The organism is Streptomyces glaucus, assembly GCF_039533365.1.
Taxonomy (GTDB): domain Bacteria; phylum Actinomycetota; class Actinomycetes; order Streptomycetales; family Streptomycetaceae; genus Streptomyces; species Streptomyces glaucus.
Window position 1 is genome coordinate 1 of sequence record NZ_BAAATK010000042.1, and the last position, 56,588, is coordinate 56,588.

Here is a 56,588-nt window from a genome sequence, read left to right on the forward strand (position 1 = left end):
TACACCGCGAAGGCGCCGCTCTCGCGCCGCTTCGTCCGGTACGCGCTGCGCGCGGTCCGCAGGAATCGCAGGACCTCGGCGGTGCTGTCGGGCCGTGTGACGGGCAAGTGCACGTCAGAGGGTGTTCTCGCGCGCACGCCCGTCTCCCGCCGGTTCGGCCGGCTGCCCGTCCGCCAGCCTCATCACACGGTCCGCGACCGCCTCGACGAGATGGTCGTCGTGGGTGGCCATGAGGATGGCCACGCCCTGGGCCCGGTGCCGGGCCAGCCGGTCCGCGAGTTCCCGCCGCGCGGCGGCGTCCAGCCGCTGTTCGGGCTCGTCGACGATGAGCAGGTCGTGCGGACGGACGAGGGCCGCGGCCAGCAGCATCTGCTGCCTCAGCCCGGAGGACAGCGCGGACGGCAACAGATCGGCGTGATCCGTCAGGTGGTGACCGGTCAGAGCCTCGGCCACGGCGTCGTGCGCCGCCGCACCCATGCCGTGCGCGAGCGCCACGAGCACGAGGTGTTCACGGACCGTCAGATCGGGGTAGAAGGCGTCGACATCCATCACGGTGGCGACCGCCGCCCGCACGGCCGGCGCGTCGCCGTCCATCGGAGCGCCGTCGAAGAGGACGGTGCCGGAGGTGGGCCGCTCGCGCCCCGCCGCCAGACGCAGGAGGGTCGACTTCCCCGATCCGTTGCTGCCGGTGAGAGCGACGCACTGCCCCGGCGCCACCGTCAGGCTCACCTCCCGCACCACCGGGGACCCGCCGTAGGAACGCGTCACCTCCCGCAGTTCCAGCAGGGCTCTCATTTCCTCGTGTTCAACTGCCGATTGATCCTTGGTCCTTAACATCGTCGACAGCATAGACAGAGATGTGACGGTCACTCTTCTCGCCATAGGGCTCTTCACGCCATCCTGCGGTTCGTCCCACCAGGCGCAGTCCAGCGATACGCGCCATGAGATCGATCTCGGAGGGCCAGGCGTAGCGGAGGATCTCCTGTGTGGGCCGGGGCACCGTGCCGTCCAGAACGGTGTGGATGACCAACACCAGCTGCTGGGTCCGCACGACGTGGCTGCTGTCCAGCATGACCGAGGTGGGGGACAGGTACCGGGTGCTGGTTTGTTCCCCCTGCTGCTGGTGGTACGGCATCGGGTCGAACGCTTCGATGACCACTCGGCCGCCGGGTGCCAGGTGCTCCCGCATCCGGGTCACGCACTCGACTTGCTGCGCCGCCGTATGCAGTGCGAACAACGTGTTGAGGGCGATGAAGACGACATCGTAGGTCTCACCGGTGCTCACCTTGGTGAAGTCAGCCGCGAAGGCGCGCACGCGTGCGTCCGTGTCCCGCTCGGCGAGTTTGTCGAGCATCCGCTGGGACCCGTCGACACCGTGCACCTCGAAGCCCCGCTGAGCGAGGGGCACCGCGAGCCGTCCGCTGCCTACCCCGAACTCCAGAATCTTTCCCCCCTCTGGGCACGTCCGGGCAAAGAAGTCGACAGCGTCCTTGATGTCCGGTGAGGACGCCGGGTACATCAGATCGTAGACATCGGCCAGGCTGTCATAGGTTTGCGTCGAGTCCATAGGGTTCACTCCCACAGGGCAAGCAGCGATCATTTTCATCCGTCTCCCGTCTGAGCCACCCGCGTGCAATGCCTCAGGGGAGCCTCAGTTGACCACGAAGTCACCCAGGGGCCCGACACCCAACTTATGCGTAAGTGCAGACGAGCAGACCACTCACCTGCTCTTACTGATCCTTGATCAAAGTTTACGGGGAAGACTCAGCACCCGCCCGCGCAAGCGGTTCGCCCCCGCTTTCCACTACCGCTTCGTATTGACTGATCAGTGTCAGCGGCAGCTGAAATCCGACCCAGTTCGCCATATAGCTGCCGGAGCGAGCGGCCGCTACCAGGTTGCCCTGGCCCCGGCGAGGCATCGTGGAGACGGCTGTGCCCCTGGCGGTTATCGCCAGGGGCACAGCATCATTCACCGTTGGTGCTCTACAGACGTACGTGACTCCCTGCGTGCGCGCAGGAAATCGCCGAGCACGCGTACCGGTGACGTGGGACTCGTCGCCAGGCGGGTGTCGAGCGCCGTCTCCCACTGCTCGGTCGATCCGAGCTTGAGGCGCTCGCGCATGCCGGGGGTGACGTGGGCGTAGCGCGCCGACACCGAGCCGTCGATGTGGCACGTGCGGCTCTTTCCGGTGCCGTTCCGGCTCCTCGCCGAGGAGGCTCGGTTCTCCAAGCATTCGATCATCGAGGTCGATGTCGAGCCGCACGGCAAGCGGGACTCACGGCCCGAGAGTCTTCGGCCGGACCTCGACACCCTCAAGATTGTGGGCGAAGTGCCGGCCGGCGGCGACTGGAGGCAGCGCTACAAGTACGTAGAGCCGCTCGTCGCACCCTCCCTGTGCGCGATCAAAAGAGACCAGGAAGCGAACGGAACCTCGCTCGGGGTCTTCCGGCCACGGAGGTCACCTTCCGTCTGACGGCGGCCGATCCCTGGCCCGAATCGAAAGCAGCGCTGGCCGACCAACTCGACCTCTTCGAGCAGGACATGGCCCCCCTTGAGTGGGTGCCCTTGGACTTCCGCTACCGCTTCCGCTGTGCGGACGACGACTGCCCCACACACGACATGGCGCTGAAGGACTGGGAGGCCGGAGCGTCGTACCGAAAATTCCTGCGCAAATACGGCGAACGCGCCGTGCACGACAAGCTGCGGGAACGCTGGTACGACTCGATGTTCACCCCTGACCGTGCCGTCCACTTCTTCGTCGGCAACATCGCGGCCCACCCCAAGACGTTCATGCTGCTGGGGATCTTCTATCCCAAAGTCAACATCGTCCAGTACGCCCAAGACGGTCTGTTCACGCTCTGAGCAAGTAAGTGGGTGTCCATCCCCCCGATGCGTGGAGACGATCCATGCGGCCAGTCTCTCGGCGAGGGTGGCTCGGTAGTCACGTTCGTAGTCGATCGGGCTGTTGAACCCGCACACGCTGTGTAGCCGCCTGGCGTTGCAGAAGTCGGTGGTCCAGGTGGCGATCTCGATGCGGGCCTCGGTGCGGGTGCGGGAGGTGTGGCGGTGTACGTACTCGACTTTGAGGACGCCGTTGAACGCCTCGCTCACGGCGTTGTCGAAGCAGGATCCGACTCTGCCCATGGGCTGGACCACGCCGAGCTTTCGGCAGGCCCGCCTGAACCGCCGCGAGCAGTACTCGCTGTCCCTGTCCGTGTGCATGATCACGCCGCGCACGTCGCCGCCTCGGGTGGCCGCGGCCATGTTCAGGGACGCGACGACCAGGTCGGCGTCGTGCCGCTCGGCCATCGCGTAGCCGAGCAGGCGGCGGGAGAACAGGGGGAAGCTGATCGCCTCGGCGTTCACGTCCTGCTACGAGTCCGACAACGGACTGGTGACGGTGTACGACAAGGACGGGGAGATCCTCGCCAACGCGAACTACTGACCCGCGGCGGTGGAGCCGGGCGTCGGCCGCCCGGCTTCCCCTCCCGTACGGCGGGGCACCGGCCGTCGTTCGGTGACCGCTGGAACCACCCGTCCCGTTGGGGCAGTCTTTCCCCTCGTGGGGAGCGTTCCTAATCAGGGTCCGGGTCCGGGGCAGAGGCCGGGGGGTGATCCGTCGGCGCACATGGTGGTGTGCGGCGACGACGGGCTCGCGCACCGGCTCGCCGCCGAACTGCGGAGCGTGTACGGCGAACAGGTCACGCTCGTCGTCCCGCCCTCCCGGCGCGGCGTACGGCAGCCGGTGGTCGGGCGGGCCCGGGCCGTGGCGTTGCTGGGCCGGATGGTGAACGTGACCGCCAACCGGGGCGCGGGCGGCGACGGCCGGGTGGTGGAGGCCGCCGAGCTGACCGAGGCGGTGCTCGCCGACGTGGGCGTGGACCGGGCCGCCGCGCTGGCGCTCGTGTACGACGACGACGAGACCAACATCCGCGCCGCCCTCACCGCCCGCCGCCTCAACCCCCGGCTGCGGCTGGTCCTCCGGCTCTACAACCGGCGGCTGGGGCAGCACATAGAGGAACTGCTGGATCAGGCGGCGGCGTTGGCGTCCGAGGGTTCCCCGGGGCCGGACATCGACGCCTCCACGACCGTGCTGTCCGACGCCGACACCGCCGCGCCCGCGCTGGCCGCCACCGCGCTCGCCGGGACCAGCAAGGTCGTCCAGACGGACGGGCTGCTGCTGCGCGCGGTGGAGCGGCCGCCGCCCCGGCCGGGCGCGGTGGCCGATCCGGGGCTGTGCACGCTGGCGCTGCTGTCCGCGACGAGCAACGACCCGGCGGGCGCGGACGGTTCGGAGAGCAGCGGCGAGCAGGGGCCGCAGTTGCTGCCCGACGCGGCGGCGGTGGCGGCGGCGACCGGGCGCGGGACGGTGGTGCTGGAGCAGGTGTCGTACGCCGGGGCCTCGGCGGCCTCGGGGCGCGGCGCCGGGGTGCCGCCGCTGGCCTCGCTGTTCTCACGGCGGCTGCGGTGGTCGCTGACAGGGCTGGTGGGGTGCGTGGTCGCGCTCGCCGTGGCGCTGTCGGTGGTGACCGGGAAGGACCTGCTGTACGCCACGTACGTCACGCTGCTCGACCTGTTCGCGATCAACGAGCCGGCGGAGCACCAGTCGGTGCCGCGTCAGCTGCTGCAACTGCTGTCCGCGTTGGTCGGGTTGCTGCTGCTGCCGGTGCTGCTGGCGGCGGTGCTCGAAGCGCTGGGGACGTTCCGCAGCGCGTCCGCGTTGCGGAAGCCGCCGCGCGGGCTCGGGGGGCACGTGGTGCTGCTCGGACTCGGGAAGATCGGCACGCGGGTGCTGACCCGGCTGCGCGAGCTGCACATCCCCGTGGTGTGCGTCGAGGCCGACCCGGAGGCGCGGGGACTGGCGACGGCGCGGCGGCTGCGGGTGCCGGTGGTGCTCGGGGACGTCACGCAGGAGGGCGTCCTGGAAGCCGCCAAGATCCACCGGGCACATGCGCTGCTGGCGCTGACCAGCGCGGACACCACGAACCTGGAGGCCGTGCTGTACGCCCGGTCCGTGCGGCCCGATCTGCGGGTGGTGCTGCGGCTGTACGACGACGACTTCGCGACCGCCGTGTACCGCACCCTGCGGGCGGCGCACCCCGGTGCGCTCACCCGGAGCCGGAGCGTGTCGCATCTGGCCGCGCCCGCGTTCGCCGGGGCGATGATGGGGCGCCAGATCCTGGGGGCGATCCCGGTGGAGCGGCGGGTGCTGCTGTTCGCGGCCGTGGAGGTGGCCGGGCATCCGCAGCTGGAGGGGAAGACGGTCGGGGAGGCGTTCCGGGCGGGGGCGTGGCGGGTGCTGGCGCTGGACACGGCGGGGGCCACCGAGGAGCGGCGCGTGAGGCCGGGGGCCGACGGCGCCAGCGAGGGGGCGCGGGCGTCGGGGCTGGTGTGGGACCTGCCCGACACGTATGTGCTGCGCGGCGAGGACCGGGTGGTGCTGGCGGCGACCAGGCGAGGGCTGGCGGAGCTGCTGGGGCGGCGGACACGGGAGCGGGCCGGGGCGTAGGGGACGAGCCGGGGCGTAGGGGGTGGGGCCGCGGGGCCGGGGGTCGCAGGGGCGGGTCCCCTCCCCCCTCCGCGATCCGCCGAAGGCTCCGCCAAGCCCCCGGCACCGGGCCCGGGCCTCGAGGCCCGGGCCTCGTCCGCTCACGGCCCGGTCCGCGCGGGCACGGCGCGGACCGGGCGGGCACGGCGCGGACCGGGCGGTCCCTCGGCTAACCCGGCAAGTGCCTCGCCGCGAAGTCCAGCTCCAGGCGGACCTGCTTGATGCGTTCGTCGACCACCAGGGAGCCGTGGCCCGCGTCGTAGCGGTAGACCTCGTGGACCGCGCCCCTCGCCTCCAGGCGTTTGACGTAGTTGTCGATCTGGCGGATGGGGCAGCGGGGGTCGTTGACGCCGGCCGAGATGTAGACCGGGACCTTGACCTGGTCGACGTAGGTCAGCGGGGACGATGCCTCGAAGCGCTCCGGGACCTCCTCGGGCGTGCCGCCGAACAGGGTGCGGTCCATGGCCTTCAGGGCTTCCATCTCGTCGTGGTACGCCGTGACGTAGTCGGCGACCGGGACCGCGGCGATGCCCAGCGCCCACGCGTCCGGCTGGGTGCCCAGGCCGAGGAGGGTGAGGTAGCCGCCCCAGGAGCCGCCGGTGAGGATCAGCCGGCCGGGGTCCGCGAGGCCGGAGGAGATCACCCACTCGCGGACCGCGGCGATGTCCTCCAGCTCGATGAGGCCGACGCGGTGCTTCAGGGCGTCGGTCCAGGCCCGGCCGTAGCCCGTCGAGCCGCGGTAGTTGACGCGGACCACCGCGTATCCGTGGTCGACCCAGGCCGCGGGACCGGCCGCGAAGGAGTCGCTGTCGTGCCAGGTCGGGCCGCCGTGGATGTCGAAGACCGTGGGGAGGGGGCCCGTCGCGCCCGCCGGCTTCTGGACCAGGGCGTGGATGCGGCCCCCCGGGCCCTCCACCCACACGTCCTCCACGGGAACGGAGCCCGGGGACTTCATGCCGGGCGGGTCCAGGACGACCCTGCCCGTGGTCGAGCGGACCGCCGGGGGCTGTGCGGCCGACGACCAGAGGTACTCCACGCTGCCGTCCGGACGGGCCGTCGCGCCCGACACCGTGCCGGGCGGGGTCGGGACCCTCGCCAGCTCGCGGCTCGCCAGGTCGTAGCGGAACAGCTCGCTGCGGGCCTCGAAACCGTGCACGATCAGCAGGCCCGTGCCGTCCGGGTACCACTCGGCGCTGACGTCGCCCGGCAGCTCCAGCGCCAGGTCCGTCTCCTCGCCCGTCGCCACGTCCCAGACCAGGGGCTCCCAGCGGCCGCGGCGCTGGTGGCCGACAAGCAGCCGGGTGTCGCCGTCGACGGGGGCGAAGCCCAGCACCTCCAGGCCCAGCTCCTTCGTGCCGCCCCTGGTGTCGTCGAGCTCCGCGACCGTCGTGCCGTCGGGGCGCAGGACGCGCAGCGCCGAGTGCATGGCGTCGCCGTGCTCCGTGTGCTCGACGGCGATCAGCGAGCCGTCGTACGACAGGTCGCCGACGCCGGCCGACTCTCGGTGGCGGTAGATCTCCACCGGGGCCTCGCCGGTGCGGACGAGGTGGATCGTCGTGCCGTCCTCGTCCGTGGAGCGGCCCACGACCGCCGTGCGTCCGTCCCGGCCGAGGGCGAGGCCCGCCGGGTAGGACGGGTCGAGGCCCGGCGCCGCGAGCTCGTCCTCGCCGCCCGCGAAGGGCTGACGGCGCCAGACGCCGAACTCGTCGCCGTCCTTGTCGTCGAACCACCAGATCCACTCGCCGTCCGGTGAGAGCACCCCGTCCGTCGTGCCGTTGGGCCGGTTCGTGACCTGGCGCTGCTCACCGGTCGACCGGTCCCAGGCGTACAGCTCGTACGTCCCCGTCGCGTTCGAGACGAACAAGGAGCGGTCCGGCGCGTCCTCCGCCCAGTCGGGCAGTGACACCCGGGGCGCCCGGAAGCGCTTCTCCCAGTCCGGCATCTCCTCGCTCTGTCCTCGTCGCCCCCGCTGATCCCATTCGTCCCGCGAGACGGACTTGTTGCTCTCAGTCATGGCCCCATACTGCCTGCCTCCGCCGACACATGGCCGGTCAGCTCCTCAGCCTGTGGACAACTCCGACCTGTGGACGACCCCGCGACCGTGCGATGAGCGGTCGCGCGCCGAGCGGCCGTGTACCGACGGTCGTGCGCCGAGCGGTCGCACACCGACGGCCGCGCGCCGCACGTCACGTACCGAGGGCCGCGCGCCGCGCCGACCCTGCCGGGCGGGGCGGGGCCGATTGTCAGTGGCAGGGTGCACACTCCTGGCCATGACCGATCTGCGCAGCACAGTCGTGCCCCTGTGGGTGGCCGCCGAGGCCGGACACCGCATCGCGCCCGTGGCTCGGCCGACGGGCGGCGGAGCCGGTACGTCCCCGGGCGGCGCGGCACCCCGCGGCCGGGATTCGCCCGCCCGCCCCGTACCGTGGAGGGCGTGTACCGGTTTCTGCTGACGCCCCGCTGGTGGGGGATCAACGTCTTCGTGCTGCTCGCCATCCCCTTCTGCATCTTCATGGGGTCGTGGCAGCTGGGCCGGTTCGAGGACCGTGTGCAGGACCACCGCAGCGCCGGCGCGCAGGCCGCGTCCGCCCGCAAGGAGGCGCCCCGTCCGCTGGCGGAGCTGCTGCCCGTGGACAAGGCGACCGTCGGCAAGCAGGTCACCGCGACCGGCCGGTACGGCAAGCAGTTGCTCGTCCCGGACCGCAAGCTCGACGGCAGGAGCGGGTTCTACGTCCTGACGCTGCTGCGCACCGACTCCGGCCGGGTGCTGCCCGTCGTGCGGGGCTGGCTGCCCGGCGCGGCCGACCCGGCGAAGGCGCCGGCCCCGCCCACCGGCGAGGTCACGGTCACCGGAGCGCTGCAGGCGTCGGAGACCCCGGGTGAGAACGGCGTCCCCGCCCGCAGCGGCCTGCCGGCCGGGCAGACGTCGGCGATCAGCGCGGCGTCGCTGGTGAACCTGGTGCCGGACGACGTGCACGACGCGTGGGTCACGCTCAACCGGGGCGACTCCGGGATGCGGGCCGTGCCCGCGACCACGCCGCAGAACACGGGCCTGGATCTGAAGGCGTTCCAGAATCTCGGCTACACGGCCGAGTGGTTCGCCTTCGTGGGCTTCGTGATCTTCATGTGGTTCCGGCTGCTGCGCCGGGAGGTGGAGTTCGCGCGGGACGCGGAGCTGGGCCTGGTCGCCGAGGGGGAGCGACAGCAGCCCAGCCCGACCGGCGTGTGACGGCAGCGACGGAGCCCGACCGGCGTGGTGCGACCCCGGCGATACAGCCTGACCGGCATGTGACGGCAGTGGCACAACCCGGCCGCCGTGGGACGGCAATGGCACAGCCGGGCCGCCGTGGGACCGCGGCGGTCCGGCCCGGCCGGCGGTGCGCCCGCGACCCGGCCGGCCGGCGGTCCGCTACGCCCCCGCCAGCACTCCCGTCCAGTACACGGTCCCCGCGCACGCGCTGGGCACGGTGACCGTCGCCGACGCCGCGCCCGTCTCCGCCGTGTACGTCACCACGACGCTGCCGTCGGCCGGGCCGTCCGCCGTCATCAGCTGGGTCGCCGTGCCCGTCTCGGTGTCGGTGGTGGTGGTGCCGCCGTCGACGCTCGTGCCCTCCGTCGGCGTGGGCTCCGGGGTCGGGTCGACGGTGCCCGCGCCGCCGCCCGTGCCGCCGTCGGTGCCGCCGCCGGTCGTGGGACAGGTCTCCGAGGGCACCCAGGCGAACTTCACCTCGTAGGCGGCGCCCGGCGCCAGCACCAGCTGCGCGGCCTCCTGGGACGGGTCGGGCAGTCCGGCCGCCGCGTCCCCGGCCACGTGCCGGGCCGTGCCGAGCTTGGCCTGGTCCGCAGCGCCCTGTGCGAGCACGCTCACCCCGCCGGGGCCGCCGACGGTGCAGCCGGCGCCGGAGACGTTGGTGACGCGGAAGGAGCCGTAGACGGCTCCGGTGGAGTCGGGGGCGGCGGCGCTCCCGGTGGCGGAGCCGAGCTGGGCGGCCGTGCAGGCGGCGGTGGAGGCCGCGCTGCTGGAGGAGGGGCCGGCGCCCTTGTCGGGGCCGGTTCCGGTGCCGGTGTCCGGGTCCTTGCCCGTGCCCTTGTCCTCCTCCTTCGCCTCCTCCTTGTCCTTGCCCTCGGCCTTGTCCGAGCCGCGCCCGGCGGTGCTCTCCCCGCCGCCGGGGTCCTTGCCCTGGCCGACGCCGCCCTGTGCCTGGGAGGCGTGCCCGGCCACGGACGGGTTGGCGTCGGGGCCGGTGGTGTGGGAGACGTGCACGAGGGCGGGGATCGCGGTGCCGATGAAGAGGGCGGCGGCCGCCATGCCGACGGCTGCCTGCCGCTTGCGGGCCCGCCGGGCGGGCACCGCCCGCCGCAGATACTCCAGGGTGCCGTCGCGCGGCTCCACCCCCTGGACCGCCTGGTGCAGCATCCTGCGCAGTGCCAGCTCGTCCGATTCGAGCCCGTCGGGCCCCTGAACGTCGGGGCCCTGGTCGTCGGGGCCGTGGTTCACAGTTCCGTTCCCAGCGTGCGAGTGCTTCGGCTGTTGCTCGTTCGTCCTGGTCGGCTCGCGCCACTCGTGGAGCTCGTGGCGTGGGGGCGCGTCGCGCCGCCCGTCGTCGCCGTCGCTCATGCGGGCGCCTCCATGGCCAGCCGGAGCGCCGCGATGCCACGCGAGCCGTACGCCTTCACCGAGCCCAGGGAGATGCCGAGCGTCTCGGCGACCTGCGCCTCCGTCATGTCCGCGAAGTAACGCAGGACCAGCACCTCGCGCTGGCGGCGCTGCAGTCCCTTCATCGCCTTGATGAGGGAGTCGCGCTCCAGCTGGTCGTAGGCGCCTTCCTCGGCGCTCGCCATGTCCGGCATGGGCTTCGACAGCAGCTTGAGGCCGAGGATGCGGCGACGCAACGCCGACCGGGAGAGGTTGACGACCGTCTGCCGCAGATACGCCAGGGTCTTCTCCGGGTCGCGGACGCGTTTGCGCGCCGAGTGGACGCGGATGAAGGCCTCCTGGACGACGTCCTCGCAGGAGGCGGTGTCGTCGAGGAGGAGTGCGGCGAGACCCAGCAGCGACCGGTAGTGGGTGCGGTAGGTCTCGGTGAGGTGATCGACGGTGGTACCGGCGGCCACCGCGCTCTCGGGGTGCTCGGCGCCGTCGCGCTGGTCCGGTATGCGGGCGGGCCGCGCTGCGGGCATGGGCGCGATCACCGGCATGCCACCGGACGCGCCCGCCGCGCGGGGCCGGACGGGCCGACGGGGCGGCCGCAGGGCCGTGCCGCGCGTCGCCGCTGGGGGTATCCCCTGCTCGAAGAGCTTCGGGGAGAAGTCGAGTACCTCTGCCACGCCAGTTGGACACGCGTCCCCCCGCAAGGGTTGTACGTGTCGGGCGTCGCGTTCGCGTCGGCGTCCGCCGGAGCCGTCGGCCGCGTTCTCGCGGCCGGCAGCACGACCGACGGCACATCAAATGCCCTCATGCGTCCCGATCTCCCCCTATGTTCCATGAGAACGAGCGTCCCCACGCTCGTTCCTCGGCGTCCCCACGCCTGTTGAAGCGCTCCCACGGCCCGAGAGGGCGACCGCAAAGACGCTCCCCGCCCTCCGCGTGGTTGCGGAGGGCGGGGAGGAAATCCTCTAATGCCGAAAGAGGCGCGTACAAGTGTTCCGAACGATCTTTCGGGTCACATCCCGCACCCGGATCCTACTGACCGATCCCGCACCGGCCGGGACTTTTTCTGCGCCGACGCCCTTTCACGACAGTTCCGCCACCGCCCCACAGCGGCTCCGCCACCCCACAGCGGTGCCGCCGCCCTCCAGCGGTGCCGCCGCCTCACGACGGTGCCGCCGCCTCACGACGGTGCCGCCGCCACCAGTTCCGCGATCTGCGCGGTGTTGAGCGCGGCCCCCTTGCGCAGGTTGTCGCCGCAGACGAACAGTTCCAGGGCGGTCGGGTCGTCGAGCGCCCGCCGTACCCGTCCGACCCAGGTCGGGTCGGTGCCGACCACGTCGGCGGGCGTGGGGAACTCGCCGGCCGCCGGGTTGTCGAAGAGCACGACGCCGGGCGCGGTGGCGAGGATCTCGCGGGCCTTGTCGACGGTGACCTCGCTCTCGAAGCGGGCGTGCACGGTCAGCGCGTGCGCGGTGACCACCGGCACCCGTACGCAGGTGACGGCCACCGGCAGCCGCGGCAGCCCGAGGATCTTGCGGGACTCGTCCCGCAGCGCCGTCTCCTCCGACGACCAGCCGTCGTCCTGGAGCGTCCCGGTCCACGGGACGACGTTCAGGGCGACCGGCTCCGGGAAGGGCCCGGTGCCGTCCCCGACGGCCCGGCGCAGGTCGCCGGGGCTGGTCCCGAGTTCCGTACCGGCCACCAGGGACAGCTGCCGGCGCAGCGTCTCCACGCCGGCCCGGCCCGCCTCGCTCACCGCCTGGTAGGAGGAGACCACCAGCTCGCGCAGCCCGAACTCGGCGTGCAGCGCGCCCAGCGCGACGATCATGGACAGGGTCGTGCAGCGCGGGTTGGCGACGATCCCGCGCGGCCGGGTGCGCACGGCGTGCGGATTGACCTCGGGCACGACGAGCGGCACGTCCGCGGCCATGCGGAAGACGCGGGAGTTGTCGACGACGACCGCGCCGAGGGCGGCGGCGCGCGGCGCCCACTCGGCGGCGACCTCGTCGGGGACGTCGAACAGCGCGATGTCGACGCCGTCGAGGGCTTCCTCGGTCAGCGCCGTCACCTCGACCTCCTCGCCGCGCACGGCCAGCTTGCGGCCGGCGGAGCGCGGCGAGGCGATCAGACGGATCTCGCCCCAGACGTCCGCCCGGTGGGACAGGATCTGGAGCAGGACCGTGCCGACGGCTCCGGTCGCCCCCACGACCGCGAGCGTCGGACGTCCGGCCCGGGCGGACCGTACGGTTTCGGCCATCAGCGGCCGGTGCCTCCGTAGACGACGGCCTCGTCGCTGTCGGAGTCCAGCCCGAAGGCGGTGTGCACGGCGCGGACGGCCTCGGGCACGTCGTCGGCGCGGGTGACGACCGAGATGCGGATCTCGGAGGTCGAGATCAGCTCGATGTTCACGCCCGCCTCGGACAGGGCCGTGAAGAAGTCGGCCGTGACGCCCGGGTTGGTCTTCATGCCGGCGCCGACGAGGGAGATCTTGCCGATCTGGTCGTCGTAGCGCAGCGAGTCGAAGCCGATGCCGGCCTTGTTCTTCTCCAGCGCATCGATGGCCTTGCGGCCCTCGGTCTTCGGCAGCGTGAAGGAGATGTCCGTCAGGCCCGTGGCGGCGGCGGACACGTTCTGCACGACCATGTCGATGTTGACCTCGGCGTCGGCGATCGTGCGGAAGATCGTGGCGGCCTCGCCCGGCTTGTCCGGCACGCCGACGACCGTGATCTTGGCCTCGGAGGTGTCGTGCGCGACACCGGAGATGATGGCCTGCTCCACCTGCTTGTCCCCTTGGTTGATCGGCTCGCTGCTGACCCACGTGCCCTGCAGCCCGCTGAAGGAGGAGCGGACGTGGATCGGGATGTTGTAGCGGCGGGCGTACTCCACACAGCGGTGGAGCAGCACCTTGGACCCGGACGCGGCCAGCTCCAGCATGTCCTCGAAGGAGATCCAGTCGATCTTCCGGGCCTTCTTCACCACGCGCGGGTCGGCGGTGAACACGCCGTCGACGTCGGTGTAGATCTCGCACACCTCGGCGTCCAGCGCGGCGGCCAGGGCCACCGCGGTGGTGTCGGAGCCGCCGCGGCCGAGGGTGGTGATGTCCTTGGTGTCCTGGCTGACGCCCTGGAAGCCGGCGACGATGGCGATGTTGCCCTCGTCCAGCGCGGTGCGGATGCGGCCCGGCGTGACGTCGATGATCCGGGCTTTGTTGTGGACCGAGTCGGTGATGACACCTGCCTGGCTGCCGGTGAAGGACTGGGCCTCGTGGCCCAGGTTTTTGATCGCCATGGCCAGCAGGGCCATGGAGATACGCTCTCCGGCGGTCAGCAGCATGTCGAGCTCGCGCCCGGCAGGCATCGGGGAAACCTGCTCGGCGAGATCGATCAGCTCGTCCGTCGTGTCGCCCATCGCGGAAACCACGGCCACCACCTGGTGGCCGTTCTGCTTCGCTTCCACGATCCGCTTGGCGACGCGCTTGATGCCCTCGGCATCGGCTACGGAGGAGCCTCCGTACTTCTGCACGACAAGGCCCACGTGCGCTCCTCGCTCCGTTTGTGTTCTTTCCGCATATACGCCGGTGTACTGCGGGTCGGCTCAGTCTATCGAGCGGCCGAAATCACTCCCGGCGATATCGCATCGTGAGACGTCCGGCTCACTGAATGATCACCGCGGACGGCTCCGGCGCGCCCCGGTGAGCCCTTCCCCGTCCCCTGACGCGCCACGCCGAAAGTGGTTCAGGTCACCCCGTCCGGTCAGGCCCGGTGGGCGGGCGGTGGACGGTCGGTGAGCGGGGTCGGCGAGGTCCCTAAGGGGCGCGGTGTCCACAGGGGCGGGGAGCCGGACGGCGGCGCCGAAGGGGGGCTTCTCCGCGTGGCGGCAGCGGCCGTCCTCGGGCCGGCTGTACACGGCGACCGAGTGGTCGTCCCGGTCGACGAGGAGATGGACAGGGATGTCGGCGGCGGCGTAGCCGTCGGGCTTCTCGGCACGGTCACGCTGGTCGGTGTCGGAATCGTTCGACGTGATCTCCACAGCCATGAGGACGCCGTCGGTCCCGGACCGCTCGCCGTGCCCCTTGCGAGCGCCCCTGGGCACAAGGATCGCGTCGGCGCGAGCACGCCCCCGCGGTGGGCCTCGGTCTTCGGGCCGCGCTCGGGAGGGAGCCGGAGATCAGGGCGCGGGCGCACGCACCGCTCCAGAAGCCACACGCGGATTTCGCTGTGGTTGCCGTCCGGAACGGCCTTGCCCCGGACCTTTCCCCTGACGAACTCCAGCCGCACCGCCTCGGGGGCATGGCGTGCCGGTTCCCCGGACTCCTCGACGGACATCTGCGGCGGGTGCCCGGGCCTGGGGGTCATGGCATCGCCGCCTCGACCCCATGGCGCTCTCCCGGTACCTCCCGCACGCTCATCGCGCCCTCTCGGCTCCGGAGCGCAGCCCGCCGGCCGCCCGGACCTCCGCCGCCCGGCGGGCTACGTCCACGACGCCGGTGTCCGGGCGGGACAGGAACGTGTCCGGGACGAACCCGGCGGGGACCTCACCGGCCGCCTCCGCCGCCAGGTCCGCTTCCCACTCCGCGCGGCACTCCGGGCACATCCCGCCCACGATCTTCACCGTGCGCTCGTCCGCGTCGCAGGTGACGCAGCACTCGATCACGCGGTCCACGCGGGCCCGGCGCGGGGCGGGCTTCTGCCGGATCTTCGCCTTCTTCGGGGGCATCTTGCTCTCCAGTCGGTTGCGGGCGAGTCCGCCCGGGTTGGTCACGGTGGCCGGAAGGCCCTCGGTCAGGGCGCGGGTGACGTCCTGGGGCGTCGAGCCGCGCGACAGCCACTCCCCCACGAGCGAGGCGAGCGACCGGCAGTCGGAGTCGGACAGAGGCATCCGGGGGTCCACGTCCCGCAGGTCGGCGAGCGTGCGGTAGGCGGTGTCGGCGCGGGGTTCCGGCCGAGGCTCGGGCCGGGATCCGGACCGGGGCCGGGACTGGGGCCGGGGGCACGACTGCGGTTCCGAGTCCGCCCCCGCCACCGTCTCCGCCCCCACCCCCGTCTCCGTCTCCGTCTCCGGGGCGGGCGTCTCGGGCTCGTCCGTCCGGGCCAGTCCCGGGCGGTGGTCCTCGGTGACGATCCGGCCCTTGCGCTCCCGCGCGAACTCCTCCCACCACTGCGCCGGCCTGCGGGTACGCGACCAGTACGTGCGCGTCACCCACCGCATCGAGTGGTCCTCGACGGTGATGTGCTCCCTGATCTGCTTCATGTGCCCGACGTCGCTCAGGCTCCGCAACGACGTGCGGACGGCCTGCTGGCCGTAGCGGGGGTGTTCCGCCGCGATCGCCTTGTAGCCCATCGCGTGGCCCTCTTCGAGGTGGTCGACGAAGACGGCGATCTCGCGGTCGCGGGGGCTCAGGTGTGCGAAGTCCGGATCCGCGTGCGGTTCCTCGTCACCCGCGGAGCGCTTGCCGTAACCCGTCTTGGCCATCGGGTGGGACGGGGACGGCAGGGCGGGGCTAGGGTAGGAGCAAGCCACCATCGAACTCTTCCTTCGATGCGTAGGTTCAGGCCCCGGAGCCGGTGTTGGCGCACCGACCGGGGCCGATCTTTTGCCGCGAACCTAGGGTGACTTTACGTTCCGATGCAAGCCGATCACGGAACGTCACTCTTTCGAGGTAGGACGCTTCAACTCACGTACCGGATTGGTTGGTTGGGTATTTCAACCAGACCAGAAAACCAGGGGAAGGGCTCGAAGCCCGGGGCTCAAGCTCCGGGCTGAGCTGCGGCGATGAAGGCCGCCCAAGCGGGGGCGGCGATGCGGAGGCAGGGGCCCGAGGGGTTCTTCGAGTCGCGGACGTGGACGGTGGCGGACAGGGCCACCTCGACACAGTTTCCGCCCTCGTTGTCGCTGTAACTCGACTTCAGCCACGACAGCGCCACCTCGACGCAGTCACCGCCCTCGTTGTCGCTGTAACTCGACTTGAACCACGTCAGCTGGTCACTCACGGCGATCCACCATCCGCTCGATGAAACGGGCCGACTCGTCGGGGCTGAGAGCCTGCGCGCGAATCATGCTAAGCCGCCCGGTCACGCGGCTGACAACCTCCGGATCGGCCGACAATTCACTGGCGAACGGGCCCTCCGTGAAAGCGAATCGCTCGTGGTCGCCGGTCTCCAGCAACACCATGGGACCCATGAGCGCGTCGCTGATCACCCGCTCGAACGGCAACACCTGCAACACGACGTTCCGCAGGTGGGACGCCTCCAGTAGGCGGCTCAACTGCTCAGCGTTCACGAACGGACTGCGCAGCGCCGCTTCGTACACGACGAAGCTCACAGCCACCGGCGGCTTCCGCTCGGTGAGGATGGCCTGCCGCTCCATGCGGGCCGCGATCCGCTTCTCGACCGTCTCCTCGTCCAGGGGCGGGTAGCGGTTCTCGATCAGCGCTCGCGCGTATCCCTCCGTCTGCAACAGACCGGGGATCAACATGGACTCGTACGACCAGCGCCCGATCGCCTCCTTCTCCCGCTCCATGAACTCCTGAGCCCGAGCCGGGAACTTCTCCCTGCTCAAGTACTCCTTGGCCGCGCTCAGCAGACCCCCCGCCCGGCACAGCTCGTCCGCCACGTCCAGCACCCGGGGCGTCGGCATCCGCACGCCCTGCTCCATGGACTTGATCGTGTCCGGGGAATAGTTGGCGGCGGCGGCAAGTTGCTCGCGGCTGATGTTCGCCTTGGCACGCCAGAGCTTCATCTGGTTCCCGCTGAAGCGCCACATCACGGGCGGCTGGGAGTTGGTGTTCTTCTGGCCCGGCACAGCGCCCACCTCCGACCGATACACACCGGCGCGTATCACGACAGTGGCTACCGAGCGTAGGGCGATCGGCAGCACCGTGTGAGCATGAACGACGCGATTCACCGTCCCGACTGGGTCCCGGTCTCCGGCCACCGGCTCCGTGTGAGCGGCGTGCACTTCGACGCCGTGCGGATCGAGGGGCTGAGAGGCGAACTGGTCGCCGACCACCTGATCGACGCGACGGGCGACGACGCGGGGCCGATCGTGTGCGAGGCGGGCGGGGGCCGGTGGGTGTACTTCCTGCTGCCGCCCGGCGAGGCGCACCGGCACGGCTGGCCGCTCGGGGTGCAGCGGTTCGGCGGCCGGAGCGACCGCACCAGCGTCACGTACGTCGGGGTTCCGGCGCTCCAGGGCAACACCTGGCCGCTGCGCTGGTACAGCGTGCCGACGCCCACCGCCCCGTACGTCGACGCGAAGGCCCTGCTCTCCGCCGTGACCCGGTGATCCCCGCCGCGCCCCGGTGACGGGCGCACGAGGCGACAACCACCACCGCGTGTCCCAGACTGGAGGGAACCGCCGGTCGAAGCGCTCGACGAGAGGCCGAAACCGTGTACGACGTGCCGTTGTGGCTGTGGATGGCCTTCGCCGTCACCGTCCTGGTGTCCCTGGCGGTCGACCTGCTCGCGCACCGGCAGGCCCACGTCATCGGCTTCCGCGAGGCCGCCGCGTGGAGCGGGGTCTGGGTGGGGCTGGCGATCGTCTTCGGCGCCGTCGTCTTCCTCGTGGTGGGCACGACGCCGGGGGTGGAGTACACGACCGCGTGGCTGCTGGAGAAGAGCCTGTCGGTCGACAACCTCTTCGTCTTCGCGCTGATCTTCGGCTATTTCAAGGTGCCGCGCGCCTACCAGCACCGGGTGCTGTTCCTCGGCGTCCTCGGCGCCCTGGTCTTCCGGGGGATCTTCCTCGCCGCCGGTGTGGCGGTGGTCAGCCGCTTCACGGCCGTCCTGTTCGTCTTCGCCGCGATCCTCTTCTACAGCACGTACAAGATCCTGAAGGAGGAGGAGGACAGTTTCGACCCCGGCAAGAGCATCGCCGTCCGTCTGCTCCGCAGGATCGTCCCGGTGCGGGACGAGTACGCCGGGGCGCATTTCTTCGTCAAGGAGGCCGGACGCCGCGTCGCCACCCCGCTGCTCGCCGTCGTCGCCGCGATCGAGGCCGCCGACCTGGTCTTCGCCGTGGACAGCGTGCCCGCCGTGCTGGCCGTCAGCAGCGACGCCTTCATCGTCTACACCAGCAACGCCTTCGCCATCCTGGGCCTGCGTGCCCTGTACTTCATGCTCGCCGGCCTGCTCGACCGGTTCCACTACCTCAGCACGGGGCTGGCGATCATCCTCTCCTTCATCGGCGTCAAGCTGATCCTCCAGGCGTCCCACAAGATGATCAGCCCCGCCGTTCCCGAAGTGCCCTCGCCCCTCAGCCTCGGAGTCATCGTCGCCGTCCTGGCCGTCTCCGTCGGGCTCAGCCTGCTGCGCCCTCCCGTCCGGCCAAAGGATTCCCAAAACCATGTAAAGCGGTCTTAAAATGACGACTATGGACAATGAGCGGAAAACCCGGACAACTTCCCCGACCGGTCGCGCCTACGTCTGCCCCTCCTGCAAGCAGCCGGTGGACGCCGTCGTGGAACGGCACAAGAGGATGGGCGTCTTCACCCCGCACTGGACCGCGGGCCCCTGCCACAACCGTCGCTGCGACCAGTACGTGCCGGAGCAGGTGCCGGTCAGCTCGGTGCGCAGCGCCGTCTGGAAGAGCCTGGCGGGCTGGACGCGCCACTGAGCCGCCCGCCGCCCGCCGCCGGGCGGCCCGGCGTCACCGGGCCGGCCGGAACCCCAGCTGCGCCCCGATCTCCGCCTCCATCACCCGGCCCGCCTCGAACTCCAGGGTCTCGTCGCCCATGCCCTGGTCGGTGTCCAGGCCGTCCAGCTCCTCCAGCGGCTGGTTGAGGCGGACGTGGGCGACGACCGACTGCAGCGCCCGCAGGGTCGCCGAGGCGGTCGAGCCCCAGTTGGAGAAGTAGGAGAACTGCCACCACCACAGGGCTTCCGTGGTGCGGCCCGCGCGGTAGTGGACCATGCCGTGGCGCAGGTCGGCGATGACGTCGGCCAGGTCGTCGGAGATCCGGGCCGGAACCGGGGCCCGGCGGGGCTCGTAGGGGTCGAAGACCTCCGAGTAGACGTCGACCGGGTCGAGGAGGCGGGCGAGGTTCTCGCGGAGTTCGTCCACGTCCTGCTCGGGGCCCGGGTCGGGCTCGTAGCGCTCGTCGGGGACGAAGTCCTCGTGGGCGCCCAGCCGGCCGCCGGCCAGCAGCAGCTGGGAGACCTCCAGCAGGAGGAAGGGGACCACCGAGTCCGGCTCGTCGCCCTTGGCGACCTCGGTGACGGCGACCAGGAAGCTCTCGATCTGGTCCGCGATCTGGACGGCGAAGTCGTCCGGGTTCTGGTGGGTCGCGTGCAGCGTGGCGTCAGACATCTAGGAGTCGTCTCCCCTCGAAGGCACGGCCGAGCGTGACCTCGTCCGCGTATTCCAGATCGCCACCCACCGGGAGGCCGCTGGCCAAGCGGGTGACCTTGAGGCCCATGGGCTTGATCATGCGGGCGAGGTACGTCGCCGTGGCCTCGCCTTCGAGATTCGGATCCGTGGCCAGGATGAGCTCCGTGACCGTCCCGTCGGCCAGCCGCGCGAGAAGTTCCCGTATCCGCAGATCGTCGGGGCCCACCCCGTCGATCGGGCTGATCGCGCCGCCGAGGACGTGGTAGCGGCCGCGGAACTCACGGGTGCGCTCGATGGCGACGACGTCCTTCGGCTCCTCGACGACGCAGATGACGGCCGGGTCGCGGCGGGCGTCGCGGCAGATGGAGCAGTGCTCCTCCTGCGCGACGTTGCCGCAGATCGCGCAGAAGCGGACCTTGGCCTTGACCTCCATGAGCGCCTGCGCGAGCCGCCGCACGTCGGTCGGTTCGGCCTGCAGGATGTGGAAGGCGATCCGCTGGGCGCTCTTGGGACCGACGCCGGGCAGCCGCCCCAGCTCGTCGATCAGGTCCTGGACCACGCCTTCGTACAACGGACTGCCGCCCTTCCTGAGGTTCCTTCACCACGTACGGTAGATGCCCGCCGGCCGTCTCAGAAAGGCAGACCGGGAATGCCGCTGCCGCCGCCCAGGCCCTGGGCGAGCGGGCCGAGCTTCTGCTGCTGGAGGGCCTGCGCGTTCTCGTTGGCCGCCTGCACGGCCGCGACGACCAGGTCGGCGAGGGTCTCGGTGTCCTCCGGGTCCACCGCCTTCGGGTCGATCTTCAGGGCGCGGAGCTCGCCGGCACCGGTGACGGTGGCCTTGACCAGGCCGCCGCCCGCCTGCCCGTCGACCTCGGTCCGCGCCAGCTCCTCCTGCGCCCGTTGCAGGTCCTGCTGCATCTTCTGGGCCTGCTGGAGCAACTGCTGCATATTGGGCTGGCCACCACCGGGGATCACGATCAGCTCCTTGTCGGTACGGGTTTTCCCGTTCGGCACGAGCCTACGTGGTCCACGCGGGCCGTGCCCCGTCACTCCTTCGAGTGAGCCGACCGCGCGCCTCATACCCGAACAAGGCCCTCTTCCGGGCGGAAAAGATGCGAAACCCGGCCTTCGCCACCCATTGGGCGGTAGGAAAGGGGGCGGCGCGTCAGCCTCAGGTGTCACGTCAGCGCCGCAGGGACGTCACGCACCGTGATCAGTAGGGAGTGCCGGGTGGCTCAGCCGGAGATGCAGCCCGAGGGGCCGGCTCAGGACGGGCGGGGCGAGGGACCGGCCGGGCTGCGGCCGGGCGACCTGGCCGGACGGGCGTTTCCGCCCGGGGACTGGGGGGAGCCCGCACAGCGGCTGGAGGAACTGTACCGGTGGGTGGAGCGCGGAGCGCTGGACACGGCGGCCTGGTACCTCGCGGACCGGCGGTGGAAGCGGCGGGCGGCGCGGCTGCTGCGGGCCGGGACCGCGACGGGCGCGGTCGCCGGGGCGGCGCTGCCGCTGCTGGACATGACCGGGGTCGTCGGCGGGGTCGCCCCCTGGGGATACCTGGCGCTGCTGCTCGGGGTGGCGTGCGTGGCCGGGGACCGGTACTTCGGGGTGACGTCCGGGTGGATAAGGGACGTGGCCACGGCGCAGGCGGTGCAGCGGCGGCTGCAGGCCCTCCAGTTCGACTGGGAGTCGGAGAACGTGCGGGAGGTGCTGGGGCCGACGGAGGGGACGGCGAGCGAGGCGGCGGAGCGGTGCCTCGGGGTGCTGCGGCGGTTCTCCGAGGACGTGACGGAGCTGGTGCGGGTGGAGACCGCCGACTGGATGGTGGAGTTCCGCACCGGGGGCGCGCCGCTGGGGATCCAGTCGGCGGTCCCGCCGGGGGCGGGACGGCAGGAGCCGGGGGGATCCCACGGGCGGTTGCCGCTGCCGCCGGGGACCGCGCGGCCCAACATGCCGCGGCAGCGGCCGCCGGAGCCGCGGTGAGCCCTCCGGGCGCGCCCGTTCCCCGGGCGGGGGACGCCCCCGCGGCCCGGCCCGTCAGCTCTGCGGGTCCGGGAACGCCACCGGGCTGCGCAGCCCCGCCCGGTCGACCGCCCGCACCCCGAAGAACACGTTGTCCTTCGACAGGTCCACCTCGTGGCGCGTCACGTCCCCGACCGGGACGACATGGGTCCACTCCGGTTCCGTCGTCTCGCGCCAGACGATCTCGTAGCCGGCCAGGTCCGGCTCCGTGCCGCGGGTCCACACCAGCTCGGTCGCGTTCGTCAGCGTGGCCGTGACGATCTTCGCGTCGCGGGGGGTGTCCGGGGCCTGGGCCAGGGTCCACAGGGTCGCGGCGTTCACCCGGGCCACCCGCGCGATGTAGTCGAAGTCGCAGAACTCCGGCAGGTCGCCGTACTGCTTGCCGGTCTCGTCGACCCTGACGTCCTGGTGCTGGTGGGCGAAGTCCTCGGCCGGCTCGGTGAAGCGGGCGGCCGGGCAGCCGCGTTCGAGGAAGGGGATGTGGTCGCCGCCGCGGCGGTAGCGGTCCCGGCGGTGGATCACGCGGACGCGCATGCCGGTCGCGTCGTTGTCGGCCACGTCCCGGACGAAACGGGCCAGCTGGCGGGTGGCGGAGTCGTTCTCGCCGCCCACCGAGCGGCGGATCGCCGCCTGCTCGGGGGTCTCGGAGGAGGGGACGCCCTCCGCGAAGAGGCGGACGGTGTACGGGTCCCTCGTGCCGTCGTCCGCCGTGAAGCTGCCGACGATGTCGTTGGTGAACATGGCCCGGACGTCCGTCCCGGCCTCCTCGAACCGCTGCGCCATGTGCGCCGCCCCGTACAGGCCCTGCTCCTCCCCCGCCACCGCCGCGAACACGATCGTCGACGCCGGGCGGCGCCGGGCCAGCACCCGGGCCAGTTCCAGGACCACGGCCACGCCGGACGCGTCGTCGTCCGCGCCCGGCGCGTCGGACGTGGCGTCCATGACGTCCGTGGCGCGGGAGTCGTAGTGGCCGGAGACCACGTAGACGCGCTCCGGGGTCACCGAGCCGCGCAGGGTCGCGACGACGTTGGTGATGCGGGTGGCCGTGGGGATGCGGGACGCCGGCTGCTGGACGTACGACTGGAGTCCGGCCGTCATCCGGCCGCCGGAGGCGGCGGCGTACGAGCGCAGTTCGGCCAGGAGCCAGTCGCGGGCCGCGCCGATGCCGCGGTCCGGGTCGTCCTGGGCGGAGAGGGTGTGGCGGGTGCCGAAGGAGACCAGCTTGCGGACCGTCGCCTCGATGCGGAACGGGTCGATCTCCCGCAGCAGGGCGCGCAGTTCGCGCCCCGGGGGCTGGGCGGTGGCCGGCGGGCGGGAGCCCGGCCGCGCGCCCCCCGACCCGCCGGTCGCCGCGGCGGCCGTCCCGTCGGTCGCCGCGGCGGTCAGCGCCGTCGCGCCCGTCGCGGTCAGCACCGCTCTCCTCGTGGGACCCATGCGTCCTCCCCTGGCCGGCCCGGTCACGCACACCCGCTCATGGTCGTGGACATATCAAGAATCCTCAAGGGCGGACCGGCGTCACCCGCACAGCGCCGGGTCCCGCAGGCACGGCAGGTGCCCCTTGTCCCGGATCACCTTCTGGCTGGTGGCCTCGTCGAGATAGGCGAGGAAACCGGCCGCGAGGGAGCCGGGGCGCCGGGCGCCGTAGGTGTAGGCGTACTCGACGTCCCGGTACGGGTAGCGGCTGCCGCCCCGCTCGATCTGCTCGTCGTCGGGCCGGTCGCCGTCCAGGGGCACCTCGCGCACGGCGTCGCCCCGCTGCTCGGCGAGACCGAGCTCGCTGTAGCCGATGGCCCCGGGCTGCTCCGCCACCTTGTCCAGCACGTCCCGGGTGGTGGCCAGCTCGCAGCGGGTGACCGCGCCGCCGGCCGGTCCGGGCGCGCAGTCGAGGGAGGTGCTCGGGGCCTTCTCCCAGCCCCTGAGCACCCGCTCCTGGAAGATCTGCCGCGTCCCCGACTCGTCGCCCCGGCTGACCAGGACGACGGGCAGGCCGTCGATCGCCTCCCGCCCGGGCAGGACCTGCCCCCAGTGCGTGTACTCGCCCGCGTAGATGCCCCGCACCTGCCGCAGGGACAGGCCGTGCTCGCCGAGGTCGACGTCCGGGTGGACGACGAGGGTGAAGACGGACAGCGCCACCGGCTCCCCCACCAGGCCCCAGCGCTCGCCCATCGGGCCGTCCGAGAAGGCGATCACCGACCGGGCGTCGTCCTCCGACCGCTCGCCCAGCCGGGAGAGTTCGGCGACGCCCTCCTCGCTGCCGCGGGTCTCCACCGCGATGTCGGCGCCCTGGCACTTGTCCTCGTACTGCCGCGCGAGCGTCTCGACGACGGGCTCGAAGGCGGTCGAGCCCGTCACCGTCAGCCGGCCCTGCTCGCACTCGATCGGGTTGCCGTCGCGGAAGACGATGATGCCCGCCAGCCCGAGCACGGCGAGCGTGAGCAGCGCGGTGAACAGCCGGGCCGGGAAGCTGAACAGACGCGGCTTCTCGTCCGGCCGGGCCGCGCTGTTGCGGTGCACCGCGCCGTCCTGGAGGCCGCCGATCAGCCTGACCCCGCCCTCCACCTCGCCGCCGGACAGCAGCACGAGCAGCTTGAAGTGGTGGCCGGGGTTGAGCGGGACCCGCGGGATGTACACCCGGTTGCCCTCGTAGCGGAAGCCGCGCTCGGCCGTGAAGTGGTCCGTCAGGTGCTCGATCCCGGACGGCTGGGTGACGGAGACGGCCTGGATGGTGCGCCCGGCGAACTCGGCGGTCAGGCCGTGCGGCTGGTCCGCCGGACCGGTGTAGTCGGTGGCGACGATGCTCTGCGAGCCGTCGTTCTCGATCCGCAGCAGGACGAGGGTCGCGTCGGCCATCACCGGGACGTCGAACTCCCCCAGGCGCGGGTTGGGCCGGCCCGACCGCGCCTCGTCGCCGATGGGGCTGTCCATCTGCACGCGGTAGCCGATGCGCTTGCGGCGCGGCACCCGGCGGTCGTACCAGAGCATTCCCGCGGACGCGGCGATGCCGAGCACCGCGGTGCCGACGGCCACGAGGTTCTCCGTGCTCAGCCACTCCACCGGTGTCCCCCGCCACTCCAGAGCCGCATCGTGGGGTCACACCGTAGGCCCGTACGACCGGCCGGTCAGGACCCCGGAGCAGAAGTTCGCCGTACGTTCAACCAGCTCACCGCCGGGTGTACGTCAGGGTCTCCCCGGTACTCACGTTCACCCGCCGGAGCCGGCCGTCCGCCAGCAGGGTGATCTCGGTGGCCTCCCCCGGCGAACAGGACGAACGCGGCCGCCCGACGGTCACCGTGGAGGGGCCGACCCGCAGCGGGCCGTCCGCCCGCGGCGCCTCGGTCAGCGCGGCCTGGAACACGCAGTGGTAGGTGCCGCCGCCCGCGGGCCCCTCGGCGGTCAGGGACAGGACCGTGTCACCGACCTCGCCCTGCTGGAGGGTGAGCCGCCGGGTGTGCCGGCCGTCGGCGTTGTCGATGGTCGTGGTCCAGGTGCCCAGGTAGGCCGCCGGGACCGCGCCGTCCGCCGGCGCCGAGGTGCCGGCGGTGGCGGTGGGGGAGGGCGTCGGGGACGGGGTGGGGTCCGCGGGGCCATCGGTGGCGGCCGGGGCGGCGGCGGCGTCGCCGCCCCGGCCGCCGCCGGCGCCGCTCATCAGCGCGTACACCGAGCCGCCGGCGGCCAGCGCGACGACCAGGGCGACCGCCACCAGCAGCACCGTGGAACGCCCGCTCCTGCGCGGCGGCTCCTGCGGGGCCGCGGGGCCGCCGTACGGGGGCGGCCCGTACGGCGGGGTGGCGCCGGGGCCGCCGTACGGCGGACGGGACGCGGCTCCCCCGGGCGCGCCCGGGGCTCCGGGCCAGGCGCCGGGGCCGGGCTGGTGCGGGTAGCCGTAGGCCGGCGGGTGCTGGGGCTGCTGCGGGGAGCCGTACGCCGGGGGCTGCTGGGGCTGCTGGGGCTGCTGGGGCTGCTGGGGGAAGCCGTACGCCGACGGCTGCCGGGAGTCGCCGTAGGCCGAGGGCTGCCGGGGCTGCCGGGGGAAGCCGTACGCGGCGGAGGCGGGCGGGGGCGACTGCGGCGGGGGCCCGGAGGTGCCGGGCGGGGGCGCCGCGGGCGCGGACCCGTTCCCCTGGCCCGCGACCGGCATGGGGGTGTGGTTCAGCGGCGTCCCGCCGCCGGACTGTCCCGGGGGCGGGACGGGAACCGGCCCCGGGCCCGTGCCCCCCTGCGGGACGACGACGTCCGGGGCGGCGGCGTGCTCGGGGGAGGCGTACCCGGGCGGGGCGCCGGGACGGGGCCGGGCGCCGGACGCCCCCTCCGGGTCCTCCGTGTCCAGCAGCCGCACCGCGTGCCGCCCCAGCTGGGCCACCAGGGCGCTCGGCAGCCAGGGGTCGCGGGAGCGGCCGTCGGCGACGGTGTCGTCCGCGCCGGTGCGCTCCAGGATCCGGTCCAGCGTCGGACGGGCGCCCGGGTCCTTGCGCAGGCAGTCGCGGACCAGGTCGGCGATGCCCTCGGGCACGCCCGTCAGGTCGGGCTCCTCCTCGGCGATGCGGAACATCAGGGCGTGCACGCCGCTGTCGGCGCTGCCGAAGGGGAGGGAGCCGGTCGCGGCGTAGGCGAGCACCGCGCCGAGGCAGAAGACGTCGCAGGCCGGGGTGATCCGGTCGCCGCGGACCTGCTCGGGCGCCATGAAGCCGGGCGAGCCGACGAGCGCGCCGGTCCGGGTCAGGCCCCCGTCGGTCACGGTCTGGAGCGCCCGGGCGATCCCGAAGTCGATGACGCGCGGGCCGTCGATCGTCACCAGCACGTTGGACGGCTTCAGGTCGCGGTGCACGATCCCGGCGGCGTGGATGTCCTTCAGCGCGTGCGCGAGCCCGGCCGCGAGGATGCGCACCGACCGCTCGGGCAGCGCCCCGTGGTCGCGCCCGACGACCTGCTGCAGGCTGGGCCCGGCGACGTACCCGGTGGCGACCCACGGCACGGCGGCCTCGGTGTCCGCGTCCAGCACCGGCGCCGTCCAGTACCCGCCGACCCGCCGCGCGGCCTGCACCTCCTGCCGGAACCGCGCCCGGAACTCCTCCCGCGCGGCCAGCTCCTCGCGCACCAGCTTCACGGCGACGGTGCGGCCGCGGTCGGACCGGGCCAGATAGACGTGCCCCATCCCGCCCGCACCGAGCCGCGCCAGCAGCCGGTACGCCCCGATCCGGGGCGGATCCCCCGGCCCCAGCTTCTCCATCGCAGGCCCCTCCCCGCAGCGCGCCCGTGCAACGGCTCCACGATAGTGCGGGCGCGCGCGAGGCCGGACGGGCCCGCGTCCACGGTTCCGTAACAGCCGCCGGCGGCCCGCCCGGCGCCTTCGGCAGCCGCCGCGGCGGGCCCGCCTCCCCGGCCGGATGGCCGGCGTGGGCCGCGGGGCCGGGTCCGGCGCGGGCACCGGCCCGTCCGCCGTCGGCGACGGGACGTCGCCACCGATCCGTCGGCCACCCGTCGTCGGCCACCCGTCGTCGACCGTCGGCCACCCGTCGTCGACAACGTGTCGCGGAAACCCCCGCACCGCGGACAGGACGCCGATACCGCTTCCGCGGCGCGGGCCTCTACGCTCCCCGCATGACCCCTCAGCCGAATCCTCAGGCCGGTGCCGCCGTGAAGGCCGCGGACCGCGCGCACGTGTTCCACTCCTGGTCCGCCCAGGAGCTCATCGACCCGCTCGCCGTCGCCGGTGCGGAGGGCTCGTACTTCTGGGACTACGACGGCAGGCGCTACCTCGACTTCACCAGCGGGCTCGTCTTCACCAACATCGGCTACCAGCACCCGAAGGTGGTCGCCGCGATCCAGGAGCAGGCGGCGCGGATGACGACCTTCGCGCCCGCGTTCGCCGTCGAGGCGCGGTCGGAGGCGGCCCGGCTGATCGCCGAGCGGACGCCGGGCGACCTGGACAAGATCTTCTTCACCAACGGGGGCGCCGACGCCGTGGAGCACGCGGTGCGCATGGCGCGGCTGCACACCGGGCGGCCGAAGGTGCTGTCGGCGTACCGCTCGTACCACGGCGGCACCCAGCAGGCCGTGAACATCACCGGCGACCCGCGCCGCTGGGCCAGCGACAGCGGCTCCGCGGGCGTCGTGCACTTCTGGGCGCCCTTCCTGTACCGCTCCCGCTTCTACGCCGAGACCGAGGAGCAGGAGTGCGCCCGGGCGCTGGAGCACCTGGAGACGACGATCGCCTTCGAGGGCCCGTCGACGATCGCCGCGATCGTCCTGGAGACGATCCCGGGCACGGCCGGGATCATGGTGCCGCCGCCGGGCTACCTGGCGGGCGTGCGGGAGATCTGCGACAAGCACGGCATCGTGTTCGTCCTGGACGAGGTCATGGCCGGGTTCGGGCGGACCGGCACGTGGTTCGCGGCGGACCTGTTCGGCGTCGTACCGGACCTGATGACCTTCGCCAAGGGCGTGAACTCCGGGTACGTGCCGCTGGGCGGGGTGGCGATCTCCGAGAGGATCGCCGAGACGTTCGCCCGGCGGCCCTACCCCGGCGGGCTGACGTACTCCGGGCACCCGCTGGCCTGCGCGGCCGCCGTCGCGACGATCAATGTCATGGCCGAGGAGGGCGTCGTGGAGCACGCCGCCCGGCTCGGCGCCGAGGTGCTCGGGCCCGCGCTGCGGGAGCTGGCCGAGCGGCACCCGAGCGTGGGGGACGTGCGGGGCGTCGGCATGTTCTGGGCGCTGGAGCTGGTCCGCGACCGCGAGACGCGCGAGCCGCTGGTGCCCTACAACGCGGCCGGCGAGGCCAACGCCGCGATGGCGGCGTTCGGCTCCGCCGCGAAGGCCGCCGGGCTGTGGCCGTTCGTGAACATGAACCGGACCCACGTGGTGCCGCCGTGCAACATCGCCGAGGCCGATTTGAAGGAGGGCCTGGCCGCCCTGGACACCGCGCTGTCGGTGGCCGACGAGTACACGGAGTAGGCGGAGCAGGAGGGCGGGGCCGGCCTCCCGGCCCCGCTCCCTCCGGCCGACAGACTCGGCCGAAGAGGGGCTACGCGGGTCAAACCGCACACCTGAACGCGTAAGGTGGCGTGCTCACAGACGCGCATCTCGTAAACATGTACGAGGACATGTCCGTGCACGCCACCCGAACGCGACGAGGAGACGCCCCCACCATGCCCGCCAGCACCGGCAGCGGCGCCGTGACGCGCAGCACCCTGCGACAGCAGATCGCCGACGCGCTCCGCGACGAGGTGCTGGCCGGACGGCTCAAGCCGGGACAGGAGTTCACGGTCAAGGAGATCGCCGAACAGTACGGGGTGTCCGCGACACCCGTGCGCGAGGCCCTCGTCGACCTCTCCGCGCAAGGGCTCCTCGACGCCGACCAGCACCGGGGCTTCCGGGTGCGCGAGTACTCGGTCCGTGACTTCCGCGGCATGATCGAGGCCCGCAGCCTGGTCATCGACGGGATGTTCCACGCCCTCGCCGACCGCCGCAAGGGCTACCTGCGCCCCGACGACCCGCTCGTCGCCCCCGCCCTCGCCGGGGTGCGCCGGCGAGGCGAGGAGGCGCAGCGCGCCGCCTGCGCCGGGGACCTGCCCGTCCTCATCGGCTACGACCTGCGGTTCTGGCGCGAGCTCAGCGCCCTGTTCGGCAACCCCTACCTGGCCGACTTCCTGCACCGCCTGCGCGTGCAGACCTGGGTGTGCACGGTGCAGCACCTGTGCCGGCCGGTCGAGCTGCGCGGCCGCCTGTGGTCCGGCCACACCGAGCTGGTGGACGCCCTGACGCGCCACGACACCGCGGCCGCCCGCGCGATCGTCGCCGCGTACGACACCCACTCCCTGGCCCTGGTCGAGCGGCTCGCCGCCGGGTGAGCGGGCGGTTCGCCGCCGGACACCGCACGAGCGGGGGCCCGCCGGCGAACGACCGGCCCGCCGCGCGCTGCGGGTGGACGCCCGGTGGGTATGGGACCTGCACGAGGGAAGCCGCCCTCGTACGGCACCGACTACCCTGCCTTGACCACCATGCTGTGTGAGGAGCCCTCTTTTGGCCTGTGACCTGTGGCTGGTACCGCTCGTCGACGTGTTGTGCCACACGCCGGACAACCCGTTCGCCGAGGAACTCGCGCAATACGACAAGGTGCTCGCCGAGGCCGGGCTCCCGCCGGTGCCGGTGTACCCGTACATGCCGGGGCTGTCCGGGGACGTCGCCCCGGTCGCCGGCTTCGACTACGACGCCCTGCACTTCCTGCGCCGGGCGTACCTGCTCCAGGTGTGCGGCCTGCCGGTGACGCCGGTGGACGAACTCGGCGGCGACTACCAGCAGTTGCTGGAGATGTTCGAGACCACCGCCCAGCAGTCGCACCTGGTCTGGCACTACGACCACGCGGGCGCGTACGTCCCCGTGGACTTCCCGCACCCCCTGGCCGACGACGAACTCCTCGCCGGCGGCGGCCCGCTGGGCTCCTCCCACGCCCTGCTGCGGGAGCTGCAGTTCGTCGCCCCGGCCATCGGCATCGACCCGGCCAACCCGCCGGCCGCTCCCCAGCCGCCCCCGGGCCCCACGGAGCTGGAGGAACCGGCCGCCCCCTCCGCGTACGACCCCAGCCCCTTCGCCCGCGAGCGCCACGTCTGGCTGGGCCTGCACGCGGCGGCGACCCGGAGCCTGGCGCAGGGGTCGATGATCGTGTTCAGCTGAGGCCGGTCACGGACAGGACGCTTCGTACGGCTGGCCGGGAACGTACTCGTCCCACTCGTCGCGCGTCAGGCCGCCGCCGGCGATCTCGCAGGCCGTGCCGACGGGATCGGCGCTGACGCGCGCGAGGTGGGCGGTGTCCCAGATGACGGCGTTGCCACTGGCGTTTACGGTGGTGATCTGACGACCGTCGGGACTGAAGGTGACCAGGTTGGCGAGCCGGTCGAGGACACCGAGGGAGCGGGGGTGCGCGGGATCACCGACGTCGTAGAGGGTCACCACTCCCTCGGAGGTCATCTCGACCAGCAGGTTCCCACCGGGGTGGAAGGCGAGTCTCCGCGTCAGGTCCGTGTTCTCGACGCCCTCGGTCCCGCCGCGGGATCGTAGGTCGCCGGAGTCAAGGATCTCCCACATTCGCACGCGCTGGCTCGCGCCCCAGTCGCCGGCCGCGAGCATGTCGCCGTCCGGATGGAGGGCGAGAGCCAGGCTCGTGGGAGGCAGTGCGTCACCGGTCAGCCTGGAGATCACTTTCCTGGACCGGCCGTCCACCAGGGACATGCCGACCAGGACGAGCCGGCCGTCCGAGCTGAAGGAGACCACCGGGCCCGTAGCGTCCGTGTCCAGCGGTTCGGGCTTGCCCGCATCGTGTACGTCCCATACTTGCGTCCAGGGCCCGGGGCCCCTGCCGATGATGCCGTCAGCGGTACGCGCACCGCTGACGCCGACCGCCCAGAGCACCGGTGCGTCGGGGGCGAAAGCCAGGGAGGCCACACGGCCCCGGGAGGTCAGAGGGCGGCCGATCGGCCTGGGGGTCGCTCTCCGGAGGTCCCACAGTCGTATGAGCCCGTCGTCGCTGCCGGTCGCAAGGGTCCGTCCGTCGTGGCTGACCGCGATCGCCCCGACCTCGGCCTGATGTGACCGCAGCACCCGGGGCTCCCCGCGTCCGGTGATGTCACGAAGCACCACGCTGCCGTCGGCATTGCCCGTGATCAGGGTCTTGCTGTCCGGGGAATAGGCGACCGAGGCGATGTCCACCGGATCGTCGACGCTGTCGTACGGGGTGGGTCCCGGTTCCGCCACGGTCCTCCAACGGGCGGTCACGCCGGCGCGGTCCGTGGAGACGAACGTCGAGTCGTCGGCGGCGAAGGCCAGGGACGTGATCGTGTCCTCGTGCAGACTCAGGGTCGCCGTCCGTTCGGGAGCGGTTCCGGAAAGGTCCCACAACACGATTTTGTTGTCCCGGCCACCGGTCACCATGGTGCTGCCGTCGTGACTGATCGCGAGAGCCGTGATGGCGCGTGAGTGGGCGATGGCCTCCGGCGATCGCTGTACGGGTGCGGCCGGGTCGCTGACGTCCCAGGTCTCCACGATGCCGACCAGGGAAATGATGAGAGTGCGGTCGTCCGGGGTGAGGGCCACCGGGCCGTCGGCCGTGGCCACCGAGGCTCGTTTGCCCGGATTCTCCGGACGGCTGACGTCCATCAGGATGCCGTTGTGGAACACGGTCCTGCCGTCTTTCCACTCGGTCTCGGCGGTCGTCACGAGAAGGCGGCCGTCCGGGCTGAACATCACCGAGGCGGTACGCGAGACGCGCTCGTCGTGCAGCAGTTCCGGCTCGGCGCCGCCCGCGATCCGCCACAGCCGTATTCCCCGGTCGTTCGCCACCGCGAGCAGCCGACCGGTGGAATCCAGCGCCAGGGAACGCGTTCCATCGGCCCGGGGCAGGGTGGCGAACGCGCGGCGAAGGGAGTCGGTCCGCCACAGTCCCACGGTGTCGCCCCCGCAGGACACGGCCAGGATCCGGCCGTCCCCGCTGAACGCGCGGCTGCCACCCTGGTACGCGCATCCGTCCACGGTACCGAGCCGCGTGCTCCGCCCGGCCGCGGCCACGTCCCACAGCACCAGCCGCTCCCGCGTCCCGTCACGCGCGGCCAGCAGCTCGCCGTCGGGGCTGAGTTCCCCAGCCGTCGGCGTGGCCCCCGCGACGGAGCTACTGCCCAGGAAGCGGCCCTGCACCAGTGTGTCGAACACCGCCGCCCGGGCGTCGGCCGAACGCTGCCCCCGGTAGGCGGCGAGTCCGAGGCGGAGCGAGGTGCGGGGCTGTGTCCCTCTCAGGTTCCGGGCCTCGGCCACTATGGCGTTCTCCACGGCCAGTTGTCGCTGTTCGGTGGCCTGCCCGCGCTGCTGGAACGCCGCCCCGCCCGCCAGCAGCGCCAGGCACAGGGCGACCGCGACGCCGGTGAGCGCCTGTTTGAGGCGCCGTGTCCGGCGCTGCTCGCGGTCCCGTTCGGCCCGCGCGGTGGTGCGGCTGGCGTCCAGGAACTCCCGGTCCAGCGCGCGCAACGACCGGACCCGCGCCTCCGCCCACGAGTCCACGGCGGCCAGCCGGGTGCCCCGGTAGAGGTAGGCGGGATCGCGTCCGGCGGACTCCCAGGCGTCGGCGGCCTCCTCCAGTTGCTGGCGGCGCAGCAGTTCCGCCCGGTCCTCCTCGATCCAGCGGCGCAGCCGGGGCCAGGCGCGCAGCAACGCCTCGTGGGAGATCCGCACCTCGGCCCGGTCCACGGTGACCAGCCGGGCCTCGGCGAGCCGGTTCAGGACGACCGTCCCGGTGCGCTGCCGGCTCGGCGTGAATCCGTCGAGCAGCGCGTCGGAGCCCGTACGGCGCCGCACGACGGGTTCGGTGCCGTCGGCGGTGAGCTGCACCAGGCGCAGCAGCATCTCGCGCAGCACCTGCCGGCCGGCTCCGTCCAGGGACTGGTACAGCGCCTCCGTCGTGGTGGTGACCGAGTGCCAGATCCCGCCGGTCGCCTGGTAGCCGGCGAGGGTGAGCGTCGCCCCGCTGCGGCGCAGCCAGGTCTCGCGCAGGGCGTGGGCGAGGAACGGCAGCGCCGCGCCCGGACCCGGGCCGGCGGCATCGTGTTCCTGACCCTCCCGGTGGCTCCGGTGGCCCTGCCGCAGGTCGTGCAGCAGGCGGTCGGCGAGCCCCTCCTCCAGCGTGAGCCCGACGGCACGGGCCGGTTCCTCGATGGCGGCGTGCAGCGCGTCGTCGCTCATGGGCCGTACGGCCAGCTGCGCGTGCTCCAGGGCGTGGGCGAGTACCGGGTGGGCGAGGGCACTGCCGTAGTGGTCGGCGCGCAGGCCGAGGACGACGCGTGGGCGCCCGGGGGCGTCCCCGGTGAGCAGGGTGAGGAAGCGGGCGAGTTCCTCGCCGTCCCGGCAGCGGGTGAAGACCTCCTCGAACTGGTCGACGACCAGCAGCCGGCAGGGCCGCCGTCCCGCCAGCGGTGCCGGGAACCGGCCGGAGGAGAGTTCGCCGAGGGTGTCGTCCGTGCCCCGGCCGGTGGCCCGGCCCCAGAGTTCGGCGAGCGCGTGCAGGGGCCGCTCGTCGGGGGAGGGCAGCAGCAGGGCGGGCCAGGGGGTGTCGTCCCGGCCGGTCTCGTGGCGCCGCTCCAGGGCGGCCAGCAGCCCGGCCCGCAGCAGCGACGACTTGCCCACGCCGGACGCGCCGACGAGCACGACGGCCCGGGTCCGGTCCCCGGGTGCGCAGACCATGTCGAGCAGCCGGCCGGTCAGTTCCTCCCGGCCGAAGAAGTGCCCGCTGTCCTCGACGCGGAACGCCTCCATGCCGGGGTAGGGGCACGGCACGTCCGCCGGAGGCGTCGCGGCGGGCGGGGCGTCCGGGCGGTACGCGCGGTTGCGGGCGACGGCCAGCCGGCCGAGGTCGCCGTCGCTTCGGCGGCGCGGACGGACCGGCCCGTCCGCGAACTCCCGGTCCAGGGCTGCGTACAGGTGGTCCCAGGTCAGCCACGGCGGGCCGGCCGGGTCCCCCTCCTCCAGCAGCCGCAGCAGCCGCCCGCTGAACAGGGTGTACGGCTCGTCCTCGGGTGCGAAGGACAGGGCGAAGTGCGATGCGGAGCCGAGCAGGAGGCTGCCGTCGGGCCGGGCCGAGGCGTACGGTTCGCGCGGGCGGCCGTCGGCCGGTGCCGCGGCCCGCCCCGAGAAGCAGCAGTCGAGTACGACGACACCGCCCCCGGCGGCCTCCCCCAGCAGGTCCCGCAGCGTCCGGTACGGCACCGCGCCGGCGACCGATTCCGCGGACCGGGAGCCGTGCGTGGCGAGGTACAGCTCGTCGCGCGGCCCCAGCAGGCCATGACCCACGTAGTAGAGGAGTACGGTCCCCGTCGCCTCGGCGACCGCGGCCTCCACCGCGCCGACCACGTCCTGCGGCCCGGCGTCGCCCGGCACCCGCCGGACCTGTCCGGGATCCAGGCCGCAGACCTCGACCAGCACCCGCTGAAGCGCGTCCAGGGTGGCGTCCACGGACGGCAGGTCCGGCAGTGCGGATCCCGGTGCGTGGCGGCCGGTGCCGACGAGCACGGCGCAGGTCCCCGGCGAGGCGAGCGACGCGGCGGTGTTCATGAGGCGGGCGGACCGGCGTCACCCGGCTCTGCACGGCCGCCCGGCCGCCGCCTTTCGTCCGGCTCCGGATTCCCGTCCGGCTCCGGATTCCCGTCCGGCTCCGGATCCCCGTCCGGCTCCGGATCCCCGTCCGGCGCGGCGGACGGGGGATCGACCGCGGCGGCCAGTTGCTGCGCCAGCTCGGCCGTCTGCCGTGCGTCCAGCCCCTTCACCTGCGTCGTGGTGATGGTGATCTCCGTGCCGTCGGGCCGGGTGACCGTGACCGTCTGGCTGCCCCGGCGGCTCTGCACCCAGGCCACCACCGCCCCGGCGAACACCGCGGCCACCCCACCGGGCTCCAGCAGTGCGATCAGCGCGTCGGTGCCGGCTCCCATGGTTCCCGGCGGCGGAGCGGCGTCCCCGCCCTTCCGGATCCGGCCCCGCAGGCGTGGTTCGCCGGCCAGCCAGCGGCGCAGTTCGTGGGTACCGCCCGGATCGCTGCCCCGGGTGGTGACGACCAGGCGCATACTCCCCCAAATATGCTTCCACGTCAGCGAGTTGACGTCTCAAGCCTACCCGTTGGACCGCCCCGCACCACCCGCATCCCGCTACGCCGACGGCCCACGTCCCACCGTCCCCGGTGGAGCGTGGGCCGCCCTGTCCCGCTGCCGTGGTGAAGCGCCCGGAGGGATCAGAGGAACGAGTTGATCTCGATCGTCTGGTCGCGGCCCGGGCCGACGCCGATCGCGGAGATCGGGGCGCCGGACATCTCCTCCAGGGCCTTGACGTAGTTCTGCGCGTTCTTCGGCAGGTCGGCGAAGGTCTTGGCGCCCGTGATGTCCTCGGACCAGCCGGGCAGCGTCTCGTAGACCGGCTTCGCGTGGTGGAAGTCCGTCTGCGAGTACGGCAGTTCATCGACCCGCCTGCCGTCGATCTCGTACGCCACGCAGACCGGGATCTCCTCCCAGCCGGTGAGCACGTCGAGCTTGGTCAGGAAGAAGTCGGTCAGGCCGTTGACCCGGGTCGCGTAGCGGGCGATGACCGCGTCGAACCAGCCGCAGCGCCGGTCGCGGCCCGTGGTCACGCCCCGCTCGCCGCCGATGCGGCGCAGCGCCTCGCCGTCCTCGTCGAACAGCTCGGTCGGGAAGGGGCCGGCGCCGACGCGCGTGGTGTACGCCTTGAGGATGCCGATGACGCGGCTGATCCGGGTCGGGCCGACGCCCGTGCCGGTGCAGGCGCCGCCCGCGGTCGGGTTGGAGGACGTCACGAACGGGTACGTGCCGTGGTCGATGTCCAGCAGGGTGCCCTGGCCGCCCTCGAAGAGCACGACCTTGTCCTCGTCGAGGGCCTGGTTGAGGACCAGCACCGTGTCGGCGACGTACGGCCGCAGCTTCTCGGCGTAGTCCAGCAGCTCCTCGACGACCTGGCCGGCGGCGATGGCGCGCCGGTTGTACAGCTTGGTGAGGATCTGGTTCTTGACGTCGAGGGCCGCCTCGACCTTCTGGGTGAGGATCGACTCGTCGTACAGGTCCTGCACGCGGATGCCGACCCGGTTGATCTTGTCGGCGTACGTCGGCCCGATCCCGCGCCCGGTCGTGCCGATCTTCCGCTTGCCGAGGAAGCGCTCGGTCACCTTGTCGACGGTGACGTTGTACGGCGTGATGATGTGGGCGTTGCCGCTGATCAGCAGTTTGGAGGTGTCGACGCCGCGCTCGTTCAGCCCGCTCAGCTCGGAGAGCAGGACCGACGGGTCAACGACGACGCCGTTTCCGATGACCGGCGTACAGCCGGGCGACAGGATTCCGGAAGGGAGAAGGTGCAGCGCGTACTTCTGGTCGCCGACGACGACCGTGTGGCCGGCGTTGTTGCCGCCCTGGTAACGCACCACATAGTCAACCGACCCGCCGAGCAGGTCCGTGGCCTTTCCCTTGCCTTCGTCACCCCACTGAGCACCGAGCAGCACAAGTGCGGGCACGCGCGTACACCCCTTCCGGGCGGGGCATGTCCAAGGTCAGGGGCGTACGCGGAGGGTTTCCGCCGCGTGCACCGCGACCACCGTTGGCCGCCAACCGTCGGACCGGATGCCCCGGAATAGACGAAGCCCCTGGCGCAATAGCGCAAAGGGGCTCTTGCACAAAGATGCTACCCGAGGAAGCGAGGCATGGCCGAGGTGGCGACTTCCGCGACGCCCGATCAGCTGCTGGTGGTCATCGACCCGGTCGCCCGTCGGGCGGACGGCGAGTCCGTCCGGATCGCGAAGGACGTGCTCGGCGCGGGCGCGGCGGGCATGAAGCTGTGCCTGCCGGACGGCCCGGAGGAGTTCGCCCGCGCGCTCGCCCGGCGCGGATCGCGGCGGCCGGTGGTCGTCGGCGACGACCGGACGCTGGTCCGGGCGGTGTCGCTGCTGCACCGGCAGCGGGAGCTGGCGCACTGCGCCCTGGCGGTGGTGCCGGTGGGCCCGGCCCTCGCGCTCGTCCGGTCGCTGGGGGTGCCGACGGGGGCGGTGGCGGCGGCGCGGGCGGCGCTGGACGGGACGGAGCGGCGGCTGGACCTGCTGGCCGACGACAGCGACGGGGTGGTGCTGGGGGCGCTGCGCATCCCCCCGGTCTCGGCGCGGGAGGCCGCGGCGGCGATGCCGGCCCGGCCCTGGCTGCGGACGTACCAGTCCCTGGTGCGGACCCTGGTGCCGGTCCGCCCGCCCCGGACCGCGTCCGTGTCCGCGGCCGGGCCGGCCCGGCTGCGGGTCGAGGTCGACGGCGAGACCCTGGTCGACCTCGGCCAGCCGGTGGAGGCCGTGTCGGTCGCGCCGGGCGGTCCGGGGACGGCCGACGTCGAGGTGCGGCCGGTGTCGCTGGGCGCGGAGGCGGCGCCGCTGCTGGCGCGGGGCCGGACGGTGACGGTGTCGGGGGCGCACTTCCGCTACCGGGCGGACGCGGCGGTGTCCGGGCCGGTGGGCACGCGGACGTGGGAGGTGCGGGAGAGGGCGTGGGGGCTGGTGCTGCCGGGGGCGGGGTGAGGGGAGAGCCGGGAGTGGGGAGCGGGACCGGGCGGGGATGAAGGGGTGACCCGGCCGGGGCCCGGCGTCGGGCGCCGGGAGGGGCTCCTCCGGTACCGCGAGGGTCTTCTCGGAGACCGGGAAGGGCCCGTCGGGTGCCGGGAAGGGCCCGCCAGGGGCCGGGAAGGGTTTCTCAGGTGCCGCCGAAGGTCTTCTCGCGGTGCACGCGCCAGCGCTCCATCAGCGCGGCGATCTCCCGCTCGACGAACTCGAAGAAGGCGAGCGTCTCGGCGAGCCGGCGGCCCGCCGGGGTGTCGGCCCCCAGGCCGGTCACGCCCTCGCGCAGGGCGTCCTCCCAGCGCTTGAGGATCGCCTCGCGGTTGGTGAGCGACTCGTACCACTGATCGCTGTGCACCCGGTACCGCTCGCGCCGCGACCCGGGCTCCCGCTCGCGCGACAGCATGTGCACCTGCGCCAGGTAGCGCACCGCCCCGGAGACCGCTGCGGGGCTGATCCTGAGCTGTTCGCTCAGCTCGGCGGAGGTCAGGGCGCCGGAGTCGGAGGCGAGCAGCGCGGCGAAGACCCGGGCGGGCATCCGCGGCAGCCCCGCCTCCACGAGCTGCGCCGCGAAGTGCTCCACGAAGCGCGACACCGCCTCCGGGTCCCGGCGCGTCCCGTTCGCCTCCGTCATGCCCCGCTCATCTCCCCTGCTCAGCCGCCACCCGCAAGCGTACCGGCGATTCATCGACTTCATTAACTTCACAAATTTCTGAAAGAAGCGTACGTTCTGAAGCATGACGAAGGCACGCCCCGCTCTCGAAGCGTCCGGACTGCACAAGTCGTTCGGCCGGACGCACGCGCTCGACGGTCTCGACCTGAGGGTCGAAGCCGGTGAGGTGCACGGCTTCCTGGGGCCCAACGGCGCCGGCAAGTCCACCGCCATCCGGATCCTGCTCGGCCTGCTGCGCGCCGACGCGGGCACCGCGTCCGTCCTCGGCCGCGACCCGTGGCGGGACGCGGTGGAGGTGCACCGCCGCATCGCGTACGTCCCCGGCGACGTGACGCTGTGGCGCAACCTCTCCGGCGGCGAGGTCATCGACCTGTACGGCAGGCTGCGCGGAGGGCTGGACGCGAGACGCCGCGCCGAGCTGATCGAGCGCTTCGAACTCGACCCGACCAAGAAGGGCCGTACGTACTCCAAGGGCAACCGGCAGAAGGTCGCCCTGGTCGCCGCCTTCGCCTCGGACGTCGACCTGCTGATCCTGGACGAGCCGACCTCGGGGCTGGACCCGCTGATGGAGGCGGTCTTCCAGCGGTGCGTGCGGGAGGAGCGGGAGCGCGGACGGACGGTGCTGCTGTCCTCGCACATCCTCAGCGAGGTGGAGGAGCTGTGCGACCGGGTCAGCATCATCCGCAGGGGCCGGACCGTGGAGAGCGGTTCGCTGGCCGAGCTGCGGCATCTGACGCGGACGAGCGTCACCGCCGAACTCGCCGGGCCGCCGGACGGACTCGCGGGCCTGCCCGGCGTCCACGGCCTCGACGTGCGGGGGCGGCGGGTGCGGTTCCAGGCGGACACCGACGGGCTGGACGCCGTCCTCAGGGCGCTGACCGGCGTGGGCGTGCGCTCGCTGACCTCGACGCCGCCGACGCTGGAGGAGCTGTTCCTGCGGCATTACCGGGACGAACGGGACGAGCAGGGTGAGCGGGACGAGGCGGTGGCCCGATGACCGCCGCGGTCCTCCCCACCCGCTCCGGCGGCTCCCGCCCGCTGGCGGGCACGGCGGCCCTGGTGCGCTTCGCCCTGCGCCGCGACCGCGTGCTGATCCCGGTCTGGGTCGCGGTGAACGCGCTGCTGGTCCTCTCCATGCCGAACACGCTCGGCGGCCTGTACGGCACGGCGGCCGAACGCGCCGGCCTGCTGCGGCAGGTGGAGGCCAGCGCCTCCCTGCGCGCCCTGGTCGGCCCGGTCTTCGGCGACTCCCTCGGCGCGCTGACGGCCTGGCGCGTCGGCGTGTACGCGGGGGCGCTGGCCGCCGTGACCAGCCTGCTGATCGTCGTACGGCACACCCGCGACGAGGAGGAGAGCGGCCGTCAGGAACTGGTGGCGTCCGGCGCGGTGGGCCGCGGCGCCCCGCTGACGGCGGCCCTGCTGACGGCGCTGGCCGCGAACGCCGCCCTGGCCCTGCTGGTGACGGCCGGGCTGGCCGGGCAGGGCGCGGCGGGGGCGGCGGCGTTCGGACTCGGGCTCGCGGGCGTCGGGATGGTCTTCGCGACGGCGGCGGCGGTCGTGGCCCAGCTGACGGAGAGCGCGCGGCTGGCCCGGGGCCTGACGGCGGCGGCGCTGGGCGCCGCCTTCGTCCTGCGCGCGGCGGGCGACGCGGCGGCGGACGACGGCTCGTCCCCGCTGACCTGGCTGTCGCCGCTGGGCTGGCTGGAGAACCTGCGGGCGTTCGCGGGCGAGCGCTGGTGGGTCCTGCCGGTGCTGCTGGGAGCGGTGCTGGCGCAGGGAGCGGCGGCGTACGCGCTGGCCGGGCGCCGGGACGTCGGCATGAGCTTCCTGCCGACCCGGCCCGGACCGGCCACCGGCCGCCTGGGCAGTGCCGGGGCACTGGCCTGGCGGCTGCACCGGGGCGGCGTGCTGGGCTGGAGCGTCGGCTTCCTCCTCGCCGGGGCCGTCTACGGCGGGATGACCGACGCCGCGACGGATCTGCTCGGCGACAACGACGACGCCCGGCGCGTCATCGAGCGGATGGGCGGGCAGACCGGGCCGGCGGACGCGTTCCTGTCGGCGATGATCGGCGTGCTCGGGCTGATCGCCGCGCTGTACGTGGTGGCGTCGGTGCTGCGGCTGTCCGGCGAGGAGGGTTCGGGGCGCGCGGAACCGGTGCTGGCGGGCGCGGTGGGACGGCTGCGGTGGGCCGCCGGGCACCTGGTGGCCGCCTTCGCCGGCACCGTGTGGATCATGCTGCTCGCGGCGCTCGGCTTCGCCGCCGGTCACGGCGGGCGGACCGGGCCGATCCTGGCCGCGTGCCTGGTGCAGGTGCCCGCGGTGTGGGTGGTCGGCGGGGTGGCGGTGCTGCTGTACGGCCTGGTCCCGCGGGCGGCGCCGGCGGCGTGGGCGGTCGCCGGGGCGGCCCTGCTGATCGGCTGGGTCGGGCCGGCGCTCGACCTCCCCCGGGCGGTGCTGGACCTCTCGCCGTTCGGGCACCTGCCGAAGCTGCCGGGCGGGGCGATGGAGTGGGGGCCGGTGCTGGTCCTGACCGGGCTCGCGGCGGTGCTGACGGGGGCGGGGCTGGCGGGGCTGCGGCGGCGGGACCTGACGAGCTGACGGCCCGCCGGTCCCGTCGGCCGGCCGCCCCGTGACCGTCCCGGCCGCCGCGCAGTGACCGTCCCGGCCGCCGTCCCGTGACCGCCGTGGCGGCCTCCCCGAGGCGCGCAACGAGGCGCCGGGCCCCCGGCGCGCCCCGGACGCCTCGCCCGCGCGACCGGCCCGACGGGTGGTCACCCGACCTCGACGCTCAGCCCCTTCAGCCCCCGGATCACGAAGTTCGGCTTCCGCTCCGGCTCCGCCGCCAGGCGCAGGGCCGGGGCCCGCTCCAGCAGCGCCGTCATCGACGCCGCCAGTTCGATGCGGGCCAGCGGGGCGCCGATGCAGTAGTGGAGGCCGGCGCTGAAGGAGATGTGCGGGTTGTCCTTGCGGGCGAGGTCCAGGCGGTCCGGGGCGGTGAAGACCGCCGGGTCGTGGTTGGCGGAGCCGAAGAGCAGCGCGACCTCCGAGCCCCGCGGGATCACCGTGCCGTCGATCTCGACGTCGTCCAGGACCCACCGTTCGAAGAGCTGGAGCGGGGTGTCGTAGCGCATCAGCTCCTCCACGGCGGACGGGACCAGGGAGTGGTCCGCGCGCAGGGCCGCCAGCTGGCCGGGGTTGCGGAACAGGGCCCACCAGCCGTTGACGGTGGCGTTCACCGTGGCCTCGTGGCCCGCGTTCAGCAGCAGGACGCAGGTGGAGATCATCTCCTGCTCGGTCAGGCGGTCGCCCTCGTCGTGGGCCGCGATCAGGGCCGAGACCAGGTCGTCGCCCGGCTTCTCGCGGCGCTCGGCGATCAGCTCGCGGAGGTAGTCCGAGAACTCCACCGACGCGCGGACCGCCCGCGCCGCCGTCTCCTGCGACGGGTTCAGCTCGTACATGCCGCAGATCTCCGCCGACCAGGGGCGCAGCGGGGCGCGGTCCGCCTCCGGGATGCCCAGCATCTCGGCGATCACCGCGACCGGGAGCGGTTCCGCCACGTCCGTCAGCAGATCGCCCCCGCCCGCCGCCACCAGGTCCGCCGCCAGGCGGTCCGCGAGCCCCCGCACGTACGGCTTCAGCCGCTCCACCGTGCGCGGGGTGAACGCCTTCGACACCAGGCGCCGGATGCGGGTGTGGTCCGGCGGCTCCAGGTCGAGCATCCCGTGGTCGTTGAGCGTGTGGAACGGCTCGTGCTCCGGCGGGGGCGGGGTGCGGCCGAACTCCTCGTGGGTGAAGCGGTGCCGGTAGGTGCGGCCCAGGCGGCGGTCCCGCAGCAGCGCCGAGACGTCCGCGTGGTGCGGGACCAGCCACTGGCCGGTGGGTTCGTAGCGGATCACGCGGCCTCGGGCGCGCAGGTCGGCGTAGGCGGGGTACGGGTCGGCGACGAACGCCGGGTCCCACGGGTCGAAGGCTGACATGGACGGACGCTAGCCCGGCGGACCCCTGCCCGGCCAGGGGTCCTGGCGGCCGGTGGGTCAGCCCGGCGTGACCAGCCGGGCCTCGTAGGCGAACACCGCCGCCTGGGTGCGGTCCCTGAGGCCCAGCTTCACCAGGATCCGGCTGACATGGGTCTTGATCGTCGACTCGGCGACCACCAGCCGCCCGGCGATCTCCGCGTTGGACAGGCCCTGCGCGATCAGGACCAGCACCTCCGTCTCCCGCTCGGTCAGGTCGCCGTACGCCGACTGCCCGGACGGCATCGGGCGGGGGACGTCGGACAGCTTGGAGAACTCGGTGATCAGGCGCCTGGTGACCGAGGGGGCCAGCAGCGCCTCGCCGGACGCCACCACCCGCACGCCCTCGGCGAGCTGCCGGGCCGAGGCGTCCTTGAGCAGGAAGCCGGAGGCGCCCGCGCGCAGCGCCTGGTACACGTACTCGTCGAGGTCGAAGGTGGTCAGCACCAGCACCTTCGCCGCGCCGTCCGCGGCGACGATCTCCCGGGTCGCCTCGATGCCGTTCAGCTCGGGCATGCGGATGTCCATCAGCACCACGTCGGGGGCGAGTTCGCGGACCTTCGCGACGGCCTCCCGGCCGTCGACGGCCTCGCCGGCGACCTCGATGTCCGGCATCGCGTTCAGCAGGACGGAGAAACCCTCGCGGACCATCATCTGGTCGTCCGCGATCAGTACCCGGATCGTCATGCCCCGCCCTCACCCGCGGCGGGCACCGGCAGGAACACCGTCACCTCGTAGCCGCCGTCCTGCGTCGGGCCCGCCGTCATCTCGCCGTTCAGCATGGTCACCCGCTCCCGCATGCCCGTGATGCCGTGCCCGGCTCCCGGCGAGGGCTTCACCAGGGCGAGGTCCGGCGGCGGGTCGTTGACCACGCGCAGGCCGAGGCCGCCGAGGACGTACCCGATCTCGACGCGGGCGCGCGCGCCGGGCGCGTGCCGGAGGGTGTTGCTCAGCGCCTCCTGCACGATCCGGTACGCCGACAGCTCCACGCCCTGCGGCAGCTCGCGCACCGCGCCGGTCACCGCCTTCTCCACGGTCAGGCCGGCGTCCCGCACGTTGGCCAGCAGCCCGTCCAGGTCGGCGAGGGTGGGCTGCGGGGCGTCCGGGGCCTGGTAGTCCTCGGCGCGGACCACGCCCAGGACGCGGCGCAGCTCGGTGAGGGCCGCCACCGCGTTCTCCCGGATGGTGGCGAAGGCCCGTTCCAGCTCCGGCGGCGGGTTCTCCACCCGGTAGGGCGCGGCCTCCGCCTGGATGGCGACCACCGACATGTGGTGGGCGACCACGTCGTGCAGCTCGCGGGCGATGGTGGTGCGCTCCTCCAGCAGGGTGCGCCGGGAGCGCTCGTGCTCGGTCACCGTCTGCTGGGCGGTCACCTCCTGCCGGGCCTCGCGGCGGATGTGCCAGACGGCGACCGCGAGCAGCGCGAGGGCGGAGACCACCACCATGGGCCCGCCGTTCGTGTAGTAGTACGCCCCGCCGAAGACCACGTCCGTGAGGAGGGCGTACACGACGGTCAGCACCCACATCCACGCGGCGGTGCGGGGCCGGGTGCGCAGCGCCACGACGACCAGCACCGCCAGGTGGCAGATGAACGAGCCGGGCAGCCACGGCCAGTCGCCCTCGCCGCCGTGGAGGAACGCCACCACCACGGTCGCCCCCAGCGACAGCCAGAACGCGCCGACCGGCCGGACCAGCGTGGCGAGCACCGGGAGCGCGCACAGCAGGCCGATCAGCAGGGCCGGCACGTCCCCGCCGGGCATGCCGCTCCCCAGCACGCCGACGCCCAGGGCGAGCAGCGCGACCGCCCCCACCACCGCGTGCGGGAGGTGTTCCGCGGCCGGCCGCAGCCGGGCGGGCAGCCGGCCGGTGAACGGGCCGTCCGCGCGCCGGGGCGGCAGCGGGCGGTAGGCGAAGGCGTCGTGGAACAGGTCCTGGCGCAGTCCGCGCAGGGCTTTCTGGGCCAGCCGGTACTCCGGGCTGCGGAGGGTTCCGGCCCGGCCCCCGGACGCCGGGGCCTGCGGCTGCGGATGAGTGGTATCGGTCACGCCCACACGGTAGGCCGACCGGGTGGCGGCGGTCGTCCCCGTCGGGACGGGTTTCCCGGCGTCCGTCTCAGGTACTACACGGACCGCCCGGGGCCCTTCAGTACCCCGAGGGACGGACCAGACCCGACTCGTACGCGAACACCGCCGCCTGGGTGCGGTCCCTGAGGCCCAGCTTCACCAGGATCCGGCCCACATGGGTCTTCACCGTCTGCTCGGCGACCACCAGCCGCCCGGCGATCTCCGCGTTGGACAGGCCCTGCGCGATGAGCGCGAGCACCTCCGTCTCGCGTTCGGTGAGGCCGCCGACGCGTTCCCGCAGCGGCGGACGGGGCCTGCCGTCCAGGCGGGAGAACTCCGCGATGAGCCGCCGGGTGATCCCGGGCGCGAGCAGGGCGTCCCCGGCCGCCACCACCCGGACCGCCTCGGCGAGCTGATCGGCCGACGCGTCCTTCAGCAGGAAGCCGGAGGCGCCCGCGCGCAGCGCCTCGTACACGTACTCGTCGAGGTCGAAGGTGGTCAGCATCAGCACCCGGACGTGCGGGGTGGCGGCGGTGATGCGCCGGGTGGCCTCGATGCCGCCGAGCTCGGGCATGCGGATGTCCATCAGCACCACGTCCGGGGTCAGCTCGGCGACCTGCGCGACCGCGTCCAGGCCGTCCACCGCCTGACCGGCCACCTCGATGTCGGGCTGCGCGTTCAGCAGCACGGTGAAGCCCTGCCGGACCATCTGCTGGTCGTCGGCGATCAGTACGCGGATCATGCGGTGCCGTCCTTGGGAGGGGAGCCGGGAGCGGGGATCGCGGGGCCGGTGCGGGAGGGGACCGGGAGGAGGGCGCGGACCCGGTAGCCGCCGTCCGCCCCGGGACCGGCCGTGAGGCTGCCGCCGAGCATCGCGGCCCGTTCCCGCATGCCGAGCAGCCCGTGCCCGGCGCCGGAGGACGGCGGTGCCGCGCGCCCGGGCCGGGTGTTGACCACCTCCACCCGCAGCTCCCGCGGGCCGTAGGCGAGGGCGACGCGGGCGGTGGCGCCGGGGGCGTGGCGCAGCACGTTGCTCAGCGCCTCCTGCACGATCCGGTACGCCGACAGCTCCACGGCGGGCGGCAGCGGCCGGCGTTCGCCGGTGATCTCGGTGGTCACGGTCAGTCCGGCCGCCCGGGTGTTCTCCACCAGCGCCGGAAGCCGGTCGAGGGTGGGCTGCGGGGCGTGCGGGGCGGCGCCGGAACCGTCCTCGCCCGCGTGCGGGACGGGGGGCTCGGAACGCAGCACGTCCAGCACCCGGCGCAGTTCGGTCAGCGCCTCCACGGCGTTCTGGCGGATCCCGGCGAGGTTCTCCCGCAGCTCCTCGGGCGGGTCCTGGACCAGGTGGGGGGCGACCTGGGCCTGGATGGAGATGACGGACATGTGGTGGGCGACCACGTCGTGCAGCTCGCGGGCGATGCGGCTGCGCTCCTCCAGCAGGGTGCGGCGGGCGCGTTCCTCGGTGGTGAGCGTGGTCTGCCGCACCAGCTCGGCGCGGGCCTCGCGCCGGCCGCGCAGGGCGATGCCGAGGACGACGGCGACCGCGTACAGGACGACGGCGAGCTCCCCGGTGGGCTGGTAGTTCGGCCCGCCCACCAGGCCCTGGACGACGTAGGTGGCCAGCGCGGTCAGCGCCAGCGCCTCCGCGGACACCCGGGTGCGGACCCGCAGGGCGAGCAGCAGCGAGACGAGCAGGTGCCCGATGATCCCCGCGGAGGTCCAGGGCCAGGTGAACTCGTGTCCGTCGACGACCATCAGGGCGCGCACCGCGAACGCCCCCACCACCATGGCCGCCATCGACAGCCACCACGCCGGGACCGGCCGCCACAGCGCGAGCGCCACCGCGCCGCCCTGCGCGAGGGCGACGGGGAGGGCGAGCCCGAAGGCGAGCCGGCCGTGGTCCTGGAGCTGCGGCAGGTCCCCGGCGAAGATCCCGAGCGCGGCCAGACACACGATCCCGTGCGGCAGCCAGCGCAACCAGACCGAGGGGGGCAGAGGGTCGGCCCGCACGGTCCACAGGTCGTCCCGTAACACCCGCAGCCACCGCAGGGCGCGGCCCGTCCCCGTCTCCGTCACACCGCCCACCCTAGACACAGCCTGCTCCCGTCCCCGCCGCACCGACATCCTGGACACGGCCGCCCCCGCCCTCCGACACCCTAGACACGGCCCGCCCCCGTCGGCGTCCCCCGGCCCGACGGCCGGTGCGCCCGCACCACCCGCGCACGGCCCCGCCCGCCGCCCCGCTCCCAGGAGTGGAAGGCGGCCAGGCAGACCGCCAGGACCGCGGCGAACACCGGCAGCCAGGCGAGCCGGGCCGCGACCCAGTCCAGGCCGTCGGGGCGGGTGTGCAGGCCGGGCAGCCGGCCCGCGAGGAGCCCGGTGGCCGTGGCCGCCATCAGGGCCGTCTGGTGCCAGAGGAAGACCGTCATCGCGCGGAGGTTGACCAGCGCCACCGCCGCCCACGCCACCGGCCGCCGCATCGCGCGCCGCAGCCGCTCCCGCAGCAGCAGCGCGAGACCGCACTGGGCCACGCCGAAGGCGACGGCGGCCAGCGTCGGCGGGTCGAGGTTGGACACCCCGGCGCCCGGCACGCCGACCATCGACGCCGGGTAGCCCGCCCACACGACCAGGGCCGCGGCCGCCGCCGTACCGCCCACGAGCAGGAGCCGGCCCGCGCGGGGCCCGTCCAGCTCGCCCCGCGTCCAGGCGGCGCCGAGCGTGTAGGGCACCAGCCAGCCCGCGGCCAGGTTCGCCCAGCCGAGCCAGGCGGGGCCGCCGAGACCGAAGCGCAGCAGGTCCACGTGGAGGACGACGGCCAGCGGCCACAGCGGGTGGAGCCGGGCCAGCAGCGGGGTCGCGGCCGTGAGGGCGGCGAACACCAGCAGGAACCACAGCGGGGACAGCGCCAGTTTCACCAGCGTGCGCGTGGTCGCGTACTCGGCTGTGGAGAGCAGCAGCGCGGCCGTGACGGCCGTCCACAGGGCGAGGACGGCGGCGACCGGCCGGAACAGCCGGGCCAGACGGCCGCGCAGCCAGTGGTGGTACGGGACGCCGCGGGCGCGGGCCGAGGCGTATCCGCGGGTCGCCACGTGCCCGCCGACCAGGAAGAACACGGCGAGGGTCTGGAACATCCAGGAGACGGGGGCCAGCCAGGGCAGGTGCCGCAGGGGACTGTCCGTGCGCAGGGCGCGGCCGTCCGCGACCAGGGCCGTCACCAGCCAGTGGCCGAGGACGACCCCGAGGACGGCCAGGGCGCGCAGGGCGTCCACGGCGCGGTCCCGCTCCGCCGGGGTGGCGGCGTCGATCCGGGCGGCGCGCCGCCGCACGCCGTCCCCCGCGCCGCGCAGGGATGCCTTCAGGTCAGTCACGGGTCACCGCCGAGGTCTCGCCGAGGGCGATCCGGGCGAGGTTCGCCAGACAGGCGGAGCCCGGGGTGAAGTAGTCGCTGTGGCCGGCGTCGCCGGCGGCGAAGACCCGGGCGCCGAACGCCGGGGAGACGGGGTCGGCGCCGAAGCCGACCGTGGTGCCGAACAGGTCGACGTCGAGGTGCGGCACGTTCCCCACCCAGTCGCCGGCGCCGCGGGCCGCCCAGACCCGGGCCCGGGCGCGCAGGGCGCGGGCGGAGTCCGCGCCGGTGCCGGGGCTGCCGATCAGGGCGATGTCGGAGACGTCCAGGCCGCGGGCGGCGCGCCCGCAGACGACCGAGCCGTAGGAGTGGCAGATCAGGGAGATCCGCGCCCGGTGGCCGGTGACGCCGTGCAGGTCGCGCACGAGGGCGCGCAGGCGCGGGGCGGCCCGCTCGGCGCGGCCGGTGGTGGCGACCGCCGCGCTGACCGTGCCGGGCGTCTCGTAGCCCAGCCAGGCCACGACCGCGGTGCGGGTGCCCGGCGGGGCCTGCCGCGCGAGCTGCCGGTGCAGGGCGAGGGCGGCGGCGCGGAAGCGGCCGTAGGTGTCGAGGCCGGTGTCGGAGCCCGGGACCAGGACGGCGACGCGGTCCGCGCGGGCGAGGCCGCCGAAGACCTCCGTGACCCGGCCGGTGCCGCGCCCGTCGAAGGCCAGGAGCTGCCGGGAGGGGGCGGCCAGGGAGCGGTCCACGGCCGCGCGGCGGTGGTCGCCGTGGGCGCCGGCCATCCGGGCGGCCCGGGCGGCGTTGGCCCGGTGGGCGGCGTACGTCCGGTCCAGCCCGGCCGGTGTGGCGGGGGCGGCGGGCGACGCCGGGGCCGGGGCGGGGGTCTGCGGGCGCGCGGCGGCGGACAGGGGCAGGACCACGCCGGCGGTGACGAGGGCGGCGAGGAGGGCGCGGACGGCGCGGCGCCGCCCGCGGAAGCGGGCACGGGCGGGGCCGCGCACCCGCTCGTGCCCGCGTTTCCGCGCCCGGTCCCGGTCCCGGTCCCGCCGGCCGTCCCGCCCGTCACGTCCCACGGTCCTCGTCCCCTCCCCGTCCGCCCGGCCTTCGGGCCGGCACGGAGGGGAAGTTACGGACCGCGCGACGTCGTCCGCGTCACGCCGGGGAGCTCACTCGCGGTGTGGCTCTCAGGTACTACGGGTACGACCGGGCCGCCCCCACCGCCCTTCCCCGCCCCCTCACCACGCCAGCTGCGCGATCTCCTCCGCCACCACCGCGCACGCGTCCGTCGCCGGGTCGATCAGGGGGAAGTGGCCGACGTCCGCCAGCAGCGTCACCCCCACCACCTCCCCGGCCCTCGCCGCCGCGTCCGCGTACGACTCGGCGACCGCCTGCGGGACGTCCACGTCCGTCCGTCCCTGGACCAGGGTGGTCGCGATGCCGGTCGGCAGCAGCAGCGCGGGGTCCGCGTACGGCAGGCGCTCGGCGAACCGCCCGTCGTCGCCCGGGACGCCGCCCAGGAGCTGCCGCACCGCGCCGCCGCACACGTCCAGCTCGTCCGCGACCGCGAGGTCGGCGATCGGGGCGAGCGCGACCACGCCGCGCAGGGGAGGCGGGCCGTCGGTGCGCCACGGGGCGTCGGCGGGCAGCACGTGGCGGGCCGCCGCCCACAGCGCGAGGTGGCCGCCCGCCGAGTGCCCGGTGAGCACCGTGCGGCGCGGGTCGGCCTGCGGCAGCGCCCGCCGGACGAGCGCGGGGAGCGCGTCGAGCGCGGCGGCCACGTCGTCGAAGGTCTCGGGCCAGCGCCCGGCGGCCGCGTCGCCGTCCGTCTCCCCCGCCGCGCCCCGCCGGTACTCCACGCTGGCCACCGCGAAGCCCCGCCGGGCCAGGAAGCCGGCGAACGGGCTGACGTGCCGGCGGTCGTACGGCGCCCGCCAGGCGCCCCCGTGCAGGACGACGACCAGGGGGGCCTGTCCGTCCGGCCCGCCGGGCCCGCCCGGTCCGCGCGGGGCGTAGAAGTCGATCACCTGGTCGGGATGGTCCCCGTAGGAGGCCGTCCCGTCGGGGTCGACGGGGGCGTGCGAGAACGCCGACTTCTCCTCTTCGGCGGCGCGGGCCTCCGCGGCCGCGCGGGCTGCGGCGTCGTCCGGCATGTCCCAACCTCTCAGCGACGAAACGAACTTGGCGGACCAGGGAAGAAAATCGGCCGTTGGCCGGGACGGTACCAGGCGGGTGACGTGCGCGGACACGGGGATGTCACGCTCGGTGAAGCCCGGCGATCCCGCCGTTCCGCCCCGCCGGGACACCGCCGCCGGGCGTGCCGCCGAGGCCACCGGACCCCGCTGGGGACGGCGAGAGCCCGCCGAGCCCGCAGAGGAGAACACCGCGCCCGCCGCACCCGGCCCGCGCCCGCCGTCACCGGGGTACGGCCGCCCGGGACACGGCCGCCCGGATCCGGACGGCCCCGCCCCGGACGGCCGGGACGTACGTCACCGGCGGCCGTCCGCGAGGGCCAGGACCTCCCCCAGCACCCGCGCCGCCCGCTCCACGTCGGCGAACCCGACGTACAGCGGCGTGAACCCGAACCGCAGGACGTCCGGGGCGCGGAAGTCCCCGACCACGCCCCGCTCGATCAGCCGCCGCATCACCTGCTCGGCGTCGTCGCAGCGCAGCGCGACCTGGCTGCCCCGCTCCGCGTGCGCCACCGGCGTCAGGCACTCCACCCGGCCGGGAGCCGCGTACGCCGCCACGCACTCCAGGAAGAAGTCCGTCAGCGCCAGGGACTTGGCCCGCACCGCCTCGACGGGCACGCCGTCCCACACCTCCAGGGCCGCCTCCAGGGCGAGCATGGAGAGGATGTCCGGGGTGCCGACCCGGCCGCGCAGGGCGCCCGGAGCCGGTGCGTACGCCGGCCGCATCCCGAACGGCTCGGCGTGCGAGTTCCAGCCGGGCAGCGGCGAGTCGAAGCGGTCCTGCACCTCCCGGCGCACATACAGGTACGCGGGCGCGCCGGGGCCGCCGTTGAGGTACTTGTAGGTGCAGCCGACCGCCAGGTCCACCCCGTGCTCGTCCAGGCCCACCGGCAGCGCGCCCGCGCTGTGGCACAGGTCCCAGACGGCGTACGCCCCCGCCTCGTGCACCGCGGCGGTGAGCGCCGGCAGGTCGTGCAGCCGGCCGGTGCGGTAGTCGACGTGGTTGAGCAGCACGGCGGCGGTGCGCCCGCTCAGCGCCCCCGGCACCTCGGCCGGGGCCACCGGCCGCAGCGTACGCCCCGTCATCCGGGCCGCCGACTCGGCGATGTACCCGTCCGTCGGGAACGTCGTCGCGTCGACCAGGATCTCGTCCCGGCCGTCCCCGGCCAGCCGTACCGCGCCCACCAGCGCCTTGAAGACGTTGACGCTGGTGGAGTCGCCGACCACGATCTGCCCGGCCGCCGCCCCCACCAGGGGGGCGATCCGGTCGCCGATCCGCTCGGGCGCGGTCCACCAGCCGCTCTCCTCCCACGACCGGATGCGCAGCTCGCCCCACTGCCGCCGCACGACGTCCGCGACGCGGTCCGGGACGGTCACCGGCAGCGCGCCGAGCGAGTTGCCGTCCAGGTACACCCCCGCGGCGCCGGCCGCGTGACCGGGCCCGGGGTCGAGGACGAACCGCTCGCGCAGCCCGGCCAGTTCGTCGGCCGCGTCCAGTTCCTCCGCCTTCGACACCAGTTCAGACATACGATCGCGCCGTCCACAGCTCGGGGAACACGTTCTTGCGGGCCCGCTTCTCCAGCCAGGCCACCCCGGCGGAGCCGCCGGTGCCGGGCTTGGCGCCCATCGCGCGGCGGGTGGCGACCAGATGGTCGTTGCGCCAGCGCCACACCAGCTCGGCCACGTCGGTCAACGCCTCCCCCAGCCGGGCGAGTTCGGCGTTCTGGTCACCGGCGTAGATCGCCGCCCAGGCCGCCTCCACCTCCGGCGACGGCTCGTACCCGCGCGTCGTGTCGCGCCGCAGCACGGCCTCGGGGATGTCGTACCCGCGCCGCGCCAGCAGCCGCAGCACCTCGTCGTACAGGCTCGGCTCGTGCAGCGCCTTCTCCAGTTCGGCGTGGACGCGCGGCGCGCCCCGGTGCGGGACCAGCATGGACGCGGACTTCTCGCCGAGCAGGAACTCCAGCCGGCGGTACATCGCCGACTGGAAGCCGGAACCGTCGCCGAGGGCGCCGCGGTAGGAGTTGAACTGCGCCGGGGTGAGCTGCCCCAGCGGCTTCCAGGAGGCGTTCAGCGCCTCCAGCTCCCGCACGGACCTCTTCAGCGCGGCGATCGCCGTCGGCACGTCGTCGCCGCGCAGCGCCCGCGCCGCGGTCTCCCACTCGTGGACGATGACGGTGAACCACAGCTCCATCACCTGGGTGGTGACCAGGAAGACCATCTCCCCGGGATCGTCGGAGAGGGGGTGCTGGAGGTGGGTGAGCACGTCCGCCCTGACGTAGTCCTCGTAGGGCGTGGTGCCTTCGAAGTCGAGATGCGGGGTCTCGGGCTCGTGCGCCTCGGCGGTGCGAGGGTGGTCGTGAGCCGGTTGGGACATCGCCGTCTCCTGTTGTGCGCTCCGGGTAGCGGTCCGCCCCTGCCGTTACCGGCACGGGGGCCCCGGTCCCCACCGGCATCCTGCGCAATCCCCTCCGCCCCGCGCAAGGCCCGCCCGGCCGCGGGCGGGCCTTGCGGGTGACGGCCCCGGTCCCGCCGTCAGCCCAGCACCTCGGCCGCCGTCGGCGAGGAGTCCGTCAGGAACTGGGTGCAGCGCTCGTACTCCTCCTTCTCGCCGATCGCCTGCGCGGCGCGGGCGAGGGCGTGCAGGGCGCGCAGGAAGCCGCGGTTCGGCTCGTGCTCCCAGGGCACCGGGCCGTGGCCCTTCCAGCCGTTGCGGCGCAGCGCGTCCAGGCCGCGGTGGTAGCCGGTACGGGCGTACGCGTACGACTCCACGGCGCTGCCCCGCTCGAACGCCTCGTCGGCCAGCTGCGCCCAGGCCAGCGAGGACGCGGGGTACTGGGCCGCGACCTCGGCGGGCGCGGCGCCCCGCGCCAGCAGCTCGCGCGGGCCGGGGTCGTCGGGGAGGTGGGTCGGGGGCGGTCCCCCGAGGAGGTTCTCGTGAATGGACATGAGGTCCAGTCTGCACCGTCCCGGTACGCGCGAGAGCCCGGCGCCGCACGGGCGCCGGGCTCCGGGGTCCCGCCGGGCGGGATTACTTGATCTTCGTGCCGGTGGAGCGCAGGTGGCGGCAGGCCTCGACGACGCGCGCGGCCATGGACGCCTCGGCGAGCTTGCCCCAGGTCCGCGGGTCGTAGGTCTTCTTGGAGCCGACCTCGCCGTCGACCTTCAGGACGCCGTCGTAGTTCTTGAACATGTGGTCGGCGATCGGGCGGGTGAAGGCGTACTGCGTGTCCGTGTCGATGTTCATCTTCACGACGCCGTTCTCCAGCGCGGTGCGGATCTCCTCCTCGCTGGAGCCGGAGCCGCCGTGGAAGACGAAGTCGAACGGGCTCTGCTTGCCGAACTTGGCGGCGACGCCCTCGTTCAGCTCCTTCAGCAGCTCGGGACGGAGGACGACGTTGCCCGGCTTGTACACGCCGTGCACGTTGCCGAAGGAGGCGGCCAGCAGGTAGCGGCCCTTCTCGCCCAGGCCGAGGGCCTCGGCGGTGCGGATGGCGTCGTCGACCGTCGTGTACAGGGAGTCGTTGATCTCGTGGGAGACGCCGTCCTCCTCGCCGCCGGTCGGGGTGATCTCCACCTCGAGGATGATCCTGGCGGCGTGGGTGCGCTCCAGCAGCTCCTGGGCGATGGCCAGGTTGTCGGCGAGGGTCTCCGCGGAGCCGTCCCACATGTGGGACTGGAACAGCGGGTTGCGGCCGGCCTTGACGCGCTCCTCGGAGATCGCGAGCAGCGGACGCACGTACCCGTCGAGCTTGTCCTTCGGGCAGTGGTCGGTGTGCAGGGCGATGTTGACGTCGTACTTCTCGGCGACGACGTGCGCGAACTCGGCCAGGGCCACGGCGCCGGTCACCATGTCCTTGTTGTGCTGGCCGCCCAGGAACTCGGCGCCGCCGGTCGAGATCTGGACGATGCCGTCGCTCTCCGCCTCCGCGAAACCGCGCAGGGCCGCGTGCAGGGTCTGCGTGGAGGTCACGTTGATGGCCGGGTAGGCGAACTTGCCTGCCTTCGCCCGGTCCAGCATCTCGTTGTAGACCTCGGGAGTTGCGATGGGCATGGGTCCGCTCCTTGTATGTGCGGGTCGGCGTGGTGCGTGCTCACGGCCCTGACCTAGAACCTTGGCGCGACGTCATCGTCGGCCCCATCTTTCCAGACGAACCGGGATGAGCCGAGTGGGGCTCAGTCCAGGCCCAGCTCGTCCTTGGAGTACGCGTACCGGTACGGCACCCCCGCGCCGTCCCGGATCTTCTCGGCGGCGCCCGTCGCCCGGTCCACGATGGTCGCGACGGCCACGACCTCGGCGCCCGCCTCCCGCACGGCCTCCACGGCGGTGAGCGGGGAACCGCCCGTGGTGGAGGTGTCCTCGACGACCAGGACCCGGCGGCCCGCGATGTCCGGGCCCTCGACGCGCTTCTGCAGGCCGTGCGCCTTGGCCGCCTTGCGGACGACGAAGGCGTCCAGCCGGCGGCCCCGGGCGGCGGCCGCGTGCAGCATGGCGGCGGCCACCGGGTCGGCGCCCATGGTGAGCCCGCCGACCGCGTCGAAGTCCAGGTCCGCGGTCAGGTCCAGCAGCACCTGGCCGACCAGCGGGGCGGCCTCCCCGTCGAGGGTGACGCGGCGCAGGTCGACGTAGTAGTCGGCCTCCAGTCCCGAGGAGAGGGTCACCCTGCCGTGCACCACGGCCTTGTCCTTGATCTGCTGCAGCAGCGCGCCGCGTACGTCCGTCATACCGGCCAGCTTAAAGGCGCCGCCAGCTCCACACCGTGCGGGCTTCCAGCGGCTGGAGCGGCGTGACCAGGCGCGGCCGGGTGTTCAGGCCGTCGGGCGGGCCGGTCTGCGGCTCGACGCACACCGCCTCCGCCTGCTCGTCGTACACCACGACCCACTCCTCGGGGCTGGTCACCCTCAGCTCCAGCTGCTCCGGCCAGGTCAGGGTGACGTCGACGCCGCCGGGCATGCCGAAGCAGTCGTCCCAGGGGCCGGGCCGGGGGGCGACGCGGTTGCCGGTGGGCAGGTGGTCGTCGCCGCGCTCCTCCTGCCAGGCCGCCTCGAAGCCGATCCGCACGTCGGCGCCGCCCAGGTTCCGGTTGAACCACGGGTGCCAGCCGATCTGCGCGGGGAAGGACGACTCGTACGTCTCCACCGCCATGGTGATCGTCAGGGTGTCCTCGGTGAGGGCGAACGCCTGGGTGACGCGGCCGGGGTAGGGCCAGGGGTCGGTCAGGTCGTGGGTGAGGACCGCCTCGCGCGGGCCCGTGCGGGCGGTGCGCCAGGCGCCGTCGCGGGCGGTGCCGTGGATGGCGTGCGGCGGGGAGTTCAGCGGCATCTGGTGGACGGTGGCGCCGTCCCGGAAGCGGCCGTCGCGGATGCGCCCGCACCAGGGGACCATCGGGAAGCAGCCGAAGCGCTCGCCCTGGCGGAGCAGTTCCACGCCGCCGACGCGGAGCCCTCCGACCCGGCCGCCGTTGCCCGGCAGCACGGTCACCTCCGCGTCGCCCGCGGTCAGCGTGATGGGTTCGTTGCTCACGGGACACGACCCTACTGGGGCGATCAAGGGGGCGTGCGGTCCTGCCGGCCCGGCGCGCTCAGCGGCGTCTGCGCAGGGCCCGGCCCAGCGCGATCGCCGACGCCAGGGCGAGGGCCGCCGGGGCCGCCCAGCGCAGGGGGGCGGAGGGCGTGGCCGTCCGGGGCGCGGGGACGGGGGCGTAGCGGCCGCGCGGCGGGGCGTGGTCGACCTCCTCCGCGCTGCGCCCGATCATGGTGCGCCGCGCGTGCGCCGCCTCGGCGGGGGGCTCGGCGGCCTCCGGGAAGTCCTCGCCGGGGGCGGGCGCGGGCGGGGGGGCTTCGGCGCCGGAGCCGGCGGGGGCGTCGCCGGGGGCGGGGGTGTCGGCGGGGCCGGGGGCAGCCGTGTCCGGCTGCGGCGGGGGCGGCGGGGCGTCGTCGGCGTCCGGGGTCGTCTCGAAGTCGGTGGTGGCCTTGGGTTCGAACTCCTCCGTGGCCAGGGACACCGTGGTCTCCGGTGGGGCGGCCTCCTGGGCCGCCAGCGCCCCGAGGTTCTCCGCCCAGCGGTTCAGCAGCCGGGTCACGGCCGCGCCGACCGCGTCCGCCGGCAGCTCCGTGACGCGGCCGTCCGCCGTGGCCGTGCCGTCGAGGGCGAGCGTGGCGCCGCCGTCCGCGGTCCTGACGCGCAGGGTGAGCGCGAAGGCGACCGATCCGGTGCCGCGCGCCTCGGTGGCGTCGCCCCGGACGGCGTACGACCCGTCGTCCCGGCGGGACAGCCCGAGCGCGCCCCGGTAGGTGACGGAGTGGCCGCCGACCCGCATCTTCAGCCGGCCCGTGCCGGGATCGGCGCCGGCGTCCTGCTGGAGCCCGGGGACCGCCCGGGCGACCCGCGCGGGATCGTCCAGCACCTCCCTGAGCCGCTCGGCCGGAACCGGAACGAACACCTCGTGCTCCATGTCTGCGGAGCGTACCCAGTGGGCGCCGGACTGCACCCCCGGCGGTGGAAAAGTCACCCCGCGCCGGTGCCGGGCGCGCCGGACCCCGTCGCGGCCGGTGTCTCAGTACCGCGGGTGCACCAGCGTCGACGCCGGCAGCCCCGGCAGCCGGGTGCGGGCCGCCGCGCGGGCGTCCGCGGT

50 protein-coding genes and 2 pseudogenes (1 of these 52 running past the window's edge) are annotated in these 56,588 nt (G+C 73.7%); 13 read left to right on the forward strand and 39 right to left on the reverse strand.

What is annotated here, in order from left to right:
* Positions 1-114: 114 nt before the first annotated feature.
* The 3 genes and pseudogenes from ABD363_RS25110 to ABD363_RS25120 form a co-directional block, all read right to left on the reverse strand.
* Positions 115-795 carry an ABC transporter ATP-binding protein gene (locus tag ABD363_RS25110; protein ID WP_344607409.1) on the reverse strand — a complete coding sequence of 227 codons (681 nt, stop codon included), beginning with the start codon at positions 793-795 and terminating at the stop codon, positions 115-117.
* A gap of 10 nt (positions 796-805) precedes the next feature.
* Entirely contained in the window at positions 806-1,567 is a 762-nt protein-coding gene (locus ABD363_RS25115) for a class I SAM-dependent methyltransferase (RefSeq protein ID WP_344607411.1), read from the reverse strand.
* A 402-nt stretch (positions 1,568-1,969) separates the two neighbouring features.
* Positions 1,970-2,179, reverse strand: a pseudogene (locus tag ABD363_RS25120) (LacI family transcriptional regulator); the annotation flags it as partial.
* 363 nt (positions 2,180-2,542) lie between these two features.
* Between ABD363_RS25120 and ABD363_RS25125 the strand changes: the two are divergent.
* Complete coding sequence (locus ABD363_RS25125; protein ID WP_344607504.1) at positions 2,543-2,863, forward strand: hypothetical protein; 321 nt, start codon at positions 2,543-2,545, stop codon at positions 2,861-2,863.
* 156 nt (positions 2,864-3,019) lie between these two features.
* Here the strand turns inward: ABD363_RS25125 and ABD363_RS25130 are convergent.
* Positions 3,020-3,310 (reverse strand): annotated as a pseudogene (locus ABD363_RS25130) (DDE-type integrase/transposase/recombinase); the annotation flags it as partial.
* A 319-nt stretch (positions 3,311-3,629) separates the two neighbouring features.
* Between ABD363_RS25130 and ABD363_RS25135 the strand changes: the two are divergent.
* Positions 3,630-5,510 (forward strand): NAD-binding protein, encoded by a 1,881-nt coding sequence (locus ABD363_RS25135; RefSeq protein WP_344607413.1) that lies wholly within the window; start codon positions 3,630-3,632, stop codon positions 5,508-5,510.
* A 208-nt stretch (positions 5,511-5,718) separates the two neighbouring features.
* Here the strand turns inward: ABD363_RS25135 and ABD363_RS25140 are convergent, their stop codons facing one another.
* Positions 5,719-7,563, reverse strand: coding sequence for a S9 family peptidase (locus tag ABD363_RS25140; protein ID WP_344607415.1), 1,845 nt, complete (start codon positions 7,561-7,563; stop codon positions 5,719-5,721).
* A gap of 420 nt (positions 7,564-7,983) precedes the next feature.
* On the opposite strand from ABD363_RS25140, the gene ABD363_RS25145 reads away from it, so the two are divergent.
* A complete protein-coding gene (locus tag ABD363_RS25145) occupies positions 7,984-8,778 on the forward strand; it encodes an SURF1 family protein (RefSeq protein WP_344607416.1) in 795 nt (264 codons plus the stop codon).
* 180 nt (positions 8,779-8,958) lie between these two features.
* Here the strand turns inward: ABD363_RS25145 and ABD363_RS25150 are convergent, their stop codons facing one another.
* From ABD363_RS25150 to ABD363_RS25185, 8 genes are all read right to left on the reverse strand, one after another.
* Positions 8,959-10,167: a hypothetical protein gene (locus ABD363_RS25150; protein ID WP_344607418.1), complete on the reverse strand. Its 1,209-nt coding sequence runs from the start codon at positions 10,165-10,167 to the stop codon at positions 8,959-8,961.
* A complete protein-coding gene (locus ABD363_RS25155; protein WP_425578026.1) occupies positions 10,164-10,877 on the reverse strand; it encodes a SigE family RNA polymerase sigma factor in 714 nt (237 codons plus the stop codon). Before ABD363_RS25155 ends, ABD363_RS25150 begins: the two co-directional genes overlap by 4 nt.
* Before the next feature lie 503 nt (positions 10,878-11,380).
* The gene (locus tag ABD363_RS25160; RefSeq protein WP_344607420.1) at positions 11,381-12,457 is read right to left on the reverse strand and encodes an aspartate-semialdehyde dehydrogenase; all 1,077 of its coding nucleotides are present in this window, start codon (positions 12,455-12,457) and stop codon (positions 11,381-11,383) included.
* Complete coding sequence (locus tag ABD363_RS25165) at positions 12,457-13,734, reverse strand: aspartate kinase (protein WP_344607422.1); 1,278 nt, start codon at positions 13,732-13,734, stop codon at positions 12,457-12,459. Before ABD363_RS25165 ends, ABD363_RS25160 begins: the two co-directional genes overlap by 1 nt.
* Before the next feature lie 129 nt (positions 13,735-13,863).
* Positions 13,864-14,292 carry a Uma2 family endonuclease gene (locus ABD363_RS25170; RefSeq protein WP_344607424.1) on the reverse strand — a complete coding sequence of 143 codons (429 nt, stop codon included), beginning with the start codon at positions 14,290-14,292 and terminating at the stop codon, positions 13,864-13,866.
* Positions 14,293-14,604: 312 nt separating this feature from the next.
* Entirely contained in the window at positions 14,605-15,672 is a 1,068-nt protein-coding gene (locus ABD363_RS25175; RefSeq protein WP_344607426.1) for a hypothetical protein, read from the reverse strand.
* Between the two features lie 275 nt (positions 15,673-15,947).
* Positions 15,948-16,190, reverse strand: coding sequence for a DUF397 domain-containing protein (locus ABD363_RS25180; RefSeq protein ID WP_344607428.1), 243 nt, complete (start codon positions 16,188-16,190; stop codon positions 15,948-15,950).
* Positions 16,183-16,962 (reverse strand): helix-turn-helix domain-containing protein, encoded by a 780-nt coding sequence (locus tag ABD363_RS25185; RefSeq protein ID WP_344607498.1) that lies wholly within the window; start codon positions 16,960-16,962, stop codon positions 16,183-16,185. The genes ABD363_RS25180 and ABD363_RS25185 overlap by 8 nt, the downstream gene beginning before the upstream one ends.
* Positions 16,963-17,079: 117 nt before the next feature.
* Between ABD363_RS25185 and ABD363_RS25190 the strand changes: the two genes are divergently transcribed.
* The 3 genes from ABD363_RS25190 (at position 17,080) to ABD363_RS25200 (ending at position 18,813) form a co-directional block, all read left to right on the forward strand.
* Entirely contained in the window at positions 17,080-17,484 is a 405-nt protein-coding gene (locus tag ABD363_RS25190) for a hypothetical protein (RefSeq protein WP_344607430.1), read from the forward strand.
* Positions 17,485-17,588: 104 nt separating this feature from the next.
* Positions 17,589-18,560, forward strand: coding sequence for a TerC family protein (locus ABD363_RS25195; protein ID WP_344607432.1), 972 nt, complete (start codon positions 17,589-17,591; stop codon positions 18,558-18,560).
* 10 nt (positions 18,561-18,570) lie between these two features.
* On the forward strand, positions 18,571-18,813 hold the full coding sequence (locus ABD363_RS25200; protein ID WP_344607434.1) for a hypothetical protein: 243 nt from the start codon (positions 18,571-18,573) through the stop codon (positions 18,811-18,813).
* A 33-nt stretch (positions 18,814-18,846) separates the two neighbouring features.
* Here the strand turns inward: ABD363_RS25200 and ABD363_RS25205 are convergent, their stop codons facing one another.
* Genes ABD363_RS25205 through ABD363_RS25215 form a run of 3 tightly spaced genes read right to left on the reverse strand, consistent with a single transcriptional unit; the run spans position 18,847 to position 20,502 of the window.
* On the reverse strand, positions 18,847-19,506 hold the full coding sequence (locus ABD363_RS25205) for a DUF5063 domain-containing protein (protein ID WP_344607436.1): 660 nt from the start codon (positions 19,504-19,506) through the stop codon (positions 18,847-18,849).
* Positions 19,499-20,098, reverse strand: coding sequence for a recombination mediator RecR (gene recR / locus ABD363_RS25210; RefSeq protein WP_344607437.1), 600 nt, complete (start codon positions 20,096-20,098; stop codon positions 19,499-19,501). The genes ABD363_RS25205 and recR overlap by 8 nt, the downstream gene beginning before the upstream one ends.
* Positions 20,099-20,157: 59 nt before the next feature.
* Positions 20,158-20,502, reverse strand: a complete 345-nt coding sequence (locus ABD363_RS25215; protein ID WP_344607500.1) for a YbaB/EbfC family nucleoid-associated protein — start codon at positions 20,500-20,502, stop codon at positions 20,158-20,160.
* Positions 20,503-20,757: 255 nt separating this feature from the next.
* Between ABD363_RS25215 and ABD363_RS25220 the strand changes: the two genes are divergently transcribed.
* The gene (locus ABD363_RS25220; protein ID WP_344607439.1) at positions 20,758-21,507 is read left to right on the forward strand and encodes an SLATT domain-containing protein; all 750 of its coding nucleotides are present in this window, start codon (positions 20,758-20,760) and stop codon (positions 21,505-21,507) included.
* A 54-nt stretch (positions 21,508-21,561) separates the two neighbouring features.
* On the opposite strand, the gene ABD363_RS25225 is transcribed toward ABD363_RS25220, so the two are convergent.
* From ABD363_RS25225 to ABD363_RS25235, 3 genes are all read right to left on the reverse strand, one after another.
* Positions 21,562-22,959, reverse strand: a complete 1,398-nt coding sequence (locus ABD363_RS25225; protein WP_344607440.1) for a M20/M25/M40 family metallo-hydrolase — start codon at positions 22,957-22,959, stop codon at positions 21,562-21,564.
* 102 nt (positions 22,960-23,061) lie between these two features.
* Positions 23,062-24,600 (reverse strand): substrate-binding domain-containing protein, encoded by a 1,539-nt coding sequence (locus ABD363_RS25230; protein ID WP_344607441.1) that lies wholly within the window; start codon positions 24,598-24,600, stop codon positions 23,062-23,064.
* A 106-nt stretch (positions 24,601-24,706) separates the two neighbouring features.
* On the reverse strand, positions 24,707-26,773 hold the full coding sequence (locus ABD363_RS25235; RefSeq protein WP_344607443.1) for a serine/threonine-protein kinase: 2,067 nt from the start codon (positions 26,771-26,773) through the stop codon (positions 24,707-24,709).
* 371 nt (positions 26,774-27,144) lie between these two features.
* Here ABD363_RS25235 and ABD363_RS25240 point away from each other — a divergent pair, with 371 nt between their 5' ends.
* From ABD363_RS25240 to ABD363_RS25250, 3 genes are all read left to right on the forward strand, one after another.
* Positions 27,145-28,500 (forward strand): aspartate aminotransferase family protein, encoded by a 1,356-nt coding sequence (locus tag ABD363_RS25240; protein ID WP_344607445.1) that lies wholly within the window; start codon positions 27,145-27,147, stop codon positions 28,498-28,500.
* A gap of 194 nt (positions 28,501-28,694) precedes the next feature.
* Positions 28,695-29,396 carry a GntR family transcriptional regulator gene (locus tag ABD363_RS25245; protein WP_344607447.1) on the forward strand — a complete coding sequence of 234 codons (702 nt, stop codon included), beginning with the start codon at positions 28,695-28,697 and terminating at the stop codon, positions 29,394-29,396.
* A gap of 172 nt (positions 29,397-29,568) precedes the next feature.
* Positions 29,569-30,219 carry a hypothetical protein gene (locus ABD363_RS25250; protein WP_344607449.1) on the forward strand — a complete coding sequence of 217 codons (651 nt, stop codon included), beginning with the start codon at positions 29,569-29,571 and terminating at the stop codon, positions 30,217-30,219.
* A 6-nt stretch (positions 30,220-30,225) separates the two neighbouring features.
* Here the strand turns inward: ABD363_RS25250 and ABD363_RS25255 are convergent, their stop codons facing one another.
* The 3 genes from ABD363_RS25255 to ABD363_RS25265 all read right to left on the reverse strand — a co-directional run bounded on the left by ABD363_RS25255 (position 30,226) and on the right by ABD363_RS25265 (position 36,589).
* Positions 30,226-34,635: a caspase, EACC1-associated type gene (locus ABD363_RS25255; RefSeq protein WP_344607451.1), complete on the reverse strand. Its 4,410-nt coding sequence runs from the start codon at positions 34,633-34,635 to the stop codon at positions 30,226-30,228.
* Positions 34,632-35,141: an effector-associated constant component EACC1 gene (locus ABD363_RS25260; RefSeq protein ID WP_344607453.1), complete on the reverse strand. Its 510-nt coding sequence runs from the start codon at positions 35,139-35,141 to the stop codon at positions 34,632-34,634. Before ABD363_RS25260 ends, ABD363_RS25255 begins: the two co-directional genes overlap by 4 nt.
* A gap of 164 nt (positions 35,142-35,305) precedes the next feature.
* Entirely contained in the window at positions 35,306-36,589 is a 1,284-nt protein-coding gene (locus ABD363_RS25265; RefSeq protein WP_344607455.1) for an adenylosuccinate synthase, read from the reverse strand.
* A 186-nt stretch (positions 36,590-36,775) separates the two neighbouring features.
* Between ABD363_RS25265 and ABD363_RS25270 the strand changes: the two genes are divergently transcribed.
* Positions 36,776-37,630, forward strand: a complete 855-nt coding sequence (locus ABD363_RS25270; protein WP_344607457.1) for a diacylglycerol kinase family protein — start codon at positions 36,776-36,778, stop codon at positions 37,628-37,630.
* 172 nt (positions 37,631-37,802) lie between these two features.
* On the opposite strand, the gene ABD363_RS25275 is transcribed toward ABD363_RS25270, so the two are convergent.
* Positions 37,803-38,300: a GbsR/MarR family transcriptional regulator gene (locus ABD363_RS25275; protein WP_344607459.1), complete on the reverse strand. Its 498-nt coding sequence runs from the start codon at positions 38,298-38,300 to the stop codon at positions 37,803-37,805.
* 103 nt (positions 38,301-38,403) lie between these two features.
* Between ABD363_RS25275 and ABD363_RS25280 the strand changes: the two genes are divergently transcribed.
* Both ABD363_RS25280 and ABD363_RS25285 read left to right on the forward strand, forming a co-directional pair.
* Positions 38,404-39,336 carry an ABC transporter ATP-binding protein gene (locus tag ABD363_RS25280; protein WP_344607461.1) on the forward strand — a complete coding sequence of 311 codons (933 nt, stop codon included), beginning with the start codon at positions 38,404-38,406 and terminating at the stop codon, positions 39,334-39,336.
* Entirely contained in the window at positions 39,333-40,937 is a 1,605-nt protein-coding gene (locus ABD363_RS25285; protein ID WP_344607463.1) for an ABC transporter permease, read from the forward strand. Before ABD363_RS25280 ends, ABD363_RS25285 begins: the two co-directional genes overlap by 4 nt.
* Positions 40,938-41,110: 173 nt before the next feature.
* Here ABD363_RS25285 and ABD363_RS25290 read toward each other — a convergent pair whose 3' ends face one another.
* The 16 genes from ABD363_RS25290 to ABD363_RS25365 form a co-directional block, all read right to left on the reverse strand.
* A complete protein-coding gene (locus ABD363_RS25290) occupies positions 41,111-42,316 on the reverse strand; it encodes a cytochrome P450 (protein WP_344607465.1) in 1,206 nt (401 codons plus the stop codon).
* Between the two features lie 57 nt (positions 42,317-42,373).
* The gene (locus ABD363_RS25295) at positions 42,374-43,039 is read right to left on the reverse strand and encodes a response regulator (RefSeq protein ID WP_344607467.1); all 666 of its coding nucleotides are present in this window, start codon (positions 43,037-43,039) and stop codon (positions 42,374-42,376) included.
* Positions 43,036-44,397: a sensor histidine kinase gene (locus ABD363_RS25300; RefSeq protein WP_344607469.1), complete on the reverse strand. Its 1,362-nt coding sequence runs from the start codon at positions 44,395-44,397 to the stop codon at positions 43,036-43,038. Before ABD363_RS25300 ends, ABD363_RS25295 begins: the two co-directional genes overlap by 4 nt.
* Positions 44,398-44,494: 97 nt before the next feature.
* On the reverse strand, positions 44,495-45,157 hold the full coding sequence (locus ABD363_RS25305; RefSeq protein WP_344607471.1) for a response regulator: 663 nt from the start codon (positions 45,155-45,157) through the stop codon (positions 44,495-44,497).
* Positions 45,154-46,509: a sensor histidine kinase gene (locus tag ABD363_RS25310; protein WP_344607473.1), complete on the reverse strand. Its 1,356-nt coding sequence runs from the start codon at positions 46,507-46,509 to the stop codon at positions 45,154-45,156. The genes ABD363_RS25305 and ABD363_RS25310 overlap by 4 nt, the downstream gene beginning before the upstream one ends.
* Positions 46,510-46,571: 62 nt before the next feature.
* Positions 46,572-47,783 (reverse strand): acyltransferase family protein, encoded by a 1,212-nt coding sequence (locus ABD363_RS25315; protein WP_344607475.1) that lies wholly within the window; start codon positions 47,781-47,783, stop codon positions 46,572-46,574.
* Positions 47,776-48,765, reverse strand: coding sequence for an alpha/beta hydrolase (locus ABD363_RS25320; RefSeq protein ID WP_344607502.1), 990 nt, complete (start codon positions 48,763-48,765; stop codon positions 47,776-47,778). Before ABD363_RS25320 ends, ABD363_RS25315 begins: the two co-directional genes overlap by 8 nt.
* Positions 48,766-48,999: 234 nt before the next feature.
* Positions 49,000-49,914, reverse strand: coding sequence for an alpha/beta hydrolase (locus ABD363_RS25325; RefSeq protein ID WP_344607477.1), 915 nt, complete (start codon positions 49,912-49,914; stop codon positions 49,000-49,002).
* A 336-nt stretch (positions 49,915-50,250) separates the two neighbouring features.
* Positions 50,251-51,480 (reverse strand): kynureninase, encoded by a 1,230-nt coding sequence (gene kynU, locus ABD363_RS25330; protein ID WP_344607479.1) that lies wholly within the window; start codon positions 51,478-51,480, stop codon positions 50,251-50,253.
* Positions 51,473-52,330, reverse strand: a complete 858-nt coding sequence (locus tag ABD363_RS25335; protein WP_344607481.1) for a tryptophan 2,3-dioxygenase family protein — start codon at positions 52,328-52,330, stop codon at positions 51,473-51,475. The genes kynU and ABD363_RS25335 overlap by 8 nt, the downstream gene beginning before the upstream one ends.
* A gap of 158 nt (positions 52,331-52,488) precedes the next feature.
* Positions 52,489-52,902, reverse strand: coding sequence for a DUF3151 domain-containing protein (locus tag ABD363_RS25340; protein ID WP_344607483.1), 414 nt, complete (start codon positions 52,900-52,902; stop codon positions 52,489-52,491).
* Between the two features lie 82 nt (positions 52,903-52,984).
* Positions 52,985-54,007, reverse strand: a complete 1,023-nt coding sequence (gene fbaA, locus ABD363_RS25345) for a class II fructose-bisphosphate aldolase (RefSeq protein WP_344607485.1) — start codon at positions 54,005-54,007, stop codon at positions 52,985-52,987.
* 122 nt (positions 54,008-54,129) lie between these two features.
* Complete coding sequence (gene pyrE / locus ABD363_RS25350; RefSeq protein ID WP_344607487.1) at positions 54,130-54,678, reverse strand: orotate phosphoribosyltransferase; 549 nt, start codon at positions 54,676-54,678, stop codon at positions 54,130-54,132.
* A gap of 10 nt (positions 54,679-54,688) precedes the next feature.
* Positions 54,689-55,477 carry an aldose epimerase family protein gene (locus tag ABD363_RS25355; protein ID WP_344607489.1) on the reverse strand — a complete coding sequence of 263 codons (789 nt, stop codon included), beginning with the start codon at positions 55,475-55,477 and terminating at the stop codon, positions 54,689-54,691.
* A 58-nt stretch (positions 55,478-55,535) separates the two neighbouring features.
* Entirely contained in the window at positions 55,536-56,408 is an 873-nt protein-coding gene (locus ABD363_RS25360; RefSeq protein ID WP_344607491.1) for an SRPBCC family protein, read from the reverse strand.
* Positions 56,409-56,510: 102 nt separating this feature from the next.
* On the reverse strand, positions 56,511-56,588 hold the end of the coding sequence (locus ABD363_RS25365) for a polyamine aminopropyltransferase (protein WP_344607492.1). It continues 1,581 nt past the right edge of the window; the window shows 78 of its 1,659 coding nt (coding positions 1,582-1,659); its start codon lies beyond the right edge, outside the window; the stop codon is at positions 56,511-56,513.

What these genes read in the sequence shown, in the direction of transcription:
- ABD363_RS25295 (WP_344607467.1), bottom strand. Translation starts at nt 43,039, where the DNA reads ATGACGATCCGGGTACTGATCGCGGACGACCAGATGATGGTCCGCGAG.
- ABD363_RS25340 (WP_344607483.1), bottom strand. Translation starts at nt 52,902, where the DNA reads ATGTCCATTCACGAGAACCTCCTCGGGGGACCGCCCCCGACCCACCTC.
- ABD363_RS25285 (WP_344607463.1), top strand. Translation starts at nt 39,333, where the DNA reads ATGACCGCCGCGGTCCTCCCCACCCGCTCCGGCGGCTCCCGCCCGCTG.
- ABD363_RS25275 (WP_344607459.1), bottom strand. Translation starts at nt 38,300, where the DNA reads ATGACGGAGGCGAACGGGACGCGCCGGGACCCGGAGGCGGTGTCGCGC.
- ABD363_RS25260 (WP_344607453.1), bottom strand. Translation starts at nt 35,141, where the DNA reads ATGCGCCTGGTCGTCACCACCCGGGGCAGCGATCCGGGCGGTACCCAC.
- ABD363_RS25325 (WP_344607477.1), bottom strand. Translation starts at nt 49,914, where the DNA reads ATGCCGGACGACGCCGCAGCCCGCGCGGCCGCGGAGGCCCGCGCCGCC.
- ABD363_RS25245 (WP_344607447.1), top strand. Translation starts at nt 28,695, where the DNA reads ATGCCCGCCAGCACCGGCAGCGGCGCCGTGACGCGCAGCACCCTGCGA.
- fbaA (WP_344607485.1), bottom strand. Translation starts at nt 54,007, where the DNA reads ATGCCCATCGCAACTCCCGAGGTCTACAACGAGATGCTGGACCGGGCG.
- ABD363_RS25280 (WP_344607461.1), top strand. Translation starts at nt 38,404, where the DNA reads ATGACGAAGGCACGCCCCGCTCTCGAAGCGTCCGGACTGCACAAGTCG.
- pyrE (WP_344607487.1), bottom strand. Translation starts at nt 54,678, where the DNA reads ATGACGGACGTACGCGGCGCGCTGCTGCAGCAGATCAAGGACAAGGCC.
- ABD363_RS25235 (WP_344607443.1), bottom strand. Translation starts at nt 26,773, where the DNA reads ATGGAGAAGCTGGGGCCGGGGGATCCGCCCCGGATCGGGGCGTACCGG.
- ABD363_RS25135 (WP_344607413.1), top strand. Translation starts at nt 3,630, where the DNA reads ATGGTGGTGTGCGGCGACGACGGGCTCGCGCACCGGCTCGCCGCCGAA.
- ABD363_RS25175 (WP_344607426.1), bottom strand. Translation starts at nt 15,672, where the DNA reads ATGGCCAAGACGGGTTACGGCAAGCGCTCCGCGGGTGACGAGGAACCG.
- ABD363_RS25110 (WP_344607409.1), bottom strand. Translation starts at nt 795, where the DNA reads ATGAGAGCCCTGCTGGAACTGCGGGAGGTGACGCGTTCCTACGGCGGG.
- ABD363_RS25290 (WP_344607465.1), bottom strand. Translation starts at nt 42,316, where the DNA reads ATGTCAGCCTTCGACCCGTGGGACCCGGCGTTCGTCGCCGACCCGTAC.
- ABD363_RS25360 (WP_344607491.1), bottom strand. Translation starts at nt 56,408, where the DNA reads ATGGAGCACGAGGTGTTCGTTCCGGTTCCGGCCGAGCGGCTCAGGGAG.
- ABD363_RS25270 (WP_344607457.1), top strand. Translation starts at nt 36,776, where the DNA reads ATGGCCGAGGTGGCGACTTCCGCGACGCCCGATCAGCTGCTGGTGGTC.
- ABD363_RS25255 (WP_344607451.1), bottom strand. Translation starts at nt 34,635, where the DNA reads ATGAACACCGCCGCGTCGCTCGCCTCGCCGGGGACCTGCGCCGTGCTC.
- ABD363_RS25200 (WP_344607434.1), top strand. Translation starts at nt 18,571, where the DNA reads ATGGACAATGAGCGGAAAACCCGGACAACTTCCCCGACCGGTCGCGCC.
- ABD363_RS25305 (WP_344607471.1), bottom strand. Translation starts at nt 45,157, where the DNA reads ATGATCCGCGTACTGATCGCCGACGACCAGCAGATGGTCCGGCAGGGC.
- ABD363_RS25335 (WP_344607481.1), bottom strand. Translation starts at nt 52,330, where the DNA reads ATGTCCCAACCGGCTCACGACCACCCTCGCACCGCCGAGGCGCACGAG.
- ABD363_RS25150 (WP_344607418.1), bottom strand. Translation starts at nt 10,167, where the DNA reads ATGAGCGACGGCGACGACGGGCGGCGCGACGCGCCCCCACGCCACGAG.
- ABD363_RS25185 (WP_344607498.1), bottom strand. Translation starts at nt 16,962, where the DNA reads ATGTGGCGCTTCAGCGGGAACCAGATGAAGCTCTGGCGTGCCAAGGCG.
- ABD363_RS25115 (WP_344607411.1), bottom strand. Translation starts at nt 1,567, where the DNA reads ATGGACTCGACGCAAACCTATGACAGCCTGGCCGATGTCTACGATCTG.
- ABD363_RS25125 (WP_344607504.1), top strand. Translation starts at nt 2,543, where the DNA reads ATGGCCCCCCTTGAGTGGGTGCCCTTGGACTTCCGCTACCGCTTCCGC.
- kynU (WP_344607479.1), bottom strand. Translation starts at nt 51,480, where the DNA reads ATGTCTGAACTGGTGTCGAAGGCGGAGGAACTGGACGCGGCCGACGAA.
- ABD363_RS25160 (WP_344607420.1), bottom strand. Translation starts at nt 12,457, where the DNA reads ATGGCCGAAACCGTACGGTCCGCCCGGGCCGGACGTCCGACGCTCGCG.
- ABD363_RS25205 (WP_344607436.1), bottom strand. Translation starts at nt 19,506, where the DNA reads ATGTCTGACGCCACGCTGCACGCGACCCACCAGAACCCGGACGACTTC.
- ABD363_RS25240 (WP_344607445.1), top strand. Translation starts at nt 27,145, where the DNA reads ATGACCCCTCAGCCGAATCCTCAGGCCGGTGCCGCCGTGAAGGCCGCG.
- ABD363_RS25140 (WP_344607415.1), bottom strand. Translation starts at nt 7,563, where the DNA reads ATGACTGAGAGCAACAAGTCCGTCTCGCGGGACGAATGGGATCAGCGG.